Annotated in this window: 53 protein-coding genes (2 of these 53 running past the window's edge); 31 read left to right on the top strand and 22 right to left on the bottom strand. The window is 67.6% G+C overall.

Annotation, left to right across the window (positions count from 1 at the left end; translation table 11 throughout):
* Both HMH01_RS15010 and HMH01_RS15005 read left to right on the top strand, forming a co-directional pair.
* A protein-coding gene (locus tag HMH01_RS15010) for a DUF883 family protein (RefSeq protein ID WP_171326569.1) crosses the window boundary here: on the top strand, nt 1-256 show its 3' portion. 86 nt of this gene lie to the left of the window's left edge; the window shows 256 of its 342 coding nt (coding positions 87-342); its start codon lies off the left edge, out of view; the stop codon is at nt 254-256.
* 35 nt (nt 257-291) lie between these two features.
* Nucleotides 292-639, top strand: a complete 348-nt coding sequence (locus HMH01_RS15005; RefSeq protein WP_171326568.1) for a hypothetical protein — start codon at nt 292-294, stop codon at nt 637-639.
* Between the two features lie 7 nt (nt 640-646).
* On the opposite strand, the gene HMH01_RS15000 is transcribed toward HMH01_RS15005, so the two are convergent.
* Nucleotides 647-1,225, bottom strand: coding sequence for an exopolysaccharide biosynthesis protein (locus HMH01_RS15000; RefSeq protein WP_246237416.1), 579 nt, complete (start codon nt 1,223-1,225; stop codon nt 647-649).
* Nucleotides 1,226-1,412: 187 nt separating this feature from the next.
* Here HMH01_RS15000 and dtd point away from each other — a divergent pair, with 187 nt between their 5' ends.
* Nucleotides 1,413-1,856 carry a D-aminoacyl-tRNA deacylase gene (gene dtd, locus HMH01_RS14995; protein WP_171326566.1) on the top strand — a complete coding sequence of 148 codons (444 nt, stop codon included), beginning with the start codon at nt 1,413-1,415 and terminating at the stop codon, nt 1,854-1,856.
* A gap of 8 nt (nt 1,857-1,864) precedes the next feature.
* Here the strand turns inward: dtd and HMH01_RS14990 are convergent, their stop codons facing one another.
* Nucleotides 1,865-2,614 carry a TSUP family transporter gene (locus HMH01_RS14990; protein WP_171326565.1) on the bottom strand — a complete coding sequence of 250 codons (750 nt, stop codon included), beginning with the start codon at nt 2,612-2,614 and terminating at the stop codon, nt 1,865-1,867.
* A gap of 229 nt (nt 2,615-2,843) precedes the next feature.
* Here HMH01_RS14990 and HMH01_RS14985 point away from each other — a divergent pair, with 229 nt between their 5' ends.
* Both HMH01_RS14985 and HMH01_RS14980 read left to right on the top strand, forming a co-directional pair.
* Nucleotides 2,844-3,725: a LysR family transcriptional regulator gene (locus HMH01_RS14985; RefSeq protein ID WP_171326564.1), complete on the top strand. Its 882-nt coding sequence runs from the start codon at nt 2,844-2,846 to the stop codon at nt 3,723-3,725.
* A gap of 31 nt (nt 3,726-3,756) precedes the next feature.
* A complete protein-coding gene (locus HMH01_RS14980) occupies nt 3,757-4,482 on the top strand; it encodes a substrate-binding domain-containing protein (RefSeq protein WP_171326563.1) in 726 nt (241 codons plus the stop codon).
* Between the two features lie 5 nt (nt 4,483-4,487).
* Here the strand turns inward: HMH01_RS14980 and HMH01_RS14975 are convergent, their stop codons facing one another.
* The 3 genes from HMH01_RS14975 to HMH01_RS14965 all read right to left on the bottom strand — a co-directional run bounded on the left by HMH01_RS14975 (nt 4,488) and on the right by HMH01_RS14965 (nt 10,417).
* Nucleotides 4,488-6,080 carry an MBL fold metallo-hydrolase RNA specificity domain-containing protein gene (locus tag HMH01_RS14975; protein WP_171326562.1) on the bottom strand — a complete coding sequence of 531 codons (1,593 nt, stop codon included), beginning with the start codon at nt 6,078-6,080 and terminating at the stop codon, nt 4,488-4,490.
* Between the two features lie 98 nt (nt 6,081-6,178).
* Entirely contained in the window at nt 6,179-7,852 is a 1,674-nt protein-coding gene (locus tag HMH01_RS14970) for a capsular polysaccharide synthesis protein (RefSeq protein WP_171326561.1), read from the bottom strand.
* A gap of 3 nt (nt 7,853-7,855) precedes the next feature.
* Nucleotides 7,856-10,417, bottom strand: coding sequence for a glycosyltransferase (locus HMH01_RS14965; RefSeq protein WP_171326560.1), 2,562 nt, complete (start codon nt 10,415-10,417; stop codon nt 7,856-7,858).
* 242 nt (nt 10,418-10,659) lie between these two features.
* Here HMH01_RS14965 and HMH01_RS14960 point away from each other — a divergent pair, with 242 nt between their 5' ends.
* Both HMH01_RS14960 and cueR read left to right on the top strand, forming a co-directional pair.
* Complete coding sequence (locus HMH01_RS14960) at nt 10,660-13,170, top strand: heavy metal translocating P-type ATPase (protein WP_171326559.1); 2,511 nt, start codon at nt 10,660-10,662, stop codon at nt 13,168-13,170.
* A 20-nt stretch (nt 13,171-13,190) separates the two neighbouring features.
* A complete protein-coding gene (gene cueR, locus HMH01_RS14955) occupies nt 13,191-13,589 on the top strand; it encodes a Cu(I)-responsive transcriptional regulator (RefSeq protein WP_171326558.1) in 399 nt (132 codons plus the stop codon).
* Here the strand turns inward: cueR and HMH01_RS14950 are convergent.
* The 3 genes from HMH01_RS14950 to HMH01_RS14940 form a co-directional block, all read right to left on the bottom strand.
* Nucleotides 13,586-14,005, bottom strand: a complete 420-nt coding sequence (locus HMH01_RS14950) for a c-type cytochrome (RefSeq protein ID WP_171326557.1) — start codon at nt 14,003-14,005, stop codon at nt 13,586-13,588. The two genes, cueR and HMH01_RS14950, sit on opposite strands and share 4 nt — an antisense overlap.
* 112 nt (nt 14,006-14,117) lie before the next feature.
* The gene (locus tag HMH01_RS14945) at nt 14,118-15,488 is read right to left on the bottom strand and encodes an NCS1 family transporter (protein WP_246237415.1); all 1,371 of its coding nucleotides are present in this window, start codon (nt 15,486-15,488) and stop codon (nt 14,118-14,120) included.
* A gap of 24 nt (nt 15,489-15,512) precedes the next feature.
* Nucleotides 15,513-16,211: an aspartate/glutamate racemase family protein gene (locus HMH01_RS14940; RefSeq protein WP_171326556.1), complete on the bottom strand. Its 699-nt coding sequence runs from the start codon at nt 16,209-16,211 to the stop codon at nt 15,513-15,515.
* A 132-nt stretch (nt 16,212-16,343) separates the two neighbouring features.
* Here HMH01_RS14940 and HMH01_RS14935 point away from each other — a divergent pair, with 132 nt between their 5' ends.
* Nucleotides 16,344-17,021 (top strand): GntR family transcriptional regulator, encoded by a 678-nt coding sequence (locus HMH01_RS14935; protein WP_171326555.1) that lies wholly within the window; start codon nt 16,344-16,346, stop codon nt 17,019-17,021.
* A 4-nt stretch (nt 17,022-17,025) separates the two neighbouring features.
* Here the strand turns inward: HMH01_RS14935 and HMH01_RS14930 are convergent, their stop codons facing one another.
* The 4 genes from HMH01_RS14930 to HMH01_RS14915 form a co-directional block, all read right to left on the bottom strand.
* Nucleotides 17,026-18,051, bottom strand: a complete 1,026-nt coding sequence (locus HMH01_RS14930) for an Ldh family oxidoreductase (protein ID WP_171326554.1) — start codon at nt 18,049-18,051, stop codon at nt 17,026-17,028.
* A gap of 111 nt (nt 18,052-18,162) precedes the next feature.
* Complete coding sequence (locus HMH01_RS14925) at nt 18,163-18,969, bottom strand: ABC transporter substrate-binding protein (RefSeq protein ID WP_171326553.1); 807 nt, start codon at nt 18,967-18,969, stop codon at nt 18,163-18,165.
* A 15-nt stretch (nt 18,970-18,984) separates the two neighbouring features.
* The gene (locus HMH01_RS14920) at nt 18,985-19,638 is read right to left on the bottom strand and encodes an ATP-binding cassette domain-containing protein (RefSeq protein WP_246237414.1); all 654 of its coding nucleotides are present in this window, start codon (nt 19,636-19,638) and stop codon (nt 18,985-18,987) included.
* An 80-nt stretch (nt 19,639-19,718) separates the two neighbouring features.
* Nucleotides 19,719-20,423 (bottom strand): ABC transporter permease, encoded by a 705-nt coding sequence (locus tag HMH01_RS14915; RefSeq protein ID WP_171326551.1) that lies wholly within the window; start codon nt 20,421-20,423, stop codon nt 19,719-19,721.
* A gap of 81 nt (nt 20,424-20,504) precedes the next feature.
* Between HMH01_RS14915 and HMH01_RS14910 the strand changes: the two genes are divergently transcribed.
* The gene (locus HMH01_RS14910; protein ID WP_171326550.1) at nt 20,505-21,395 is read left to right on the top strand and encodes a helix-turn-helix transcriptional regulator; all 891 of its coding nucleotides are present in this window, start codon (nt 20,505-20,507) and stop codon (nt 21,393-21,395) included.
* 6 nt (nt 21,396-21,401) lie between these two features.
* Here HMH01_RS14910 and HMH01_RS14905 read toward each other — a convergent pair whose 3' ends face one another.
* From HMH01_RS14905 to HMH01_RS14885, 5 genes are all read right to left on the bottom strand, one after another.
* Entirely contained in the window at nt 21,402-22,988 is a 1,587-nt protein-coding gene (locus HMH01_RS14905; RefSeq protein WP_171326549.1) for a gamma-glutamyltransferase family protein, read from the bottom strand.
* A 1-nt stretch (nt 22,989) separates the two neighbouring features.
* Nucleotides 22,990-24,315, bottom strand: a complete 1,326-nt coding sequence (locus HMH01_RS14900; protein ID WP_171326548.1) for a TRAP transporter large permease — start codon at nt 24,313-24,315, stop codon at nt 22,990-22,992.
* A gap of 9 nt (nt 24,316-24,324) precedes the next feature.
* Nucleotides 24,325-24,837, bottom strand: a complete 513-nt coding sequence (locus HMH01_RS14895; protein ID WP_171326547.1) for a TRAP transporter small permease subunit — start codon at nt 24,835-24,837, stop codon at nt 24,325-24,327.
* Between the two features lies 1 nt (nt 24,838).
* Nucleotides 24,839-25,927 carry a TRAP transporter substrate-binding protein gene (locus HMH01_RS14890; protein ID WP_171326546.1) on the bottom strand — a complete coding sequence of 363 codons (1,089 nt, stop codon included), beginning with the start codon at nt 25,925-25,927 and terminating at the stop codon, nt 24,839-24,841.
* Between the two features lie 230 nt (nt 25,928-26,157).
* Complete coding sequence (locus HMH01_RS14885; RefSeq protein ID WP_171326545.1) at nt 26,158-27,063, bottom strand: LysR family transcriptional regulator; 906 nt, start codon at nt 27,061-27,063, stop codon at nt 26,158-26,160.
* Between the two features lie 205 nt (nt 27,064-27,268).
* Between HMH01_RS14885 and HMH01_RS14880 the strand changes: the two genes are divergently transcribed.
* From HMH01_RS14880 to HMH01_RS14830, 11 genes are all read left to right on the top strand, one after another.
* The gene (locus tag HMH01_RS14880) at nt 27,269-28,471 is read left to right on the top strand and encodes an ABC transporter substrate-binding protein (protein WP_171326544.1); all 1,203 of its coding nucleotides are present in this window, start codon (nt 27,269-27,271) and stop codon (nt 28,469-28,471) included.
* A 14-nt stretch (nt 28,472-28,485) separates the two neighbouring features.
* Entirely contained in the window at nt 28,486-29,265 is a 780-nt protein-coding gene (locus HMH01_RS14875; RefSeq protein ID WP_171326543.1) for an ABC transporter ATP-binding protein, read from the top strand.
* A complete protein-coding gene (locus tag HMH01_RS14870; RefSeq protein ID WP_171326542.1) occupies nt 29,262-29,966 on the top strand; it encodes an ABC transporter ATP-binding protein in 705 nt (234 codons plus the stop codon). Before HMH01_RS14875 ends, HMH01_RS14870 begins: the two co-directional genes overlap by 4 nt.
* Nucleotide 29,967: 1 nt before the next feature.
* Nucleotides 29,968-30,855: a branched-chain amino acid ABC transporter permease gene (locus tag HMH01_RS14865; RefSeq protein WP_171326541.1), complete on the top strand. Its 888-nt coding sequence runs from the start codon at nt 29,968-29,970 to the stop codon at nt 30,853-30,855.
* Nucleotide 30,856: 1 nt separating this feature from the next.
* Nucleotides 30,857-31,855 carry a branched-chain amino acid ABC transporter permease gene (locus HMH01_RS14860; RefSeq protein ID WP_171326540.1) on the top strand — a complete coding sequence of 333 codons (999 nt, stop codon included), beginning with the start codon at nt 30,857-30,859 and terminating at the stop codon, nt 31,853-31,855.
* Nucleotides 31,856-31,966: 111 nt separating this feature from the next.
* On the top strand, nt 31,967-33,565 hold the full coding sequence (locus tag HMH01_RS14855; protein WP_171326539.1) for a GMC family oxidoreductase: 1,599 nt from the start codon (nt 31,967-31,969) through the stop codon (nt 33,563-33,565).
* 145 nt (nt 33,566-33,710) lie between these two features.
* Complete coding sequence (locus tag HMH01_RS14850) at nt 33,711-34,442, top strand: PIG-L deacetylase family protein (protein ID WP_171326538.1); 732 nt, start codon at nt 33,711-33,713, stop codon at nt 34,440-34,442.
* A gap of 19 nt (nt 34,443-34,461) precedes the next feature.
* Nucleotides 34,462-35,133, top strand: a complete 672-nt coding sequence (locus HMH01_RS14845; protein ID WP_171326537.1) for a 4-carboxy-4-hydroxy-2-oxoadipate aldolase/oxaloacetate decarboxylase — start codon at nt 34,462-34,464, stop codon at nt 35,131-35,133.
* The gene (locus HMH01_RS14840; RefSeq protein WP_171326536.1) at nt 35,126-36,175 is read left to right on the top strand and encodes a 4-oxalomesaconate tautomerase; all 1,050 of its coding nucleotides are present in this window, start codon (nt 35,126-35,128) and stop codon (nt 36,173-36,175) included. Before HMH01_RS14845 ends, HMH01_RS14840 begins: the two co-directional genes overlap by 8 nt.
* Nucleotide 36,176: 1 nt before the next feature.
* Nucleotides 36,177-37,037, top strand: coding sequence for an NAD(P)-dependent oxidoreductase (locus tag HMH01_RS14835; RefSeq protein WP_171326535.1), 861 nt, complete (start codon nt 36,177-36,179; stop codon nt 37,035-37,037).
* 77 nt (nt 37,038-37,114) lie between these two features.
* Nucleotides 37,115-38,311 (top strand): LysR family transcriptional regulator, encoded by a 1,197-nt coding sequence (locus tag HMH01_RS14830; RefSeq protein WP_343035340.1) that lies wholly within the window; start codon nt 37,115-37,117, stop codon nt 38,309-38,311.
* Here HMH01_RS14830 and HMH01_RS14825 read toward each other — a convergent pair.
* Genes HMH01_RS14825 through HMH01_RS18025 form a run of 4 tightly spaced genes read right to left on the bottom strand, consistent with a single transcriptional unit; the run spans nt 38,308 to nt 42,554 of the window.
* Complete coding sequence (locus HMH01_RS14825) at nt 38,308-39,381, bottom strand: isocitrate/isopropylmalate dehydrogenase family protein (RefSeq protein WP_171326533.1); 1,074 nt, start codon at nt 39,379-39,381, stop codon at nt 38,308-38,310. The genes HMH01_RS14830 and HMH01_RS14825 overlap by 4 nt on opposite strands.
* Entirely contained in the window at nt 39,378-40,445 is a 1,068-nt protein-coding gene (gene tcuB / locus HMH01_RS14820; protein ID WP_171326532.1) for a tricarballylate utilization 4Fe-4S protein TcuB, read from the bottom strand. The genes HMH01_RS14825 and tcuB overlap by 4 nt, the downstream gene beginning before the upstream one ends.
* The gene (gene tcuA / locus HMH01_RS14815; protein WP_171326531.1) at nt 40,435-41,838 is read right to left on the bottom strand and encodes an FAD-dependent tricarballylate dehydrogenase TcuA; all 1,404 of its coding nucleotides are present in this window, start codon (nt 41,836-41,838) and stop codon (nt 40,435-40,437) included. Before tcuA ends, tcuB begins: the two co-directional genes overlap by 11 nt.
* A gap of 35 nt (nt 41,839-41,873) precedes the next feature.
* Nucleotides 41,874-42,554: an FCD domain-containing protein gene (locus HMH01_RS18025; protein WP_171326530.1), complete on the bottom strand. Its 681-nt coding sequence runs from the start codon at nt 42,552-42,554 to the stop codon at nt 41,874-41,876.
* 294 nt (nt 42,555-42,848) lie between these two features.
* Between HMH01_RS18025 and HMH01_RS14805 the strand changes: the two genes are divergently transcribed.
* The 7 genes from HMH01_RS14805 to HMH01_RS14775 all read left to right on the top strand — a co-directional run bounded on the left by HMH01_RS14805 (nt 42,849) and on the right by HMH01_RS14775 (nt 50,854).
* Nucleotides 42,849-43,937 carry a tricarboxylate transporter gene (locus HMH01_RS14805; protein WP_171326529.1) on the top strand — a complete coding sequence of 363 codons (1,089 nt, stop codon included), beginning with the start codon at nt 42,849-42,851 and terminating at the stop codon, nt 43,935-43,937.
* Nucleotides 43,938-44,008: 71 nt separating this feature from the next.
* A complete protein-coding gene (locus tag HMH01_RS14800; protein WP_171326528.1) occupies nt 44,009-46,024 on the top strand; it encodes a tripartite tricarboxylate transporter permease in 2,016 nt (671 codons plus the stop codon).
* Between the two features lie 15 nt (nt 46,025-46,039).
* Nucleotides 46,040-47,134 carry a 4-oxalomesaconate tautomerase gene (locus HMH01_RS14795; protein ID WP_171326527.1) on the top strand — a complete coding sequence of 365 codons (1,095 nt, stop codon included), beginning with the start codon at nt 46,040-46,042 and terminating at the stop codon, nt 47,132-47,134.
* Nucleotides 47,135-47,188: 54 nt separating this feature from the next.
* Nucleotides 47,189-47,401 (top strand): hypothetical protein, encoded by a 213-nt coding sequence (locus tag HMH01_RS14790; RefSeq protein ID WP_171326526.1) that lies wholly within the window; start codon nt 47,189-47,191, stop codon nt 47,399-47,401.
* Between the two features lie 30 nt (nt 47,402-47,431).
* Complete coding sequence (locus HMH01_RS14785; RefSeq protein ID WP_171326525.1) at nt 47,432-49,096, top strand: thiamine pyrophosphate-binding protein; 1,665 nt, start codon at nt 47,432-47,434, stop codon at nt 49,094-49,096.
* A 22-nt stretch (nt 49,097-49,118) separates the two neighbouring features.
* The gene (locus tag HMH01_RS14780; RefSeq protein WP_171326524.1) at nt 49,119-50,099 is read left to right on the top strand and encodes a D-2-hydroxyacid dehydrogenase family protein; all 981 of its coding nucleotides are present in this window, start codon (nt 49,119-49,121) and stop codon (nt 50,097-50,099) included.
* Nucleotides 50,096-50,854, top strand: a complete 759-nt coding sequence (locus HMH01_RS14775; RefSeq protein WP_171326523.1) for a sulfite exporter TauE/SafE family protein — start codon at nt 50,096-50,098, stop codon at nt 50,852-50,854. The genes HMH01_RS14780 and HMH01_RS14775 overlap by 4 nt, the downstream gene beginning before the upstream one ends.
* Here HMH01_RS14775 and HMH01_RS14770 read toward each other — a convergent pair whose 3' ends face one another.
* On the bottom strand, nt 50,855-51,613 hold the full coding sequence (locus HMH01_RS14770) for a DeoR family transcriptional regulator (protein ID WP_171326522.1): 759 nt from the start codon (nt 51,611-51,613) through the stop codon (nt 50,855-50,857). It abuts the gene before it with no gap.
* Between the two features lie 270 nt (nt 51,614-51,883).
* Here HMH01_RS14770 and glpD point away from each other — a divergent pair, with 270 nt between their 5' ends.
* The 4 genes in view from glpD to HMH01_RS14750 are tightly spaced (at most 20 nt apart) and all read left to right on the top strand, a layout consistent with a single transcriptional unit that may run on beyond the window.
* Nucleotides 51,884-53,485 (top strand): glycerol-3-phosphate dehydrogenase, encoded by a 1,602-nt coding sequence (gene glpD / locus HMH01_RS14765; RefSeq protein ID WP_171326521.1) that lies wholly within the window; start codon nt 51,884-51,886, stop codon nt 53,483-53,485.
* Between the two features lie 20 nt (nt 53,486-53,505).
* A complete protein-coding gene (locus HMH01_RS14760) occupies nt 53,506-54,594 on the top strand; it encodes an ABC transporter ATP-binding protein (RefSeq protein WP_171326520.1) in 1,089 nt (362 codons plus the stop codon).
* A gap of 11 nt (nt 54,595-54,605) precedes the next feature.
* Nucleotides 54,606-55,712 (top strand): ABC transporter ATP-binding protein, encoded by a 1,107-nt coding sequence (locus HMH01_RS14755; protein WP_171326519.1) that lies wholly within the window; start codon nt 54,606-54,608, stop codon nt 55,710-55,712.
* On the top strand, nt 55,712-55,851 hold the 5' portion of the coding sequence (locus HMH01_RS14750) for a carbohydrate ABC transporter permease (protein WP_171326518.1). Its footprint extends 733 nt past the window's final position; the window shows 140 of its 873 coding nt (coding positions 1-140); it begins with the start codon at nt 55,712-55,714; its stop codon lies beyond the right edge, outside the window. The genes HMH01_RS14755 and HMH01_RS14750 overlap by 1 nt, the downstream gene beginning before the upstream one ends.

Below are 55,851 nucleotides of genomic sequence, written 5' to 3'. Positions count from 1 at the left end.
CGAGGATCTGGCCACGCTGACCCGCTCGCTCCGCGATCACGGAACCGCCCGCTTCGACGAGGCGAAGCACCGGGTCGAGGACATGTCCGACGAGGCGATGGCCGAAACCCTGCGCGTGGTGCGCGACCTGCGCAAGCGCATCACCACCATCGAGCGCGACCTCGAGGGAAACGTCCGCGAGAACCCGATGTCCTGGGTTCTGGGCGCGCTGGGCATGGGGCTTCTGTTCGGCCTTCTCTTCTCCCGCCGCGACTAGGGCGGCTCGGGCAGGGCATGGCCGGAATAGGGGCGATGATCGGCCTCGGGCTGGTGCTGGCGCTACTGCTGGCGGTGGCCTGGGGGTTCGGGGTGGCGGCGCTGGTGGCGGCCCTTGCCGCACCGCTTGGCATGGCCGGCGCGCTGGCCGTGGCGGCGGCGCTTCATCTCGTGCTGGCGCTGGGCGCGCTTTTCGCCTTGCGCGCCCGCGCGCGGCAGGAGGCGCGCAAGCGCCGCGCCCGCGCGAACCTGGCCGCCGTCCTGCGCACCGCCACGGCCCTGATGCCCGCCCTCAAGGGCGGCAAGCAGCGCACCGGGCTTGGCATCGCGGTGGCGATGGTCGCCCTGGCGGTCGTCCTTGCCGGGCGCAAGGACGACGCCTGACGCCCGCTCACTCCATGATGGCGCTGGCGCTCGACCCGATCGACAGCACGATGATGATCGTGAGCAGGATCGAGGCGGCGCCCGCGCCCAGCCCGATCAGCGTCACCTTGCCGTCGCGCTCGACCTGGCCCACGCCGCAGATGAACAGCGACACGGCCGGGAACCAGCCGCTGAACGGGATCGGCAGGAACAGGGTGAACGCGATCAGGAACAGCGCCAGCCCCAGCCGGCGCTCGTGGCGCGGCGCGAAGATCCCCGTCATCCGCGGCTGCAACACCCGCTCCAGCCGGCGCGTCACGGGCCTGAGGCGCATCATCGTGCGCCGCAGCTTCTGCGGATCGACGGTGATCCGCGCCAGCCGCCCCGGCAGCCGCACATGCGGATAGCCCAGCGACATCTGCGCCGTGGCCAGCAGCACCGGCAGCGCCGTGATCAGCGACGATCCGGGCGGCAGCGGCAGCATCGTGACCAGCGAGAAGACGACGATCGCCCAGCCGAAGGATGTCTCTCCAAGCCCCGACAGAAGCCCGCCCAGCGTCACCGTGCCGGTGCGTTGCTGCGCGCGCGAGGTCCTCAGGATTGGCATGGACAATGACGGCCGGCGTCTCTTTCCGTTCTTTGCTGCCGTCATCAATGCCTCCTGAATACGGGCACAATATCGTCCTGCCGCCCGGTTTCTTCAAGCAAGCACCAGCGGCCCGGCCGATCGCCCCCTTGAGCCCCGGTGCCGCTTGCCGTCATGGTGGCCCGCGTCGGCAAGAAGGAAAGAGAGCATGCGCGCACTGATCCAGCGGGTATCCGAGGCAAGCGTCACCGTCGAGGGCGAGATCACCGGCGCCATCGGCCCCGGGCTTCTGGTGCTGGTCTGCGCCATGGCAGGCGACACCGATGCGGAATCGGCCTGGCTTGCCCGCAAGGTGGCGCAGCTGCGCATCTTCCGCGACGATCAGGGCCGGATGAACCGCTCGCTTCTCGACACGGGCGGCGCGGCGCTCGTGGTCAGCCAGTTCACCCTCGCCGCCGAGACGAAGGGCAACCGCCCCGGCTTTTCCACCGCCGCCGCCCCCGACGAGGGCCGCCGCCTCTATGAGCGGTTCATGGCGGATCTGGCGGGCCACGGCATCCCCGTGCAGGCGGGACGCTTCGGCGCCGACATGAAGGTCGCGCTCGTCAATGACGGGCCCGTGACGATCTGGCTCGACACCGCCCGCCGCTGAACTTGCGCTCAACCGGTCAGCCCCGCGTAGACCAGCTGCAACGAAATCGCCAGCAGCGCCAGTTCCACCAGCGCGAAGAACAGCCTTTCGGGCAAGAGCCGCGTCAGCCGGTACCCGGCCCAGGCCCCGAACAGCGCCATCGGCGCCAGCACCGCCCCCACCCGCAGATCGCTCAGGTCCAGCAGACCCAAAGCCACATAGGGCGGCAGCTTCATCAGGTTGATCGCCGCGAACACGATGGTCGAGGTGCCGGCAAAGACCATCTTCGGCAGGTTCTGCGGCAGCACATAGGCCTGGAAAGGCGGCCCGCCCGCATGGGCCACGAAACTGGTGAAACCGCAGACGCCGCCCCAGATCACGCCGCGCGGCACGGTCGCCGCGCGCGGGGCGGGCGGGCCCGCGATCATGCTGCGCAGCCGCGTCGCCAGGTAGTAAAGCCCGATCGCGCCGACCGCGATGCGCACCATGTTCTCGTCCGTCATGTCCGCGACGACCCAGCCCAGCAGGATGCCCAGCGCCGCCGCGGGGATCAGGATGGCCATGTTCCGCCTGGAATATTCCCGCCGGTAGAGCCACACGCCATAGGCATCGCTCAGGATGTAGATCGGCAGCAGCAGCGCCGCCGCCTCGAGCGGCGGCATGATCAGCGACATCATCGCCACGCTCAGGAAGGCGACCACCGGCACGCCGCCCTTGCCCGCGCCCACGAAGAAGGCGCCCAGCACCGCCGCAACCCAGAAGTAGACCTGCTCGCTCACCGTTCGGCGCCCCGTCCATCGATGAAGTTTCGTGTCATCCGCCTGCGTCCCGCCCGCCGGCCCGCCCACGCCGTGATCGGTCTTCGGCGCGAAACATGCAACCGCAATCTCCCGCCGCCATGGCCGGTCCCTATGCCGCTGAAAACGCGATACTCTTGTCGCGGTCGCACGGGCGGCCTAGTGTCTGGCGTCGCGGCCCTTTCGCCGGGGCCTGAAGCGGGGCGGCCTGATGGATCTGCGCGACCTGAGCTATTTCGAGACGATCGCGAGGACGGCCACCTATGACGAGGCGGCCGAGATTCTCGGCCGCACCAAGCAGGCGCTGACCAAGTCCGTGCGCCGGCTCGAGGCCGATATCGGCGGCACCCTCTTCGAAAGGGATGGCCGCGGCAAGGCGCTGACCGCGCTGGGGATCGCCCTTCTGGAACGGGCCGAACGATTGCGCCTCTCGGTGGACGACATCGGGCGCGAGATGGCCGACCTGGCCGGCGGCCGCACCGGGCTGGTCAGGATCGGCACCGGCATGACGCCCGCCAGCCACATCCTGCCCGCAGCCTGCCGCCAGCTGCGCGCGGCCGTTCCCGGCATCCGGCTGGAACTTGAGATCGGCAATTCCGATTTTCTTCAGGAACGGCTGCGGCATGGCACGCTCGACCTGATCCTGTGCCCGATGGATGGCGGCGATCTGTCGGATCTCGACGTGCGGGTGGTGCTCGACGAAACCGTCGTGGTCGCGGCCGGGGTCGACCATCCGCTGGCCGGGCGCGGGTTCGAGCTGGCCGAGCTGACGGAACATGGCTGGATGCTCCAGTCGCAATCCAGCGCCATGCGCGCCTGGCTCGACGCCGTCTTCACCTCGCGAAACCTGGCCCCGCCGCGCGTCATGGTCGAGACCGGCACCATCGGGGTCCTGACCCGTGTCGCCGAGGAAATGCAGCTGCTGACCTTCACCAGCCGGCGCAACCTGAACACCCTGGTCGAGCTGGCCCACCCCGAAACCACCATGCCGCGGCAATTCGGGCTCATGTCGCGGCGCGACGCCTATCTGCCGCCCGCGGCCCGCCGCCTGCGCGAATTCATCCTCGCGACCGTCGCGGCCGGCCCCGCATGATCACCGCGCAACTGACAAGGACATCGCAGGCATGACGACAACCGAACCGCTGAAGGTCATAACCTCGGGCGCCTTCGCCGCCGCGCTCGTGAAGCTGCTGCCGCACTACAAGGCACCCGACGGCACAGAGGTGGACGTCTCCTTCGGCTCCTCGCTCGGGGCCGCGCACGACTCGATCCCCACGCGCCTGTCCAAGGGCGAACGCTTCGATGTCTACCTGCTGGCCGAGGCCGCCGTCGCCCAGTTCTCGGAACAGGGCCATATCCGCCCCGACAGCCGGATCGACCTGGTCGAATCCCATATCGGCGCCTGCGTCCGCGAGGGCGACCCCGCGCCCGACATCTCCACCACCGAAGCCTTCCGCGAGACCCTTCTCGCGGCGAAATCAGTGGGCCACGCCGCCAGCGCCAGCGGCATCTACCTCTCGACCGAAGTGTTCCCCGCCCTCGGCATCGCCGAGCAGATGAAGAAGACCGCCTTCACCGTCTTCAGCGAAAGGGTGGGCACCATCGTCGCCCGAGGCGAGGCGGATCTGGGCTTCCAGCAGATCAGCGAGATCCTTCCCATTCCGGGCGTCAAGCTGATCGGCCGGCTGCCCCCCGAGTTCCGCCGCCCCTTCCACTTCTGCGCCGGGATCGGCGCCGGGACCGACAAGCTCGACCGCGCCAGGCACCTCCTGCGCTTTCTCGCCTCCGAGGAGGCGGGGCCGATCATCCGCGAGACCGGCCTCGACCCGCTGTTCCCCGAGGTCCGTTAACCGCTTCAGTGGCGGCGGTCGTCCTCCCCCTCCAGCGCGCGGCGCAGCCGCCGGATCGTCACCGCGCGCGCCTTGTCGTCGGCCTCGGCCCTGAGCGTGTCGTTGATGTCGAGGATCAGCTTCGACAGGTCGTTGTGCCAGTCGAGCCGCGCCATCCCCTCGCGCGGCAGCCGCGGCGCAGCCCCCGCCAGCCGCACGGCGCCGTTGGGCGTCAGCTCGAAACTCTCGTCCAGCGCGGGCACCAGCACATCCTCGGGGGCGAGGATGCCGTTCAGCCGCGCGGCCAGCCCCGCGATCGCCTCCGGCTCGCCATGCACCAGGAAAGCCTGCTGCGCCAGCGGCAGCCGCGCCTTCACCCAGGCCGCCAGCTCCGGCCCGTCGGCATGGCCCGAATACAGGTCGATGGACCGGATCCGCGCCCGCACCTTGTATTCGTCGCCCTGGATCCGCACCGAGCGCGCCCCCTCCTGCAGGATGCGGCCCAGCGTGCCCGTCGCCTGGTATCCCACCAGCAGCACCGTCGCCTCGTCGCGCCAGAGCCAGTTCTTCAGCCGGTGCCGGATCCGCCCCGCCTCGCACATGCCGCTGGCGGCGATGACGATGTGAAACCCCTTCACGGAATCGAGCGCCTTGCTCTGCTCCACCGTCTCGGTGAAATGCAGGTTCCGCGACGACAGCCCCTCCATCAGCGCGCCACCCCCTTCCAGCGACCGGCTGTGGCGGGCAAAGATCCGCGTGGCCTTGGTCGCCAGCGGCGAATCCACATGGATCGGGATCTGCGGCAACTCCCCCTCGGCCATCAGCTGGCTCAGGTCCGCGATCAGCTCCTGCGCGCGCTCCACCGCGAAGGACGGGATCAGCAGCGCGCCGTTCGGGTTGAACGCCGCCTTCACCTCGTCGCGCAGAAGCGCCCGCCGCCGCGCGGCCGTCGCATCCTCTCGGTCGGTGTCGCCATAGGTGCTTTCGCAGACCAGGTAATCGATCCCCGATGGTCCCTCGGGGTCGGGATGCATCAGCTTGTAGTCCGGCCCGATATCGGCCGAGAACAGCAGCCGCAGTGCCGGATCCGCCAGTTCCACCTCGACCGAGGCGGACCCCAGCAGATGCCCCGCATTCCAGTACCGCGCCCGCACCCCCGGCCCGACGGAAAACCACGCGTCGTAGGGCTGCGCCCGGAACAGGCCCAGGCATTCCGCCGCATCCTCGCCCGTGTAGATCGGCTCTACCGCATCGCGGTCACGCGCGCGGTTGCGGCGGTTCAGCTGTTCCACCTCGTATTCCTGGATATGTGCGCTGTCGGGCAGCATCACGCTGCACAGGTCCACCGTCGGCTCCGTCGCGTGGATCGTTCCGCGAAACCCGTCGCGCACCAGCTTCGGCAACAGCCCCGAATGGTCGATATGCGCATGGCTCAGGATCACCGCGGCGATCCGCTCGGCCCGGAACGGAAAGGGCCGGTAGTTCAGCTCCTTCTCGGTCTTGGATCCCTGGAACAGCCCGCAATCGATCAGCACGGCGCCATGGGCCGTCTCCAGCCGGAAACAGGATCCCGTCACGCACCCCGCGGCTCCGTGAAAGGTGAGGATGGGGTTGGTCATGGGGCCACCTTCCTGCTAGTGCCGACCGATGGCGGTCATGCCAGCACTCGCGGACGGCCGATGTCAACGGACAGCTGCCGATCCAGCGGCAGCCGCCATCATCCGGCCGCGCGATGTCGTGTGTGACCGTTCCTGGCGGCCCAATTCAGCGCCCGGGCATCCTCCGGGTTATTGGCAAGGTAGGATGACACGAGTTCGCTCGCTTCCGCAGGCCGGCCGGTTTGCGAAAGCACCTCGTGCAGAAGGCGGGTCGCGTTCCAGTTCGCCCCCCCGCTCAGTTCGAGAGCCGACCTGAGCGCCAGTTCCGCGGCTTCGCTGTTTCGCAGCGCCATCTGGACCCGAGCCAGGACCATGAACGCCCAAACCGTCTTCTGAAAGTCGGCCGCCGATTGCGCGTGCGGCAATGCAGCCTCGTGTTCACCCTCCGAATGCAGCACCTCGGCCAGCAGAAGCGCCGCGTTCCACGTTTTCCCGTCCAGGTCGAGCGCCGCCCGGAAGGATCCTTCCGCGAGAGCATTCTTCCCCGACAACTGCAGGTGCCGCCCCCGGGCGACATGAAGTGACGCCGACGAAAACCCCAGCGCATCCGCCTCTTCCAGCAGGCTGGCGGCTGACTCGCGGTCCTGGCGCCGAAGAAAATGCCATGCCGCCTCGGCGGTCGCATCGGGCCCTGCCTCCAGGGCGCTATCCGAAAGATTTCGTTCGACCACCGGTTGAAGGTCGTCGCGCCCGAACCGCCGCGCCGCCTGGGCGCGGGCCAGTGCCACCATGAATATCCGTGCCACCTCCGCCGGCACCCTTGCCAGCTCCTGTTCGGTGGCGGCGAATTCCTCCGGCAGATCCGCTTTCTCGTACCGGACCCGGAACAGGCGCGGATCGGCCGGGTTGATCCCGGCGGCTTCTGCAACCAGCCGCTCGATCTCGGGCTTCTCTATCTCGCTGCACCAGTCCTCGGCATTTGCGAGAAGAATGCCGACCAGGAAATCCTGCACCTCCCTGGGGTCGTGTCGACCCGGGCTTGATGGAACCGCGAACCGTTCGGCCATTTGCTCGATGACCGAGCCCTTCGCCATTTCCGCGTCCTTCGGAATATCGATCCGCCGAAGAAGTTCATGCCAGAGGTGAAGACAGTAGACGTCCTCGCGCGCCAGTAATTCCATTAGCTTTTCGGCATGCCCGGGGATGAACGGTCTGTAGAACTCCCACCATGGGACCGGACAGAAGTAGTCGGCCGGCACAACGTGCTTCTGGTAGCCCAGTTCACGGACCTTTCGATCGACCAGGGCGGGCCCAACTTCGAGAAAAGCGATGCCATCTACGTCGCGCGCCTCGATGTCGGCTATGCATTCCGCCAGGAACCTGTCGCCCGCGGGGAACTTCAGAAGTTGCGTGCTCGGCTGGACCAATCCCGGTCTTACAGTCTCCGAGCAGATCAGAACCTCCTGGTCGAGCGGAAGCGGACGGACGCAGATCAGGTCCGCATCTGCCCACACCCCACCCCGCTGGAACAGCAACTGGAAGCGGAAGTAATCCGAAAATCCCGCAACGCTTCCCTTTTCCGGACCATGGCCGTGGTGCCAGACCATATGCTCCGGGACGATCTCGCGGGCGTCCTTCCTCACGACACCATCCGGCAGATCCATTGGCTCTTCCGAATAGGTGTAGAGGTGGTACTCATGGCCAGCCGAAAGAAACGACTGCATCGAAATCTTTTCGATGCGGCTGATGTTGGAGCCGATCCAAAGCGACTGAACTAATTCAGAAGCGTGCATTTTTCATATTACGTCTTTGGAAAGACCCATGATGTCTTCCGATGTTCCAATCAGTACAGGCTCGCCGAAAAGGTGGAAGTCAGATGCGTGCCAGGTGTGCTGTGACTTGTCGGCCTTGCGATTCATGATGTAGTCGAATGGGTCGCCGGCTATGACCGTCCCCCCGTCGCGCATTATCTTTTCGGCAAAGATGATGTCTTCGCTTCGTTCCACCGTCTCGCAGTACTGATACCGTTCCCGGATGTCTGTGCGAAAGCCTTGGGTGCCGCCGGTGCCACCCAGCCCCTCGTCGAAGTACTTTCCAGAGCTTATAAGATAGACCCGGCCAATCTTCTCGAAGTGCACAAAGTGAGATTTCTTGTAAACAAGGTCAACCTTTGTTCCTTCGAGTATCCGAACTGTATTCACTACATGGTTTCGAAGGTAGGTGTCATCGGAATCCATCCGCAGGATGTACTTGCCCTTGGCGAGTGCCATGCCGGAATTCAGGATATGACCGATCGTCCCGTGGGCAACCGGGACAATGCGTGTCGATCTCATCGAGCCAAGCACCTCCTGGGTCTTTCTACCGTCAGCGAGCGGCCCGTTTGGCAGGACGATGACCTCCATGTTCGAATAGGTCTGCCTCAGGACATTCTGCCTGATATTCTCCAGGTCCTGCTCGCGATGCACGGGGATGAGCAGGGTCACAAGGCAATCGGGGGTCGGCCCCAGCGCGCGTGACAGTTTCTGCGCCATGTCGCGCTGGATCTCCAGCATGACCCGGTTCGATCTCCGATCCGATATCGTTGCGATTTTTTCCAGAAGACAATCGAAACGGTGGCCCGTTCCGGCATTCGTGATGGCCGCCCTGATCGCGTCGGAATACGAAAGCAGAAAGAAGACCAGCTTCTCTGTCAGCTTCATCTCGTCGGCAAGATGCAGGATCCGCTCCACCGCCTCGTCCACCCCGCCCTCCGAGAGTGCGACATAGAATTGAAGTATTTCAACGAGATCCGTTTCGTTGGAATGCTCCATTCTCACAAGAATCCTGGATGCCAGCATTGCTCGCAGCCGGTCGTCATTGACCAGCGAACTCCCCTCCAGGACGCCCTGAAGTTGTTCGTCCGTGAAGCTGTCATAGCCGGAATAGTTTTTCAGAAGCTCTTTTGCCTGTTCGTACTCACCCTGGTTGGTCAGGGTGAAGAATGCGGACATGAGTTCCTGTGCGCTTTTAGGGCCCGGGCTCTCCGCGCCGAGTGTTGTCTTCAGGTACCCGTCAAAGTCGCCGGACTCGAGGCTGAGTCGGTTCTGCGCGGCCCTCGCCACCTCCGGGTGAGAGTCCAGCGCCGCCAGGATCCTGTCGAGCTTTGCCGGGGTGGGATTGTCGATCAACAGGTCCGGTAGAACCCGTTGAAGCCCCGCGATCATGTTTTCCGGGGTCAGGCGATAGACGGCTTGAAGCGCCAGGCGCCGCGCACTTTCAGTATCGCCCGCAGCAAGGGCGACCCTTGCGATCAGCAGGGACATTCCCGGTTTGCCGGCGATGAGCGACGGCTCGTTCAGCAGGCCTTGCGCCAGTCTGTACGCGTCCTGGATTCGCCCATCTTCGCCAAGCCATTTGAACCCAAGACCATAGGCCTGCACCAGGGCAGACTTGTCCGCAGAACCTTCGAGGAATTCCTCCAGCCTTTCGACAGCGGTCCGCGGGCCGTGCATCTTTTCCAGTGCCTTGAACCTCAGGACCGCAGCGCCGTCGTGCTTCGGGTCGCGCTCCAATACCTGTGCCGTGATGTCGAGCACCTTTTCGAGCCGCTGGGTATCGAAGTAGATCCTTGCCAGCTGTATGCGCGCGCCATTGCCCAGGCGGGGATGGTCCAACATCCCCTCCAGCACCGCAATCGCCTCCTGTGTCCGGTGCACGCGGTGCAGCGCGGCTGCGTATTCCAGCGTCATCATTGCCCACTGGGGAAACCGGGCGTGCCCGTCCGCCGCGATTTCCAAGGCCTCCGCGGCGCGGTTCTCGGCGCCAAGGGCGCGGGCCAGCCGCAGCCAGGCGCGGTTTTCCGTGGTGCCGTCCGCGATGGCGCCGCGCAGAAGGGCTATCGCCTCTTCGGTCTCGCCGCGCGGCAGCAGCAGCTCCGCCAGTTCGAAGGCGGCGGCGGGGTCCGGGACCAGCTTCAGCACCAGCCGGTAGTTGCTGATGGCCAGGTCTGTCTGGCCGGCTTCCTTCTGGGTGCGCGCGATCATCAGCAGCAGCGACGCCGCCGCCTCCTGCGGCGCGCCGGCCTCGCGGGCGGCGCGGGCAATCCGGTCCGCGGGCGTGTCCTGCCGCTCTTCATCGGCATCGGCCGTGGCATCCGGCATCGCATGCGCGAACAGCTGGCTCAGCGTCTGGTCGTCGAAGATATCCTTTGCGCGGTGCCGATCCGTGTCGCTTGCCTGGGCTTGCGCGTCGGCTTCGCTGTCCCGGCCCTGCGGAAGTCCCGCTGACGGTCCATCCGAATCGGTCTGGTTCTTGGTTCCACCCGCGCCGTCGCCACCAGAATGGGACCCGCCACGCTCAAAAAACGCACGAAACATCATCGTTACACACTCCAGAAACCAAGACGCAAAAAATACTGCCCCGGCGATACAAGCCGACCCATCTGTGTGAATTCCACACATATTTTGGGTCAAATTGTGGTCAAGAGTGAACGCTTTCAACATATTGCAGTGCAACACGTCACATTGGCCGCCAGCGGAAAAATCCTGTTGCCCCCCTTGACCTTCCAGTGACTGGAAGCCCCATCTCCCGGAAAATGGACAACGAACGAAAGGAGCCTGCCATGTCAGCGGGCAGCGAACGCATCCTCCGCCTGCGCGTGACCGGCATGACCTGCGCCTCCTGCGTGGGCCGGGTCGAGCGTGCACTCTCCTCCCTGCCGGGCGTCAGCCGCGCCGAGGTGAACCTCGCAACCGAGAGTGCACGCATTGCCGGAACCCCCGACATTGCCGCGGTGCTCGAACGCCTTGCCGAGACGGGCTATCCCGCCGCCGAAGAGGAAACCGCGCTCAGCGTGACCGGCATGACCTGCGCCTCCTGCGTGGGCCGTGTCGAGCGGGCGCTCAGGGCGGTGCCCGGTGTCACCGCCGCCTCCGTCAACCTTGCGACCGAAACCGCCACCATCCGCCACGCCGCCGTCCCGGACCTGCCTGCCCGCCTGATCGTCGCCATCGCCGAGGCGGGCTACCAGGCGGAACCCCGCGGCGGCCGTACCGAGGACGCCCGCGCCGAGGAGAAGTCGCGCGAGATCGCCGATCTCGGCCGCCAGACCCTGATCGCGGGCGCGCTGACCCTGCCGGTCTTCGTGCTGGAAATGGGCAGCCACCTGATCCCCGCCATGCACGACCTGGTCATGACCCGCATCGGCATGTGGCAGTCCTGGGTGCTGCAATTCGTGCTGACCACGCTGGTGCTGGCCGGTCCGGGCCGGCGCTTCTACCGGCTCGGCCTGCCCGCCCTTGCGAAACGCGCGCCCGACATGAACAGCCTCGTCGCGGTGGGCACCCTGGCCGCCTGGGGCTTTTCCGTCGTCTCGACCTTTGCGCCCGGGCTTCTGCCGCCGGGCAGCGCCGCCGTCTATTACGAGGCGGCGGCGGTGATCGTCACGCTGATCCTGCTCGGCCGCTTCCTCGAGGCGCGCGCCAAGGGCCGCACCGGCGCCGCCATCGCGCGGCTGGTGGGGCTTCAGCCCCGCACCGCGCGGGTGGAACGCGACGGCGCCGTCTCGGACATCGCGATCGAGTCGATCCGCCAGGGCGACATCGTCCATGTCCGCCCCGGAGAGCGCATCCCCGTCGATGGCGCCGTCATCCGGGGCGACAGCTTCGTGGACGAGTCCATGATCACCGGCGAACCCGTCCCCGTGGAAAAGGCCGAGGGCGCCGAGGTGACAGGCGGGACCGTCAACGGCACCGGCGCGCTGGTGTTCCGCGCGACCCGCGTGGGCCGCGACACCATGCTCGCCCAGATCATCCGCATGGTGCAGGACGCGCAGGGCGCGAAGCTGCCCATACAGGGGCTGGTGGACCGCATCACGCTCTACTTCGTGCCGGCTGTGATGGCCGCGGCGCTGCTCACCCTCGTCGTCTGGCTGGCCATCGGCCCAGAGCCGCGCCTCTCGCACGCGCTGGTGGCGGCGGTCGCGGTCCTCATCATCGCCTGTCCCTGCGCCATGGGGCTGGCCACGCCCACCTCGATCATGGTGGGCACGGGACGCGCCGCCGACATGGGGGTGCTGTTCCGCAAGGGCGACGCGCTCCAGTCCCTGCACGAGGTGGGCGTGATCGCCCTCGACAAGACCGGCACCCTGACCGAAGGCCGCCCCGAACTGGTGGCGCTCGACCTCGCCCCCGGCCAGGACGAGGAAACCGTGCTGCGCCTTGTCGCGGCGGTCGAGGCGGCTTCGGAACACCCCGTCGCCGCCGCCATCGAACGCGCCGCGCGCGGCCGCGGTCTGGACCTGCCGCAGGCCACCGGCTTCCGGTCGCACACCGGCTTCGGCGTCTCGGCAACGGTCGAGGGCCGGGCGATCCTGATCGGGGCCGAGCGGCTGATGACCCGCGAGGGCGTCACCCTCGGCGCGCTTTCGGAACAGGCCACGGCGCGGGCGCGCAAGGGGCAGACGGTGCTTTTCGCCGCCATCGACGGGAAGGCCGCAGCCCTGATCGCCGTGGCCGATCGCCTCAAGCCCTCCACCCCCGAGGCGATTGCCGCGCTGAAACGCATGGGCCTGCGCGTCGCCATGATCACCGGCGACGGCCGCGCCACCGCCGACGCCATCGCGGCCGAGCTTGGCCTCGACCAGGTGGTGGCCGAGGTGCTGCCCGACGGCAAGGTGGCGGCCCTGCACGACCTGCGCGCGGGCGGCGCCCGGCTGGCTTATGTCGGCGACGGCATCAACGACGCGCCGGCGCTGGCCGCGGCGGATGTCGGCATCGCCATCGGCACCGGCACCGATGTCGCCATCGAAAGCGCCGACGTGGTGCTGATGTCGGGCGACCTGCGCGGCGTCGTGAACGCGCTGGAAGTCAGCCGCCGCACGATCCGCAACATCCGGGAAAACCTGTTCTGGGCCTTTGCCTACAACGTCGCCCTGATCCCGGTCGCGGCGGGCGTGCTCTACCCGGTCACGGGGCTGCTGCTGTCGCCGGTTCTGGCGGCGGGCGCCATGGCGATGTCGAGCGTGTTCGTGCTGTCGAACGCGCTGCGCCTGCGGCGGATCAGGCCGCTCATGGCCGAGTTGCCCCGCCCGGGTGGCGGTGGCGGGCAGACGCGCCTCGCGCCGGCGGAATGAAGATGGAGAGGGGACTTGCCATGAACATCGGGGATGCGGCCGAAGCGTCCGGCGTGCCGGCCAAGACGATCCGCTATTACGAGGATATCGGCCTGATCCGGCCCGCCCGCGACACCAACGGCTACCGCGCCTTCCGGCAATCGGACGTGCACAAGCTGGCCTTTCTGGGCCGGGCGCGGGCGCTGGGCTTCAGCATCGAGGAGTGCCGCGCGCTGCTCGGTCTCTACGAGGATGAAAGCCGCGCCAGCGAGGACGTGAAGAAACTCGCCCAGGCGCATCTGGCCCGGATCGACGCCAAGATCAGGGAACTGCAATCCATGCGCGCCACGCTTGGCACGCTGGTCGCCGGTTGCGCCGGCGATCACCGGCCCGACTGCCCGATCCTTGCCGACCTGGCGCGGGACGCGGCGCAGTCCTAGTTTCCGGCCTCTGCCGCCGTGCGCGCCTCCTGCACGCGGCGGATCGCCTCCGGCCAGCTTTCCTTGATGTGGTCCAGGATGGCCACGATCTCGTCCTGGCCCAGCACCTCGCCGAAGCCGGGCATGCCGGATGCGAATGCGACGCCCATGTCGTCCAGCACCGCCTGCCCGCCGCGGGTGATGTAGTCGATCAGCATTCCGTCGCCGTGGTGCCAGGTGTGGCCGCTCGCGTCATGGGGCGGCGCGGGAAAGCGCCCGTCGGGGCCGCGGCTCTGCCAGTCCGGCTGCCCCTCCAGCGACGCGCCATGGCAGGCGGCGCAATGCTCCATGTAAAGCGCCGCGCCATCCTGCGCCGCGCCCGTGCCTGCCGCCAGCATCAGCGCCGCGGCGGTCAGTCCGGGGATCATCGGTTTCATGCGCCCGATCATGCCCTGATGCCCGCGATCCCGAAACGCGCCCCTGCGCCGCAGCCCCCCGAATGCCAAGGGGCCCCGCAAGGGGGCCCCGGCCGTCGTTTCCCTGGCTGCCTCAGCCCATGAAGCGCCGCGCCGCCGGCAGGTGCCGCATCAGAAGCCAGTAGGTCAGCCCCGCCGGGATCAGGCTTGCATACCACGACACCCCCGAAAAGGTCAGCGCCGCCACGACGCCCACCGCCATCGCGATCAGCGCCGCGGGGTTGAACCCGGAATACGCCCCGGTCTCGTCGTACAGCTTGTCCAGGTCCAGCGTCTGCCGGCGCAGGACGTAGTAATCCACCACCAGGATCGCGAAGATCGGCCCGAGAAAGGCGCTGTAGGTCTGGATGAACAGGCTCAGGCCTGCGGCGGACTCGTCCTTGACCAGTTCCCACGGGAAGGTGGCGAAGGCCAGCAGCCCCACGATCACCGCCGATGTGCGGAAACTCAGCTTGAAGGTGTCCATCAGCGCATAGGCGGGCGGCACCACGTTGTTCAGGATGTTCGTCGTCACCTGCGCGAAGGCGATGAACAGCAGCGTGATGACCAGCAGCGGCTTGTTGTCCACCGCGCTCGAGAAGACCTTGATCGGATCGACCTCGCCGGTGGCGCCCGACACCATCAGCCCGATAAGCCCCATGAACAGCGTCGCGGGCAGGATCGAGTTGGCATAGATCGCCACCTGCCGCACGCGCCCGACCTCGTGGCGCAACTCGCGGGAATAATCCGACACGTTCAGCATCATCGTGGAATAGATGCCCAGGAACAGCATGGTCGCCCCCCAGAACGGCGCGCCCCAGGTGCCCTCGACATTGATCAGGTTGGTGCTGATCTCGTCGCCGTATTTGCCGATCACGCTGAAGAACATGTAGACCAGCGCGCCCACGATGAAGACGGCGCCGATGTTCTCCAGCCACTTGATGCCGTGGAAGCCCAGCACCGACAGCAGGATCTGCAACGCCTGGAAGCCGATGAAGAACACGATCATGTTGTCATAGCCGAACAGCGTCGCCGAGACCAGGTTCAGCGCCCCCGCCCCGATCCAGCTCTGGAAGCCGTACCACACGATCGCCGGGACCGAGCGCACCAGCGCCGGGATCCGCGCGCCGCCGAAGCCGAAGGCGGACCGCGCCTGCACCATGAAGGGGATGCCGTACTTGTGCCCGGCCGCGCCGTTGATCATCAGCGCGACCCCGATCACCGTGCAGCCGATTGCGATGGCCACCACCACCTGGAGCAGGTTCAGCGTGCCCACCAGGCCAGAGCCGATGGTAAAGGTCCCGATGGACACGCAGCCGCCCAGCCAGGCGAACAGATAGGACCACTGGTCCATGATCCGCGTCTCCTGCGGGGCGAGCGATTCCTCGCCCAGCCCCTTCTCCAGCACCGTCTCGGGCGCATGATGGTCCATTGCCGCCAATTCGTAGTTGTCGGTCGTTGTCATTTCTTCCTCCCTGGTTCGGTTATCCTACTTCGGATTGGGCGCCGCATAGGCGCCGATCTTGCTGGTCTTCAGGCCCGCGCCGACCAGCGCCTCGACGAATTTCGTGGCCGTGGTCACGCCGTCGATCACCGGCACGCCGGTTTCCTCGCTCAGCCAGCGGGCCAGGTCCGACATGCCCGCGCAGCCCAGCACCACCGCCTCGCAGCGGTCCTCCTCGACGGCGCGCAGGATCTCGTCGCGCACCAGGAAGCGCGCGTTCGAGCCGGGCTCCTCCAGCGCCAGCACCGGGATCGCGGCTGACCGCACCCGGCGGCACTGGTGCGACAGCCCGTAGCGGCGGACCATTTCCTCGATGATGGGGACCGACCGGGGCAGGGTGGTCACCACCGTGAAGGACGTGGCGATCATGCTCGCCGCCTTCACCGCCGCCTCGCAGATGCCGATGACCGGCCCGGTGGCAAGCTCGCGGCAGGCGCCGATGCCCGGATCGTCGAAACAGGCGACCACGATGCCGTCCACGCCAGCCGCCTCGGCCTCGCGCACCTGTGCCAGCAACGCGGGCACCGCCATCGCCTCGTCGTGATGCCCCTCGATCGAGGCGGGCGCGCCGATCCCGGTGCGCGCCTCGATCGTGACGCCCGACGCTGCGGCGGCCCGGGCGGCGACGGCGATCTTCCGGGTCATGCTTTCCGTCGCGTTGGGGTTGATGACGGCGATCTTCATGGCCTGGGCCTCCACTGTGTTGTCACTTAATGTTGCCCAAGATTGTTACCAATTTTAAACCGCAAAGCAAGTTTGCAAATTCTGCATGGCTTTCCTGTTGCGGAAATGGGGCCCGCCGACTAACGCTCGGGCATGACCCAGTTGCCCGAAACCGTGATCGTGGACAGCATCCTCGACGCCATCGCCGACCAGCGGCTGAAGGCCGGGACCAAGCTGGGCGAACAGGCGCTAAGCGACTTGTTTTCCTGCAATCGCGCCCAGGTGCGCCGGGCGCTGGCGACGCTGACCGCGCATCACGTCGTGGACCACCAGCCCAACCGCGGCGCCTTTGTCGCGACCCCCACCGCGAAAGAGGCGCGCGACGTGTTCCAGGCCCGCCGCACGGTCGAGGCGACCATTGCGCGCAACGCAGTCCTGAACGCGACCGAGGACGATATCGCCGCCCTCAGGGCCCATGTCGCGGCCGAGCGCGCGCTGCCCGGGGGCGACAGCCGCCCCGAGGCGATTCGCGCCTCCCGCGCCTTTCACCTGATGCTGGCGCGCCTCGGCGGCAATTCGGTGCTGGAACAGTACCTGTCCGACCTGACCCTGCGCAGCTCGCTGATCCTGGGGCTCTACGCGCGGGCCAAGGCCTCGCTCTGCGCCGATGACGAACACGCGCGCATCGTCGATGCCATCGCCGCGCGCGACGCCAAGACCGCCGCCCACCTGGTCGAGGAACACCTGCGCCACATAGAGCAGGGCATCGAGTTCACCGACACCCCGCCGCAGACCGGACTTCTGTCGGGGATCCTGCGCCCCGGCGCCTGACCCCTCAGCCCGCCATCTGCCGCAGGGTCGCCAGCAGATCCTCGGGCAGCGCCACGCCATTCGCCCGCGCGGCATGGAAATGCCGCATCTCCCGCTCGCCCGGCACCATCACGGGATGGTCGGGGTCCACCGGCGGGCTTGCATGCAGGATATCGGCGAAATCCCCCATCCGCGTCGCAAGATCCGCGCGCGGCATCAGCCGGGCGGTGTCGATCAGCACGAAGGCATGGCCCAGGTTCTGCGCCGCCTCCGGCTCGTCCACCCAGGATTTCACATGGGTCAGATACGCGGCCCCCGACAGAAGCCCGGTCAGCATGTCCACGCACAGCGACAGTCCGTAGCCCTTGTAGCCGCCGAGCGGCAGCAGGAACCCCTTCAGCGCCGCGTTGGGATCGGTGGTGGGCCGCCCGCCCGCATCCGTGGCCCATCCCTCGGGGATCGGCTTGCCGGCCCTGGCGGCGTCCCGGATCTTGGCCCGCGCCGCCACCGACATCGCCATGTCCAGGATGATCGGATCGCCGTCCGGGTTGGGAAAGCCGAAGCCCATCGGGTTGTTGCCCAGCCGCGCATCGCTGCCGCCCGACGGCGCGATGGTCGTGGACGCATTGGACGCGATCAGCGACGCGAACCCCTCCTGCGCCGCAAGCCAGGCATAGGGGGCGATGGGCCCGAAATGGTTGGACCCGGCGACCAGCGCCATGCCGATCCCCGCCTCGCGCGCGGCCGCCATCGCCTCGCGCAGGCCCAGCATCCCCAGCGCGGGGCCCAGCCCGTTGTTGCCCCGGATGCGCCGGATCGCGGGGGCCAGCGCCTCGACCGCGAATTCCGCCTGCGGGTCGATGCCGCCCGATTTCAGCCGCGCGCCATAGGACAGCAGCCGCGACAGCCCATGCGTGTGCAGCCGCATCATGTCGGCCATCGCCAGCACCTGCGCGCAATCCGCCGCCGGTCCCTCCGGCACGCCGCAACCTTGCAGCACGGCGCGCGCCAGCGCCTCCAGTTCCCCCTGATGCAGCCTCTCGCCCGTCATGGCCCGCCTCCCCTTGCCCAGCCTTTTGGCCGAAGCGTTACAGCGGATCGTCGCGGCGGGAAAGCGCCGGATGCCAAACCCCGGCACAAGGCCCGGGTCCGGCGCTGCCCCCTACCGCGCGTTCGGGAAGAACAGCTGCTCCCCGTTCAGCTGGAAGCCCGCGATCGCCGCCTGGCCCTCGTCCGAGATCAGCCAGTCGATGAAGGCCTGCCCGGCCTTGGCCTTCACATGCGGGTGCTTCTCCGGGTTGACCAGGATCACGCCATAGGGGTTGAACAGGGCCGGGTCGCCCTCGAACCCGATCGCCAGGCCGCCCCGGTTCTCGAAGCTGATCCAGGTGCCGCGGTCGGTCAGCGCATAGGCCGGAACCTGCGCCGCGGTGTTCAGCGTGGCCCCCATGCCCGACCCGGTTTCCAGGTACCAGTCGCCCGCCGGGTCGATCCCGGCCGCGGCCCACAGCGCCATTTCGGCCACATGCGTGCCGCTGTCATCCCCGCGCGAGGCGAACGACGCGCCCGCCCCGGCGATGGCCGCCATGGCGGCGGCCGCGCTGTCCGCGCCGCGGATGCCCGCGGGGTCCGCGGCTGGCCCCACGATGACGAAGTCGTTGTACATCACCTCGATGCGCGCCACGCCATGGCCCTCGGCCACGAACTGCTCCTCGGCGGCACGGGCATGGACGAACACCACGTCCACATCGCCGCGCCGGGCCGTCTCCAGCGCCTGCCCGGTGCCCTGCGCCACCACGCGCACCGCGATCCCCGTCGCCTTCTGGAACATCGGCAGGATATGCCCGAACAGCCCCGAATTCTCTGTCGAGGTGGTCGAGGCCAGGGTTATGAACTCCTGCGCCGCCGCCGGCAGGCCGGTCAGCGCCACCGCAAGTCCTAAGGCGGCGGAACGGATCGCATTGCGCATGTCAGTCCTCGCGTTTCACCAGATCAGGTCGCCCGCAAGAAAGGCGCGGGCCTCGGCGCTTTCGGGGCGCGCGAAAAAGGCATCGGCCGGGGTGCTTTCCAGCAGCCGCCCGCGATGCAGGAACGCCACGTCCCGGGCCAGCCTGCGGGCCTGGCCCAGGTCATGCGTGCTCATGACGATGGTGATGCCGTCGGCGGCGAAGCTTTCGATCATCTCCTCGATGCGCCGCGTGGCCGACGGGTCCAGCGACGAGGACGGCTCGTCCAGGAACAGCACCTCCGGGCGCATCGTCCAGGCCCGCGCCAGCGCCAGCCGCTGCTGCTCGCCCCCCGACAGCAGCCGCGCGGGCCGGTCGGCCATCTCGCCCAGCCCGAACCGCTCCAGCGCCGCCGCGACCCGCGCCGCGCGTTCGGCGCGCGGCAGCCCCGCCAGCACCAGCGGATAGTCCAGGTTCGCCGCCACGCTCCGGCGCAGCATGACGGGGCGTTGCAGCACCATCGCCTGCGCCTGCGGTCGCGCCTCGCCGCTGGCCCACAGGATGCGGCCCGTGGTCGGCGCGATCAGCCCGTGGCAAAGCCGCAGGAACATGCTTTTCCCAGCCCCGTTCGGGCCCATCACGACCAGCGTGCGGCCGGGTCTGACGGTCAGCGAGATGTCCGAAAGTGCCATACGCGTGCCATACGCGAGACATACGTTTTCCAGACGCAGCGGAAGCACGGATTTCCTGGCCATGATCCCCCGCTCCGGCCTCATCCCAGCCGCCCCCGCGCCCATTGTCCCAGGCCCCAGGCGGCCGTGTTCAACCCCAGCGTCAGCGCCATCAGGATGATCCCCAGCGCCACCGCCAGACCAAGATTCCCGCGGCTCGTCTCCAGCGTGATCGCGGTGGTCATGGTCCGGGTATGCCCCGCGATGTTGCCCCCCACGATCAGCACCGCCCCCACCTCGGCACTGGCCCGCCCGAAGCCCGCCAGCACCCCGGTCAGCAGGCTCACCCGCCCGTCCCACAAGAGCGTCGGCACCGCCCGCAGCCGCGACGCGCCCAGCGAGCGAAGCTGCTCGCGGTACTCGGTCCACAGGTCCTCCACGACCGAACGGGTCAGGGCAACGACGATGGGCAGGATCAGGATGGTCTGGGCGATCACCATGGCGGTGGGCGTGAACAGCAGCGCCAGGCCGCCGAACGGCCCCGAGCGCGACAGCGCCAGGTAGACCACCAGCCCCGCCACAACCGGCGGCAGGCCCATCAGCGCGTTGAAAAGGACGATCACCGCCCCGCGCCCGGGAAACCGCCCCAGCGCAAGCGCCGCGCCCAGCGGCAGGCCGATGAGGCAGGCCAGGACGACCGCGGTCAGGGTGACGCGCAGCGACAGCGCGATGATCCCCATCAGGGTCGCATCGCCCGAAGCGATCAATTCGAACGCCGTGCCGAAGGGCCCGTCCAACTGGCGCATCCCTCTCCAGATACCACTGGATAAGAAACAGATTTCAGCATAGGGTTCAAATGCTTAAGTTTTGCAGGAAAATGCAGGATTATGCGCATTCCGCAGGATGCCGCGACGCTGATGACAACCGCCGAGGTCGCCGATTACCTTCGGGTGAAGGAACGCACCATCTACGAGATGGTCTCGCGCCAGCAGATCCCCTTCAGCCGGGCGACCGGAAAGCTGCTGTTTCCGCGCCGGCTGGTGGATGCCTGGCTCGAGGCGCAGACCGAACTGCCCGCGACCGGGATCGCGCCCCCGCCGCCGATCTATGCCGGGTCCAGCGATCCGCTTCTGGAATGGGCGCTGCGCCAGTCTGGCGCGGGGCTGGCGGTGTTGACCCATGGCTCGACCCACGGGCTTGAGGAACTGGCCGCGGGCCGCGCGTTGCTTGCCGGCTGCCATCTGCCCGAGGGCGGGGGCAGCTACAATCTCGGGCCGGTGCGCCGCCACCTGCCGGGGCCGGATATCGTGGTGATCCACTGGGCGCGCCGCACCCAGGGGCTGCTGACCGCGCCCGGCAATCCGCTGGCGATCACGGGCCTTGCCGACGTGGCCGCGCGCGGCTTGCGCTTTGCCGCGCGCACGCCGGGGGCGGGGTCGCAGCGGCTGCTCGACCTGCTGCTGGCGCAGGAGGGGCTTACGGCAGAGAACCTGACCACCGCCCCGCGCATCGCCGAGAGCCAGGCCGACCTGGCCGCCATGATCGAGATGGGCGAGGCGGATTGCGGCCTTGGCCTGCGTGCCGCCGCGGGCGCGCTTGGCTTCCTGCCGCTGGTGGCGGACGAATGCTTCGACCTGGTCCTGCGCCGCCGGGACTATTTCGGCCCGGCGGTGCAGGCGCTGCTGGCCTTTGCCCGCAGCGACGCCTTGCGCGCCCGCGCAGCCCATCTGGGCGGCTACGACATCACCGCCCTCGGCGAGGTGCGGTTCAACGCCTGACGACGCTCAGAAGGCCAGCGCCGCCCCGTCGGCGCGCGGGTCGCTTGCCGCCTCGATCAGCCCGTTCGGGTGCAGCGAGACGGCCCCCGCATGGCCCGCAAGGTCCGAGAAGGGGGCGATCATCTCGACATCGTGGCCGGCGTCGCGCAGCGCCGCGACCAGGGCCGGGTCGAAGCGGTCCTCCAGTTTCAGCGTGGTCGTGGCATCGCCCCAGGTCTTGCCCAGAAGCCAGCGCGGCGCGGTCACCGCCGCCTGAAGATCCTGGCCGTAGAGCACATGGCGCGTGAACACCGCCGCCTGGGTCTGCGGCTGCCCCTCGCCGCCCATGGTGCCATAGGCCAGCACCCGCCCGTCTGACAGATGCGCCAGCGCCGGGTTCAGCGTGTGGAAGGGGCGGGCATGGGGGCGCAGCCGGTTCGGCCCGTCCCCCAGCGTGAACCCCGCGCCGCGGTTCTGGAAGAAGACGCCGGTATCCGTGCAGGTAAGCCCTGAGCCGAACTCCCAGAACACCGACTGGATGAAACTGACCACGCAGCCGTTCGCATCCGCCGCGCCCATCCAGATCGTGTCGCCCGGCGTCGGCTCATGGGGCCAGGGTAGGGCGCGGGCGCGGTCGATCCGCGCGGCCAGCGGGTCGAGCGCTTCATCGCGCAGCCAGTCCTGCGCCGGGGTCGCCATGTGGTCCGGGTCGCCCAGTTCCGCGTTGCGGCGAAGAAAGGCCTGCTTGGTCGCCTCGATCAGCCCGTGCAGGTGGTCGAAGCCCTCGCCCTCGGTCACGCCCAGCCGGTCATAGAGCGCGAGGATCATCAGCGAGGCGACGCCCTGCGTTGGTGGGGTCATGTTGGAGAGCTGCCCCGCACGGGTTCCCACGCTCAGCGGCGTCACGATCTCTGCCCCGAAGCGGTGGAAATCGTCCAGCCTGAGCGGGCTGCCCTGCGACTCGAGGAAATCCGCATGGACCGCGGCCAGCTCGCCCCGGTAGTAATCGTCGAGACCGGCTTCGGCGAGCCGCGAGAGCGTCCGGGCCAGCGCCTCCTGCCGCAACAGGTGGCCGGGCGCGGGTGGCTGGCCGTGCACGAGGAACGCCTCGTCGAAACCCGGCACGCCCTTCAGCGTGGCAAGCTTGTCGCGCGTGGTGGCCGACTGGTTGCCGGTCACGGCGACGCCGTCGCGGGCAAGCGCAATGGCCGGCGCCAGCAGGTCGCGCAGCGGCAGGCGGCGTGCCTCGGGCACCAGGCTCAGCGCCCTGGCCCAGCCGTCGATGGTGCCGGGAACGGTCAGCGCCGCCAGCGCGCCGCGGGCCGGGATCGCGTCCTCGTGGCCGCGTTCGGCATACCATTCGGGCGTGGCAAGCCCCGCCGCGCGGCCGCAGCCGGAAACGCCCACGGGCGCCTGACCGGGGCGGTGGATCAGCCAGAAGCCGTCGCCCCCGATGCCGTTCATGTGCGGATAGGCGACCGCGATGGCGGCGGCGGCGGCGACCATCGCCTCGATCGCGGTGCCGCCCGCGTTCAGGATGTCGCGCCCGGCAAGGGCTGCGGCGCGGTGCGGCGCGCTTGTCGCGCCGCGATAGCCAAGGGCCGAAGTCAGCATTCTACCATCCGATCGCTTCGGGCAGCCAGGTGGCAAGCCCGGGGAACAGGAACACCAGCGCGAGGGCCACGAACTGGAGCCCGATGAAAGGGATCGCCCCCTTGTAGATGTCAAGCGTGGTCACCTCCTTCGGGGCGACGCCCTTGAGGAAGAACAGCGACCAGCCGAAGGGCGGCGTCAGGAAACTGGTCTGAAGGTTCACGCAGATCAGCACGCCCAGCCAGACCAGGTCCACCCCGGCATTCGCGAAGAACGGCAGGAACAGGGGCAGGGCGATGTAGGTGATCTCGATCCATTCCAGGAAGAAGCCCAGCACGAAGACCAGCAGCATCATGAACAGAAGCGCGCCGTTCACGCCGCCCGGCACCCACTCGAACATCCGCTCGACCAGGTGCTCGCCGCCAAGGCCGCGGAAGGCGAGGCCGAAGACCTGCGCCATGATGAGGATGAAGAACACCATCGCCGAGATGAGCAGCGTCGAGCGCGCCACCTGCCAGAGCAGGTCGCGGGTCAGCCGGCCCGACAGCGCGACGAACACCAGCGCGCCAAGCGCGCCCATGGACGCCGCCTCGGTCGGGGCGGCGATGCCGCCGATGATCGATCCCAGCACCGCAAAGACCAGGCCCACCGGCGGACCCAGCACGACGACCACCTTGCGCAGCAGCACGCGCGTGGGCAGGGCCGCGCGTTCCTCGGCCGGGATCGGCGGCATCAGCGCCGGGCGCCAGGCCGCGACGGCAAGGATGGCGAGGATGTAGACACCGGCAAGCGCCAGCCCCGGGACCATGGCCGCGGCGAACATGGTGCCGACGGACTCGCCCAGGATCTCGGCCAGCAGGATCAGCACCAGGCTGGGCGGGATGATCTGGCCCAGCGTGCCGCTGGCGCAGATCATCCCGGTTGCAAGGAACTTCGGATAGCCCCGGCGCAAGAGCGGCGGCAGGGTCAGCAGCCCCAGCGTCACGATGGTGGCGCCGACGATGCCGGTGGCCGCCCCCAGCAGCACGCCCACCAGGATGATCGCGACCCCCATGCCGCCCGCGATGCGCCCGAAGAGATGGCCCACCACGTCGATGAGTTCCTCGGCCAGTCGGGATTTTTCCAGCATCACGCCCATGAAGACGAAAAGCGGGATGGCAAGGAAGGTGTAGTTCGTGACCACGCCATAGATGCGCGAGGGCAGCAGGTTGAACAGCGCCGGACCGAAGCCCGCATAGCCGAACACGAAGGCCGAGGCGGCGATGGCCACCGCCACCGGCAGGCCGATCAGCAGCAGCGTGAACAGCACGGCGATCATGCCGATCGCCAGCATTTCATTGGGTGACATGATCTGTCCCTAGCGGATGTCAGGGCGCGGCAGGTTCAGCCCGTGCCGCAGCGCATGTGCCAGCCCCTGAAGGGCCAGAAGAACGAAGCCCAGCGGGATCAGCGCCTTGAGCGCCCAGCGCCAGGGCAGGCCGCCCGGATTCGGGGACGCCTCGCCGCGGACCCAGGCCATTTCGACCCAGGGCAGCGAAAGCTTCGTGGCGTAAAGGCCGATCACCAGCAGAAGCAGCCCGCCCGCGACCTCGATGATGCGGCAGAGCCAGGGCGGGAAGCGTTCGTAGAAGACGTCCACCCGGACCTGTTCGCCGCAGTAAAGCGCGTAGGACATCCCGAACAGCGCGATGGGCGAGATCAGGTGCCAGTGCAGTTCCTGAAGCCAGACCGCCCCGGCGCGAAAGACGTAGCGCACCACCACGTCGCCCGCGACGAGGAAGACGAGAGCCACGCAGCTCGCCGCGGCGATCCAGCCGAAAAGCCGGACCGCCGCCTCGACCCCGTGCACGAAGCGGGAAATCGCCTGCATGTCAGAGCTGCAGGACGTTCTTGATCCAGGGCGCTTCCGAGATGCCGGCCCAGCGATCATGCTGCGCCTTGAAGGCCATGTAGCTGTCATGGACCTTGCGCACCATCGGATCGGCGTTGGCGGCCGTTTCCAGCGTGTCCAGCGTCGCCTCGCGCAGGGTGTCGACCACGGCGTCGGGCAGCACGGCGGCGGTCACGCCCTGGTTCTCGACCAGGTCGACCAGCGCCTCGCCGTTGACGGCCTCGGACCAGGTCATGCTTTCAAGGCAGGCGGCCATGCAGGCGGTGCGGACGATCGCCTGAAGATCGGCGGGCAGCCCGTCCCAGGCCGCCCTGGAGATCAGCAGCTCGCCGGTGGTCGAAGGCTCGTGCCAGCCGGTGGTGTGGTAGAAACTGGCCGCGTTCTGCAGGCCCAGGCGGCGGTCCTGGTAGGGGCCGACGAATTCGGCCGCGTCGATCACGCCCCGTTCCAGCGCGGGGAATATCTCGCCGCCCGGCAGTAGGCGCACATCGACGCCCAGCGTGGCATAGACCTGCCCGGCAAGGCCGGGAATGCGCATGCGCAGGCCCTGGAACTGGCTCAGATCCTCGATCGGTTCGCGGAACCAGCCGGTCATCTGGACGCCGGTGTTGTTCATCGGAAAGGCGACCAGTCCGAAGGGCTCGTAGACTTCCTGCCACAGATCCCATCCGCCGCCGTGGTAGAGCCAGGCCATGTGGCCCTGGAAGCTCATGCCGAAGGGCACGGTGGTGAAATACTGTGCGGCGAAGGTGGTGCCGGACCAGAAATAGCTGTTCGAGGCGTTCATCTCGATCACGCCCTGCTGGACCGCGTCGAAGCCCTCGAAGGCGGGGATGAGTTCACCGGCGGCGAAATGCTGGATGCTCAGCCTTCCGCCCGACATGGCGTCGATCTTGGCGATGATGTCGGTCGGGCTGCCCGGCCCCTCGACGTAGAAGGGCGAGCCGGGGCCGTAGGAGTTGGTCATGCGCCAGGCGAAGCTGTCCTGCGCGCGGGCCATGCGCGGTGCGGCCAGCGGGGCCGCGGCAGCGGCGGCGGCGGTTCCGGTGAGAAACTTGCGGCGTTCCATGTGACTTCCTTTCCTGCCTGGGGCGCGGTTCAGGGATGTCGGCCGATCCCCCCAGTCACATGCGGCCCGACGCAGCTTGGCTTAGGGCTCGATGCGGGCGGGTCGCGCTTTCGGGGGCGCGTCAGTGGGTGGAAATCGTCGGATTGTCGACAAAATCACCAGTTGTTGCGCGGCATGTGCGCAAATCAGGCGGCCGTGGTGCAAATTCCAGCACCGCTTTCAGGGTGCGGTCAGTGCCCCTCGGGCAGCAGTTCGCCGCGTCGTGCGCGCATCGCCGACTTGATGAATTCCATCACCGCGCGTTCGCGCGGGATCGGGCGCACGTCCCGGTGGCAGGTCAGCCAGTAGTTGCGCAGGATCGTCACCTCGTCGTGCAGCACCGGCACCAGGTCGGTGTAGTGGCGCGCGACGTAATGGGGCAGCACGCACAGGTACAGCCCGGCCCGTGTCGCCGCGAGCTGGTTGAAGATCGACGAGCTCTTGAACACGGGGCGTATCTTTGGGTGCACCTCGCCCAGGTAGTCCAGGCCGCGGGCGAAGATCATCTCCTCGATGTAGCCGGCGAAGGGATGTTCGAGCAGATCCTCGCGCCGGGTGATGGGCGCGTTGCGTTCGAGATAGCTGCGCGCGCCATAGATGTGCAACGCGTAGTCCACGATCTTTTCCGAGTGGTAGGGCGTGGCCTTGGTCGGGTCGAGCGTGACCGACAGGTCGGCCTCGCGCCGGGACAGCGACATGATCTGCGGCAGGGTGATGAGTTCCAGCGCGATGTTGGGAAACCGGGTCTGGAATTCCGGCAGCAGGTTCTTGCTGAAGAAGCTGGCAAAGCCCTCGGGCACGGCGACCCGCAGGACGCCGCGCTGGGCGCCGATGTCGCCGGTCAGGTCCACCAGCAGGCGGTCGGCCTCGTTCTCCATCCGCTCGGCCGTCTCGACCAGGCGCCGGCCCGTGCTGGTCAGTTCGTAGCCGCGGGGATTACGCTCGAACAGGCGCAGCTTGAGTGCGGATTCGAGACGGTCGATCCGGCGCGAAACCGTGACATGGCTGGTCTGAAGCTGGCGCGCGGCGCGCGAAAGCTGGCCCTCGCGGGCGACCGCCAGGAAGAATTGCAGATCGTCCCAGGTGAGATGGGCCATGGCTTCGGTTTGTGTTCGTTTTCGTACAGCTAGTGTATGGAATTAGCCTTAACTGAACGGTTGTGTCAAAGCGGGAATCCTGTAGTTTTGCGCCGTCGGCCTGTCTGGGGAGGCGGTCGATGGAATAGAACCGAAATCGTAGATCAACCCGCCGGGCGCAACTGAACCTGCGTCCTGCGCGCAGGTTGGCACGGGAGGATATATCATGCGTAAATTGCTCATGTCCGCTGCGGCGATCGGGGCGCTCGCCACGCCCGCCCTGGCGCAGGTCAGCGACGATGTCGTCAAGATCGGCATCCTGAACGACCAGTCCGGCGTCTATGCCAACTTCGGCGGTCGCTACTCCTACGAGGCGGCGCTGATGGCCGTCGAGGATTTCGGGGGCACCGTTCTGGGCGCGCCGATCGAAGTCGTGACCGCCGACCACCAGAACAAGCCCGACGTGGCGTCGAACATCGCCCGCCAGTGGTACGACACCGAGCAGGTCGACAGCATCATGGAGCTGACCACCTCGTCCGTGGCGCTCGCGGTGCAGGCGCTGTCGCGCGATGCCGGCAAGATCACCATCACCACCGGCGCGGCCACGACCGAGCTGACCGGCGCGCAGTGCTCGCCCTACGGCTTCCACTGGGTCTATGACACCCACGCGCTGGCCGTGGGCACCGGCGGCGCGCTGGTGGAGCAGGGCGGCGATACCTGGTACTTCCTGACCGCCGATTACGCCTTCGGCTATTCGCTGGAAGAGAACACCGGCAACTTCGTCAAGGCCCAGGGCGGCGAGGTTCTCGGTTCCGTGCGTCACCCGCTGGCGTCCAACGACTTCTCGTCCTTCCTGCTGCAGGCGCAGGCCTCGGGTGCCAAGGTGATCGGCCTGGCCAATGCCGGCGCCGACACCCAGAACGCGATCAAGCAGGCGGCCGAATTCGGCATCGTGCAGGGCGGCCAGCGCCTGGCGGCGCTGCTGTTCACCCTGGCCGAAGTGCACGGCCTGGGCGCCGAGGCGGCGCAGGGCCTGACCCTGACCGAAAGCTTCTACTGGAACCGCACCGATGACAGCCGTGCGTTTGCCGAGCGCTTCTTCGAGCGCACCGGCGCCATGCCCAACATGGTGCATGCCGGCACCTACTCGGCGGTCGCCCAGTACCTGAAGTCGGTCGAGGCGGCAGGCACCGACGCCACCGAGGCGGTTTCCGCCAAGCTGCACGAGCTGCCGGTCAGCGACCTCTTTGCCGAGAACGGCACCGTGGCGCCGAACGGCCGCATGATCAAGGACGTGTACCTGATGGAAGTGAAGGCGCCGGACCAGATCACCACGCCCTGGGACTATTACAACGTCCTCGCGACCATTCCCGGCGACGTGGCCTACATCAACCCGGCCGAGAGCGGCTGCCCGCTCGTGACGCAGTAAGGCGTGTCGGGTCGATGAACGCAAATCCTGTGAGCAAGCAGGACCAGCCGCGGGTGGTGCTATCCGCCCGCGGCCTTGGCAAGGATTTCTCGGGCTTCACCGCCGTCAACAACGTGGACCTGGACGTGCACCATGCGCGCATCCACGCGCTGATCGGGCCGAACGGCGCCGGCAAGACGACGGTGTTCAACCTGCTGACCAAGTTCCTGCAACCGACCCGGGGCAACATCACGCTGCTCGGGACGGACATCACCAGCATGAAACCCGACCGCGTGGCCCGGATGGGCCTTGTCCGGTCCTTCCAGATTTCCGCCGTGTTCCCGCATCTGACGGTGCTCGAGAACGTGCGCGTGGCGCTGCAGCGCCCGAACAACCTGGCCACGCAGTTCTGGCTGCCGCTGTCCTCTCTCGACCGGCTGAACGGTCGCGCGGACGTGCTGATCGATGAACTGGGCCTGACCGAATACCGCGATACCCGCGCAGCGGACCTGTCCTATGGCCGCAAGCGCGTGCTGGAGATCGCGACCACGCTTGCGCTCGATCCCGAGGTGCTGCTGCTCGATGAGCCGATGGCCGGCATGGGCCGCGAGGATGTGAAGATGGTCGCCGGCATCATCCGCGACGTGGCGCAGCACCGCGCCGTCCTGATGGTCGAGCACAACCTGTCGGTCGTGGCAGACATCTGCGATCATGTGACCGTTCTGGCCCGGGGCGAGATCATCGCCGAGGGGGACTATCGGTCCGTCGCAGACGACCCGGTCGTGCGCACCGCCTACATGGGGAGCGAGGCATGAGCGAGCCGCTTCTGAACGTCTCGGACCTGCATGCGTGGTATGGCGAAAGCCATATCCTGCACGGCGTGAACATGCATGTGAACCAGGGCGAGACGATCTGCATTCTCGGGCGCAACGGCATGGGCAAGACGACCACGTTGCGTACCGTCATGGGCATCCTGCGCAAGCGCACCGGCGAGATCCGGTTCGCGGGGCACGATCTGATGGCGACGCCGCTGCACCGCACGGCGCATACGGGTCTGGGTTTCGTGCCCGAGGAGCGCGGCATCTTCGCCACGCTGAACGTGGACGAGAACCTGATGCTGCCGCCGAAGGTCGCCGAGGGCGGCATGTCGGTGGACGAGATCTACAAGCTGTTCCCCAACCTCAAGGAGCGGCGCAACAGCCCCGGCACCAAGCTGTCGGGCGGCGAGCAGCAGATGCTGGCGATCGCGCGCATCCTGCGCACCGGCGCCCGCTGCCTGCTGCTGGACGAGCCGACCGAGGGCCTGGCCCCGGTCATCATCGACGCCATCGGCGAGGTGCTGACCGAACTGAAAAGCCGCGGCATGACCGTGGTGCTGGTGGAACAGAACTTCCGCTTCGCCAGCAGGGTCGCGGACCGCTTCTACCTGATGGATCACGGACAGATGGTCATGGAATTCCCCGTGAGCGAGATGGAAGTCCGCCGCGAGGAACTGAACCAGGCGCTGGGGGTCTGACATGATGACGATATTCGGCGTGCCGACGGCCGCCCTGTTCGGCCAGCTTCTGGTCGGCCTGATCAACGGATCGTTCTACGCGCTGCTCAGCCTTGGCCTTGCGGTCATCTTCGGCCTGCTGCGCGTGATCAACTTCGCCCACGGCGCGCAGTACATGCTGGGCGCGTTCGCGGCCTATCTGCTGGCGGTGTGGCTTGGGCTTGGCTACTGGTCGGCGCTGATCCTGGCGCCCGCCATCGTGGGCATCGTGGGCGCCGCGATCGAGCGCACGATGCTGTCGCGGCTCTACAAGCTCGACCATCTCTACGGGCTTCTGTTCACCTTTGGCCTGTCGCTGACGATCGAGGGCACCTTCCGCTACTTCTTCGGCGCGGCGGGCCAGCCCTATGCCGGTCCGGCGGCGTTGCAGGGCGGCGTGAACCTGGGCTTCATGTTCATGCCGATCTATCGCGGCTGGGTCGTCGTCGCGTCGCTGATCGTCTGCATCGGGGTCTGGCTGCTGATCGAGAAGACGAAGCTCGGCTCATACCTGCGGGCGGCGACCGAGAACCCGACGCTGGTCCAGAGCTTCGGCGTGAACGTGCCGCTGCTTCTGACCTTTACCTACGGGCTGGGCGCGGCGCTTGCGGCATTCGCCGGGGTGCTGGCCGCGCCGATCTACCAGGTCAGCCCGCTGATGGGGTCGAACCTGATCATCATCGTCTTCGCGGTGGTCGTGGTGGGCGGCATGGGCTCGATCCTGGGCGCCATCGTCACCGGCTACATGCTGGGCATCGCCGAGGGCCTGACCAAGGTGTTCTACCCCGAGGCGTCCAACATCGTGATCTTCGTCATCATGGCGATCGTGCTGATCCTGCGTCCCGCGGGTCTGTTCGGAAAGGATGCGTGACATGGCAGTGAAATCCGAACCCATCGCGACCGAAACCATCGACGTGCTGCCGAATGCATCGGGCGTGCGTACCGTCCTGCTGCTGGTGCTTCTGGCCGGGCTGCTGGTGGCGCCGTTCATGCTGTACCCGATCTTCGTCATGAAGCTTCTGTGCTTCGCCCTGTTCGCGGCGGCCTTCAACCTGCTCCTGGGCTATACCGGGCTGCTGAGCTTCGGGCATGCCGCCTTCTTCGGGGGATCGGCCTATTTCACCGCCCATGCGGTGAAGGAGTGGGGCTGGTCGCCCGAATTCGGTGTCCTGCTGGGCGTCGCGGGCGCGGCGGTGCTGGGCCTGATCATGGGCGCCATCGCGATCCGGCGTCAGGGCATCTATTTCGCGATGATCACGCTGGCGCTGAGCCAGATGTTCTTCTTCTTCTGCCTTCAGGCCGGGTTCACCCGGGGCGAGGACGGGATCCAGTCGGTGCCGCGCGGCCAGTTGTTCGGCTTCATCGACCTGACGAACGACATCAACATGTACTACTTCGTGCTGGGCGTGTTCCTGCTGGGCATGCTGATGATCTGGCGGATCGTGAATTCGCCCTTCGGCATGATCCTGAAGTCGATCCGCGAGAACGAGAGCCGGGCCACCTCGCTGGGCTATTCGGTGGCGCGCTACAAGCTGGCGGCCTTCGTCATGTCCGCGGCGCTGACCGGGCTGGCCGGCGGGGTGAAGGCGCTGGTGTTCCAGTTCGCCACCCTGACCGACGTGGCCTGGCAGATGTCGGGCGAGGTCATCCTGATGACGCTGCTGGGAGGCATCGGCACCCTGATCGGCCCGGTCTTCGGCGCGGGTCTGGTGGTGACGCTGCAGAACTACCTGGCCACCTCGGACTTCCCGGTGACGATCATCACCGGCGTGGTGTTCATGGTCTGCGTGCTGGTGTTCCGCCGCGGGCTGGTGGGCGAGTTCTACGCCTCGAAGCTGGGCCGCAGGCTGGGCTTCAACCCCGAGAACTGATCTTCGGGCCGGGCCCCGACGGGGCCCGGTACGTTTTTGTATGTTTCCCACGGCCGGGCGCGCCCCGGCATCCAGCCCCGGCCGTGATGCGCCGGGGAACGGAGAAGGTGCATGGACCAGTATGATTACATCGTGATCGGCGCCGGCAGCGCGGGCTGCGTGCTGGCCAACCGGCTGTCCGCCGATCCCGCCAACCGCGTGCTGCTGCTGGAGGCCGGGGGGCGCGACAACTATCACTGGATCCATATTCCGGTCGGCTATCTCTACTGCATCGACAACCCGCGCACCGACTGGCGCTTCCGGACCGAGGCGGAGCCGGGGCTTAACGGCCGCTCGCTGATCTATCCGCGTGGCAAGGTGCTGGGCGGCTGTTCCTCGATCAACGGCATGATCTACATGCGCGGACAGGCGCGCGACTACGACCAGTGGGCGCAGATGGGCTGCACCGGCTGGGGCTGGGACGACGTGCTGCCGCTGTTCCGCCGCGCCGAGGACTACCATGCGGGCGAGAACGACCTGCACGGCGCGGGCGGCGAGTGGCGGGTGGAGCGGACCCGCGTGCGCTGGCAGGTGCTGGACAGCTTCCTCGAGGCGGCGGTGCAGGCGGGCATCCCGCGCACCGAGGATTTCAATTCGGGCGACAACGAGGGCGGCGGCTATTTCGAGGTCAACCAGCGGTCGGGCATCCGCTGGAACACCTCCAAGGCGTTCCTGCGCCCGGCAATGAACCGTCCGAACCTGCGCATCCTGACCGGCGCGCAGGCCGAGCGGCTGATCGTCGAGGGCGGAGAGGTGCGCGGCGTCGTCTTTCACCAGGACGGCCGCCGGATCGAGGCGCGCGCGCTGCGCGAGACGGTGCTCAGCGCGGGGGCGATCGGCTCTCCCGCGTTGCTGGAACTGTCCGGCATCGGCAATGGCGAGGCGCTTCAGGCCGCCGGCATCGCGCCGCTGGTCGAGATGCCTGCGGTGGGCGGCAACCTGCAGGACCATTTGCAGTTGCGCATGGTCTACAAGGTCAATGGCGTGCCGACCCTGAACGAAAAGGCCAGCAGCCTGCGCGGCAAGCTGGAGATCGGGCTCGAATACCTGCTGAAGCGGTCTGGCCCGATGTCGATGGCGCCCAGCCAGCTGGGCATCTTCACCCGCTCGGGCCCCGAGAAGGAGACGGCGGATCTGGAATACCACGTCCAGCCGGTCAGCCTGGACAAGTTCGGCGACCCGGTGCACCCCTTCCCGGCGATGACGGCAAGCGTGTGCAACCTGCGCCCCGAAAGCCGGGGCAGCGTGCATGTGAAATCGCCCGATTTCCGCGCGAAGCCCGCGATCCGCCCCAACTACCTGTCCACCGAGGGCGACCGCGAGGTGGCGGTGCGGGCGATCCGGCTGACCCGGCGCATCGCCGCCCAGCCCGCCTTCGCCAAGTTCCGACCCGAGGAATACCGGCCCGGCCCCGACTACCAGACCCACGAGGATCTGGTGAAAGCGGCGGGCGATATCGGCACCACCATCTTCCACCCCGTCGGCACCTGCCGGATGGGCGCGGACGACAACGCGGTCGTCGATCCGCGCCTGAGGCTGAAGAAGCTGGGCCGGCTGCGCATCGCGGATGCCTCGGTCATGCCGACGATCACCTCGGGCAACACCAACTCGCCCACGATCATGATCGCGGAAAAGGCGGCCGAGATGATCCTGGAGGACGCGCGCGGCTGAGACGCCCGCTTTTGCGGGAATTGAATAGGGGCGCTGCGCCTTCCGATTGGTGGGTGCGCGACCCGGGGTCTATCCTTCCGGCAACTGGCGGAAGGGTCCGCCACCTGCCCGTCATGGCGGGTTGGTCTGATCCGGGAGATGCCCCATGAGCGACAAGACCGCGCTGATCGTCAGCGCCCATTCCGCCGATTTCGTCTGGCGCTGCGGCGGCGCCATCGCGCTGCATGCGAGCAAGGGCTATGACGTGACCGTCGTCTGCCTGTCCTATGGCGAGCGCGGGGAAAGCGCGAAGCTCTGGAAGCAGGAGGGCATGACCCTCGACAAGGTAAAGACCGCGCGCCGCAAGGAAGCCGAGGCGGCGGCATCCGCGCTGCGCGTGCACGATATCCGCTTCTTCGACCTGGGCGACTACCCGCTGGTGCTGGACCGCGAGGCGAAGTACCGGCTGGTGGACGTGATCCGCGCCGTGCAGCCGCGCTTCATGATGTCCCATTCCAAATACGATCCCTACAACACCGACCACATGTACGCGACGGAAGTGGCGCTGGAGTGCCGAATGATCGCGCAGGCCTGGGGCCACAACCCCGGGGAAAAGGTGCTGGGCGCGCCGCAGCTCTACCTGTTCGAGCCGCACCAGACCGAGCAGATGGGCTGGAAGCCGGATGTCTTTCTCGACATCACCCCGGTCTGGGACCGCAAGCGCGCCGCCATCGAATGCATGGAGGGTCAGCAGCACCTGTGGGACTACTACACCAATGTTGCGCAGAACCGCGGCAACCATTTCCGCCGCAACTCGGGCGGCCAGGCCGGGGGGCGCGACTGCCGCTATGCCGAGGGGTTCCAGTCGGTCTTCCCGCGCACTGTCGACGAACTCTGACCAGAGGGGGAGAATGCGGATGGGCGTTGTCGTTCAGAATATCGAGCGCGCGGATGAGGCGGTGATCGCGGGGCTGGCCGAGTGTGGCGTCGCCACCGTGCACGAGGCGCAGGGACGCAAGGGGCTTCTGGCCTCCTACATGCGGCCGATCTATGCGGGGGCGTCGGTCGGCGGATCCGCGGTCACGATCTCGGCGCCGGCGGGCGACAACTGGATGATCCATGTCGCCATCGAACAGGTCCGCCCCGGCGACATCATGGTGCTGGCGCCCACTTCGCCCTGCGAGGACGGGTATTTCGGCGACCTGCTGGCCACCTCGGCGCAGGCGCGGGGCTGCCGCGGGCTCGTGATCGAGGCTGGCGTGCGCGACGTGCGCGACCTGACGAAGATGGGCTTCCCGGTCTGGTCGAAGGCGATCTTCGCGCAGGGCACCGTGAAAGAGACGCTGGGCTCGGTGAACATTCCCATCGTCTGCGCCGGTGCGCTGGTCAATCCGGGCGACGTGATCCTGGCCGATGACGACGGCGTCTGCGTCGTGCGCCGCGAGGAAGCGGCCGACGTGCTGGTGAAAGCGCGCGACCGGGTCGCGAAGGAAGAGGAAAAGCGCGCCAAGCTGGCCGATGGCATCCTTGGCATCGACCTTTATGGCCAGCGCGAGCGGCTGGCCGCCAAGGGCCTGCGCTATGAGTGAGGGCGTGCCCTGCATGTGGATGCGGGGCGGCACCTCCAAGGGCGGGTATTTCCTGGCCGCCGATCTGCCGGCGGACCGGGATGGTTTCCTGTTGCAGGTCATGGGTTCGCCCGATCCGCGGCAGATCGACGGGATGGGCGGGGCGGATCCGCTCACCTCGAAGGTGGCGGTGGTGCGCAAGTCCCAGCGCCCCGGCGTCGATGTCGACTACCTTTTCCTCCAGGTCTTCGTGGATCGGGCGGTGGTGACCGACGCGCAGAACTGCGGCAACATCCTTGCAGGCGTCGGCCCCTTCGCGATCGAGCGGGGGCTGGTCGCGGCGCGGGACGGCACCACGGACGTGCGCATCTTCATGGAGAACTCGGGCCAATTGGCCATCGCCCGCATCCAGACACCGGGCGGGCGCGTGCGTTATGCCGGGGGTGCCCGGATCGACGGCGTGCCGGGCACCGCCGCCCCGGTCGAGATCGCCTTTCAGGATACCGCCGGGTCAAGCTGCGGCGCGCTGCTGCCCACGGGCAACGCGGTGGACATGATCGACGGGGTCGCGTGCACCCTGATCGACAACGGCATGCCCTGCGTGGTGCTGCGCGCGGCCGACATGGGCGTCACCGGGACGGAGACGCCCGCAGAGCTTGAGGCCAACGCGCCGCTGCGTGCCCGGCTCGAGTCGATCCGGCTGAAGGCGGGGCCGATGATGAAGCTGGGCGACGTGGCGCAGGCCTCGGTTCCCAAGATGACGATGGTCTCTGCCCCGCGGGCGGGCGGCGCGGTTTCGACGCGGACCTTCATCCCCCATCGCTGCCATTCCACCATCGGCGTGCTGGGCGCGGTCAGCGTGACGACCGCCTGCCTGCTGCCGGAGGGGCCGGCGCGGTCGGTCGCGGTGCTGCCCGAGGGCGACAGGGTGGCGCTTTCGGTCGAGCACCCGACGGGCGAGATGACGGTGATCGCCGACCTCAGGGACGGGCAGGTGGCGCAGGCCGCCATCCTGCGCACGGCCCGCAAGCTGTTCGACGGCATGATCTTCGGGAGGGACTGACATGCGGATCGCGTTCATCGGGTTCGGAGAGGCGGCGCGCGCCTTCCACGACACGCTGGTCAAGGTGGATGGGGGCCTGTCCTTTGCGGCCTACGACCTGAAGGACACGGCCGACATGGCCGAGGCGATGGCCGCGCGCGGCGTCGCGCGGGGGGCCAGCCCGGCAGAGGCGATTGCCGGGGCGGACTGGATCGTCAGCGCGGTGACGGCGGACCAGAGCCTTGCGGCCGCCACCTCTGCCGCGGCGCATCTGGGGCGCGGGCAGGTGTTCATCGACATCAATTCCGTCTCTCCCGGTCGCAAGCGCGAAAGTGCTGCGGCGGTCGAGGGGGCGGGGGCGGCCTATGTCGACATGGCCGTGATGGCACCGGTGCATCCCCGCGGCCATGCCACCCCCGTGCTGGTCGCGGGGCCGACCGCCGCGGCGCTGGCGCTGGAACTGGAACGGCTGGGCTTTTCCTTCGACATCGCGGGCGACGCGCCGGGTGCTGCGACCGCGATCAAGATGGTGCGCTCGCTCTTCGTGAAGGGGCTGGAGGCGATCACTGTCGAGGCGCTTCTGGCGGCGCAGGCCTCGGGCTGTTTCGAGGAGGTGCTCGCCTCGCTGTCGAAAAGCTATCCGGGGCTCGGCTGGCCGCAGATCGCAGACTATCATTTCGAGCGGACCCTGCGCCACGGCGTGCGCCGCGCGGCGGAGATGCGCGAAAGCGCCGCCACGCTGGACGCGCTGGGCCTGACCGGCGGGCTTGCGCGCGAGATCGCCGCCGTGCAGGAGCGGATGGGGGCGGTCGGTGTCGGTGCGCTTGGCACCGGTACGCTGTCGGGCGATGTCGCAGAGGTGCTGAAGGCCCGGCTCGGCTGATGGGTGGGCCGCCTTCGGCATGGCGGTCGGAACCCCGGGGTGATATTCAATTCGCGCAACCTTGTGCGGAGTGAACCATCCTGTCCGAAGATCCGGTCCCCAACCTGCGGCATATTCTCGGCGTGGTCGCGGTCGCCGATCAGGGCACGCTTTCGGCCGCGGCGCGGGAAATCAACCTCTCGCAGCCGGCGCTGACCCAGGGCGTCGCCCGTATCGAGGAGGATCTGGGCACATCCCTGTTCCGGCGCGGCGGCGGCGGGATGATCCCGACCGAGGCGGGGCAGCTGTTCATCCTGCGCGCGCGGCGCGGCGTCGAGTTCCTGCGCCGCGGCGGCCAGGTCGTCGGGCGCCCGCATCTTTACCGGATGCTGTCGGTGGGCCAGTTGCGCAGCCTTGTCGCCGCGGTCGAACATGGCGGTTTCCGGCCCGCGGCCATGCGGCTGGGGCGCGAGGCGTCCACCATCAGCCGCGCCTGCCGCGAGATCGAGCACCAGGCCGGGGTGGAGCTGTTCGAGAACACCTCGAGCGGATTGCAGCCCACGAAGCAGGCCAACGAGTTCATGCGCTTCGCAAAGCTTGCCATGGGGGAATTCCGGCAGGCGGTGCATGACGTGCGCGGCTGGCAGGGCGCACCCGAGGGGCGGCTGGCGATCGGCTGCCTGCCGATGGCGCAGACCCATATCGTGCCCGAGGCGCTGAACCGTTTCTCGCACGATTATCCGCGGATCGAGCCGCGCGTCGTGGACGGCTATTACGACTCGCTGACCCGCGGGCTCAGGCGTGGCGACCTGGACATCCTGCTGGGGGCCCTGCGCACGCGCGACCTGCCGGAGGGGCTGGTGCAGGAGGCGCTGTTTTCGGACCCGCTGGTGGTGGTGGCCCGGCCCGGGCACCCACTGGACGGCGTGGCGGGGGTCGATGGCGGGGCGCTCGCCCGGCACCCGTGGGTTGCACCGCGCGCGGGCGCGCCGTCGCGGCGATATTTCGACAAGGTGCTGTCCGGGCTGTCGATTCCGGCCGACGTGCCGGCCCCCGTCGAGACGGGGTCGCATACGGTGATGCGGGGGCTGCTGTTCGGATCGGACCGGATGGCGATGCTGTCGCGGCTCCAGGTAAGCCGCGACATCGGGCTGGGGCTTTTGGTGCAGATCGACCATCCGCTGCCCGACAGCGCACGGCCCATCGGCATCACCCACCGCGAGGACTGGCTGCCGGGCATGCCGCAGGCGCGGTTCCTGGAAATCCTGCGCGAGGTGACGGCCGCCGCGCGCTAGAGCCGCGCGGCCACCGCCCGGGCCATCTGCTGCGTGCCGGCGCTGCCGCCAAGGTCGGGCGTGCGCGCGGCTGGATCGGCCAATACCTGTTCCAGCGCCGACTCGATCGCGGCCGCGGCCTGCCTGAGCGCGATGTTGCCCTTCCGCTCGCCCAGCCAGTCGAGCAGCATGGCGGCCGAGCCGATCAGCGAGGCGGGGTTGGCGATGTCCTTGCCCGCGATGTCCGGGGCGGACCCGTGCTGCGCCTGGGCCATGCCGTGATGCTCGCCCGCGTTCAGCGACGCCGCAAGGCCCAGGCTGCCGGACAGTTCCGCTGCAAGATCCGACAGGATGTCGCCATACATGTTGGTCGTGACCACCACGTCGTAGCGGCCGGCGTCGCGAACCAGAAGTGCTGCCATCGCATCGACCAGCACCTCGTCATAGGCGATGTCGGGGTAGTCCTTTGCGACCGCGCGGCATTCCTCGAGGAACAGGCCATCGGACAGGCGCAGCACATTCGCCTTGTGCACGGCGGTGACATGCCGCGCGGGCCGGGTCGCGGCCAGCCGGAAGGCGCTTTCGGCGATCCGGCGGCAGGCGCGGCGGGTGATCTTGCGCAGGGCCAGCGCGATGTCCGGCTCGGGCATGATCTCTCCGGGACCGGAGGCCATGTTGCGGTCGGCGTAGAAGCCTTCGGTGTTCTCGCGCACCACCACCAGGTCGAAGGGTTTGCCGCAGGGCGGTGTCACCCCGGGCCGGGTCGCGGCGGGGCGGATGTTGGCGAACAGGTCCAGCCGCTTGCGCAGCGTGCCCGACGGGTTCAGCCCGCCCTCGGCCACCGGCGGATAGGCGTTGTGCGACACCGGCCCCAGCACGATGCCATCGGCATCGAGTGCCGCGGCGATCACCGCGTCGGGGATGGTCGAGCCGCTGGCCTTCAGCGCGTCGAAGCCGACCACCGCCCCGGCGAAGGCAAGGTTCAGGCCGAAGCGGCTGTCGGCTGCCTCGAGCACCGTGCGGGTCGCGGCGACGATCTCGGGGCCGATCCCGTCCCCGTCCAGCATCAGAAGCGAAACGGGGGCGCTCATGCTGCACCCCGGATCTGCGCGTCGCGGATCAGCGCGGCCAGCCGGTAGAACCCGTGGACCATCTTGGAATAGGGGATCAGCAGGAACAGGGCGAGCACCGTGCCCAGGTGGATGGCAAGCAGCGCCGGAACGGCGCCGGTTCCGGTCGCTGCGTAAAGCAGCAGCCCGGTAAAGCCGGTCAGGCCCAGCAGCATCACGAAGGCCATCTCGCCGCCCCAGAGCTTCGGCGCGCCGAGGTCACGGTCCGCCTTGGTCTTGAGCACCGCAAGCCCGATGCAGCCCAGCGTCAGCAGGATGCCGCCCGGCACGCCCAGCAGCTTCGGCAGCGAGAAGAAGCCGTAGGGCGCCTCCATACCGAAGCCGTAGTGCAGGATGGTCCCCGAACTGGTGGACGCGAAGCACAGCAGAAAGCCCCAGAGCGTGGCCTGGTGCGCATGGCGGCGTGCGTTGGAAAAGCGGTCGCCCTTCTCGAAGTTGCAGCCCTGGCCCTGCCCGCCGGACAGGTTCTTCAGCCTTGCCACGTCGCCGAGTGCGGCACGCAGATGGGGAAGGCGGATCGCGGTGCCGCCCACCTCGCGCCAGTAGTCGCGCAGGCCGAGCGCCACGATCGCCAGGGGCGCGATGAAGGCGGGCGCGAAGATCGACACCATCGCCGCATGCGAGAGATAGGCGTAGAACCCCTCGCCGTTTTCGGGGCGCAGGGCCTGAAGGGCGAGGAACAGGACGGCGATGCCCGCGACAAGGACCGCACCGATGGCGACGCCCGCGCGCTGGAACAGCGCCGCAAAGGGCGCGGGGCGGGCGAAGCGTTCCCAGCTTTCGGCGCGCACCTCGGCCAGCGCCTTGGGCAGGTTCAGCGCGAATTCATGCGGTTCGGTGAACTGGCAGGCGTAATAGCAGCCGCGGCAGTTGTGGCACAGGTTGGCCAGCTGGGTGACGTCGCCATCCGCAAAGGCGCGTTGGCGGTTGATCGCCGGAAAGACCGAGCAGTAGCCCTCGCAATAGCGGCAGGCGTTGCAGATCTCGATCTGGCGGCGGGCCTCGTTGATCAGATCAAGCGACATTTGCAGCGGCTTCCTTTCCTGCGATGCGGCCGAACACGGTGCCGATGGTCATGCCGAAGCCGGCCAGGTAGCCCTGGCCCAGGATGCTTCCGGCCATGATCTCGCCCGCGGCCCAGACATTCTCGTAGCGCCCCTGCGGGCCCGTGACGCGCGCCGTCTCGTCCACCTTCAGCCCCAGATAGGTAAAGGTCACGCCGGGGCGCAGCGAGTATCCGTAATAGGGGGCGGTGTCGATCGGGCGCGCCCAGTTGGTCTTGGCCGGCTCGATCCCCTCGGTGGCCATGCCGTCCAGTTCGGTCGGGTGGAACATGCCGGGGCGGCAGGCGGCGTTGAAGGCGTCCACCGTCTCGCGCAGCTTGTTGCCGGAAATGCCCAGCCGCTGGCCCAGTCCCTCGATCGTGTCGGCCTGCTCGGGCGGATAGACCGAGGGCATGAACAGGTCGATGCTTTTCGAATCGATGATGACATAGGCGACCTGGTCGGGCTGTGCCGCGACCAGCCGGCCCCAGATCGCGTAGCGCTTGGGCCAGACATCCTCGCCCTCGTCGTAGAAGCGTTCGCCGTCGCGGTTCACGACGATGGAGAAGGGCACGCAATCCAGCCGGGTGACGATGCCGCCGTCATATTTCGGCGAGCGGCCGTCGATGGCCACCGCGTGGCACTGGGTCGGATCGCCGACGCTTTCGGCACCCTGGTCCAGCATGTCCTTCAGCACCACCCCGCGGTTGTAGGGTGTGCCGCGGATCAGGAAGTTCTTCGCCGCCGGACCCCAGGCGCGGGCCAGCCAGTCGATATCGGCCTGGAACCCGCCCGAGGCCAGGACGACCGCCTTGCCCTCGATCCGGCAGGGCTGGCCGGCGATTTCCGCGTCGAGCCCCTCGAACCGGCCTTCGTTGATGGTGACGTGCTTCACCTGCGCCTCGTAGGCCACGGTCACGCCCAGATCCTCGGCGGTGTTGTAATAGGCATTCACCAGCGCCTTGCCCCCGCCCAGGAAGAAGGCGTTGGTGCGCGACAGCGACAGCGTGCCCGACAGCGACGGCTGGAAGCGCACGCCATGCGCCTCCATCCAGGGCAGGCATTCCTCGGAAGTGCGGATCGTCATGCGGGCCAGGTTCTCGTCCGTCTCGCCCTTGGTCACGCGCAACAGGTCGTCGTAATACTCATCTTCTTCGTAGGCGTCGGTCAGCACCGAAAGGGGCCCGCGATGCATGCAGCGGAAGTTGCGCGTGTGGCGCGAGTTTCCGCCGCGATAGGGTTCCGGCGCCCCTTCGAGGATGACCACGCGCGCGCCCGCCTCGGCCGCCTCGATGGCCGCGCAGAGGGCGGCGTTGCCGCCGCCGACCACCACCACGTCCCAGCTTGTGCCAGAAAGTTTCGAGATATCCGTCATGCCGTCCGTTCCCCGGGTTCTCTTGCTGTGCTGGATCAGATCTTGTCGGCCGGCCGCTCGCGGTCGCGCAGCATCCGCAGGCGCGTGCGGTGGGCAGCCTCCATGTGATGGCGCATCGCCGCCTCGGCCGCGGCCCCGTCGCGGGCCCGCAGCGCCGCCATGATGCGGTCATGCTCGACCAGGGCTTCGGCCTGGCGCTCTGTTTCCTCCAGCGTGGAGGGGCCGAGGATCAGCATGGATTTCTGCAACGTGTTGACCGAGCGGGTCAGGAAGCGGTTCTTCGCGGCGTCGAGCAGCGTCAGGTGGAACTGCCGGTTCAGCCGGTACATGGCCTCGGCGTCCGAGCGGGCCCGCGCCATCTCGGTGTTGAGCGACTCGAGTTCCGCCAGTTCCACGTCGGACGCCGCGCGTGCCGCAAGCCGGGCTGCCGTGCCTTCCAGCACGACGCGCATCTCGTAGAGCTCCATCACCTCGGAATAGTCGAGCTGCCGGATCGCGGCCCCCACGCGGGGGACGTGTTCGACCAGCCCGTCCGCCTCCAGCTGGCGGATCGCCTCGCGCACGGGGGTGCGGCTGGTGTTCAGGCGCCTTGCAAGCTCGGTTTCGGTCAGCCGCATCTTGGGGCCGAGTCGCCCGGCGCGGATTTCCTCGAGCAGGTGGCGATAGGCTTCCTGTCCCTGCGGGCTGTAGGGCCGCTTTTCGGGTTTGGTTGTCACGTCCTGCTCCGCTGACGAGGGGCTTGTCCGATTGCATCCGATTGTATACGGATGGATGCAGTGGGGTCAAGGAGGTTGGATCTGCTCGCTGCCAATGGGAAACCGGAATTCGGCGATTGGAGAATTTCAATATCTCTGACACTTTTCCAATTGGAGCAGGGCCTGTTATTCCAGCACGATCTGATCTCGCGTTTTGCCGGCCCTCCACGGGGGTCCGGCCAGAGGTTGCGAGTAGTGCGGACGCGGGAGTCGTGGTAGACAGTCCGGCCAGCACAAACGATGGGAGGAATACACATGACACAATTCAACAAGACGGCGCTTGCGGCCGCGGCCGGCATCGCCGCCATGGTCGGCGCGGGCCAGCAGGCCGCGGCGCAGGACCTGGCCGGCAAGACGGTCGAGTTCGTGATCCCGTTCTCGGAATCCGGCGGCTCGGCGCGCTGGGCGAACTTCTACGCGCCGCTGCTGAGCGAGGCGCTTCCGGGCAATCCGACCGTCGTGGTCCGGTATCGTCCGGGCGGTGGTTCGACCACCGGCGCCAACTGGTTCCAGGAGCAGACCACCAATGACGGCACGCTGATCTTCGGCACCTCCGGCTCTACCCAGTTCCCCTATCTGCTGGGCGATCCGCTTGTGCGCTACGAGTACCAGGACTGGATCCCGGTTCTGGCGTCGGGCACCGGCGGCGTGTCCTACCTGCCGTCCAGCCTGGAGGACAAGTGGGACGGTACCGCGAACCAGCTGACCGAGGAGTTCTTCCTCTACGGCTCGCAGGGCGCCACCTCGCTCGACCTGGTGCCGATCCTCGCCTATGACCTGCTGGGCCTGACGGTCGATCCCGTGTTCGGCGTCGAGGGTCGTGGCGACGGCCGCCTGATGTTCGAGCGTGGCGAAGCCAACATCGACTACCAGACCTCGTCGGCCTATATCCGCTCGGTGCAGCCGATGGTCGATTCCGGCCTGGCCTTCCCGATCTTCAGCTGGGGATCGCTGGATGCCGAAGGCAACATCGTCCGTGACCCGACTTTCCCGGACATGCCCAGCTTCAAGGAAGTCTGCGAGGCGACCGAGGCCTGCTCGACCGAGGGTGTGGAATGGGACGCGTTCAAGGCATTCTTCGTCGCGGGCTTCCCGGCGCAGAAGCTGGTCTACCTGCCGGGCAACGCCCCGCAGGAAATCGTGGACATGTACAACAAGGCCTTCAACGACATCATCGCGCGGCCCGATTTCGCCGAGCTGGCGGCTGCCGAACTGGGCGTCTATCCCCAGCTGACCGGCGATGCGGCCCGGCGCGCGCATGAGCAGGCGACGACGATTTCGCCCGAGGCCAAGCAGTACGTGCTCGACTGGCTGAACGAGCGGTTCCAGATCAGCTTCAACTGATCGACCGATCGCCAAATCCCGCCGGCCCCCGTGCCGGCGGGTTTCTCTTCTCGCGACGTGGGGAATGATCCATGGATATGATCGCGACCGCGCTGCCGGCGCTTGGGCAGGCATTTTCTCTTCTTTTCCAGCCCGAACAGCTTCTGTTCCTCATGACCGGCGTGCTGCTCGGCCTTTCGGTCGGCATCCTGCCGGGGCTTGGCGGGATCGCCGGCCTGTCGCTGGTGCTGCCCTTCATCTATGGCATGGACCCGGTGTCCGGCCTTGCGATGATGATCGGCCTGATCGCGGTCATCCCCACATCCGACAGTTTCTCTTCGGTGCTGCTGGGTATCCCCGGCTCGTCCGCGTCGCAGGCGACGGTGCTGGACGGCTTCCCCCTTGCCAAGAAGGGCGAGGCGGCACGGGCGCTGGCGGCTTCGCTGGTGTCGTCGCTGCTGGGCGGCCTGCTGGGCGCCTGCGTACTGACGGTGTTCATCTTCTTCGCCCGACCGATCATCCTGGCCTTCGGCGTGCCCGAGATGCTGATGCTGACCGTGCTCGGCCTGTCGATGGTCGCCATCCTTGCCGGCCGCGTGCCGCTGAAGGGGCTGATCGCGGCGGGGCTCGGCCTGATGGTGGGCACCATCGGCGCGGCCGGCGCGGGCGGCTCGCTTCGGATGACGACCTATGACATCCCCTACCTTGTGGACGGGGTGCAGCTGGTCATCATCGGCCTCGGCATCTATGCCATCCCCGAGATCGTCTCGCTGCTGCGCCATGATCGCCCCATCTCCAAGAGCGGAGAACTGGGCAAGGGCTGGGCCGACGGCCTTAAGGACTGGTGGCGCAACAAGTGGCTGTCGATGCAGACGGCCGTGGTCGGCGTGATCGTCGGCGTCATCCCGGGGCTGGGCGGCTCTGTCGTGGACTGGATCGCATATGGCTACGCGGTGCAGACCGCCAAGGACCGGTCCAAGTTCGGGCAGGGCGACATTCGCGGCGTGATCGCGCCCGACTCGGCCGCGAACGCCAAGGAAGGCGGCGCGCTGATCCCGACCCTGATCTTCGGGATCCCCGGCTCCGGATCGATGGCGATCTTTCTGGGCGGGATCGCCCTGCTGGGCTACGACCCGGGCCCGCATATGGTGCGCAACAATCTTGACATCACCTACACGATCATCTGGTCGCTTGCGATCGCGAACGTGCTGGGCGCAGGCCTGTGCATCATGCTTGCTGGCCAGATCGCCAAGATCACGACGATCCGCTTCACGCTGCTGGCGCCGCTGCTGTTCATGCTGATCGCCTTCGCGGCGTTCCAGTCCAGCCAGCGCCTGGGCGACCTGGCGATGCTGGTGCTGGTGGGTCTGCTGGGCATCCTGCTGCGCCGCTTCGACTATTCGCGGCCGGCCTTCCTGATCGGTTTCGTGTTGTCGGCACAGGCGGAATCCTATGCCAACCAGCTGTACCAGATCGCCGGATCCCGGTTTAACCGCAGCTTCGAGATCGGCATGTCCTATATCGCCACCCCGCTTGCGGTGGGGATCCTGCTGCTCACCATCATTTCCGTGATCGTGGGCGTGCGGGCGGCGAAGTTCATCCAGGAGAATGCCGCGCCGCATACAGGCGGCAAGCGTGCCCCGATGGTGTTCCTGCTGGCGCTCACCGCCTACCTGGTCGTGGCCTGGGCCGACGCCTATTCGATCGGCCGGATGGGCGACAAGATCTTCCCGCTGACGGTGGGCACCATCACCCTGCTGTGCTGCCTTGGACTGCTGGTGCAGATGATGCGCAGCCCGGAAACCCATCCGGTGTTCGTCGACCTGGAAAAGGGCGGCGACGATGCGGCCGCCGAGCACGGGCTGTGGCCGACCCTGTCGTGGTTCCTGCTGCTTCTGGTGCTGTCGGCGCTGTTCGGCTTCATCATCGCGCTGGCGGTCTTCTTCCTAACCTTCTTCCGGACCCGCGCGGCTCTCAGCTGGGCGCGCACGCTGATGTTCACGGCGGGCGGCCTGGGGATGATCCTGTTCATGGGCGGGATGCTCGGCCGGGAGTTCCCCTCGGGCCTGCTGCAGGAATTCGTACGGCTTCCGTGGCCCTTCATCTGACGGCAAGAAAGAAAAATGACCCAGACTGCAATCCCCTACCTGTTCTATCGCGGCGGCAGCTCTCGCGGCCCCTACTTCAACCGCAAGGATCTGCCCGAGGATCGGGACACCCTGTCCGAGGTGCTGATGACGGTCGTGGGGGCCGGCCATTCGCGCAACATCGACGGCATCGGCGGCGGCATCGACGTGACCACCAAGGTCGCGATGCTGTCGAAGTCCGAGGATCCGGAATGCGACATCGACTATTTCTTCGCACAGGTCGGTGTGACCGAGCGGATGGTCGATTATCGTCCGACCTGCGGCAACATGCTGACCGGGGTCGGGCCGGCCGCCATCGAGATGGGGCTGATGCCTGCGACCGGTGACGTGACCCGCGTCCGGATCAAGGCGGTCAACACCGGCGCCCGGGTCGAGGCGATCGTGCAGACGCCCGGTGGCAAGGTGGAATACGAGGGCGACGCCTCGATCGACGGCGTGCCGGGCGCCTCGGCGCCGGTGGGGCTGAACTTCCTCGACGTGGTGGGCTCGTCCTGCGGGTCGCTGCTGCCCACCGGCAACCTGCGCGACGTCATCGACGGGATCGAGGTCACCTGCATGGATGTCGCCATGCCGATGATGATCGCCCGTGCCGATGCCTTCGGGCTGACCGGTTACGAGACGGCGGCCGAACTGGACGCCAACCGCGCCTTCTTCGAGCGGGTGGAGCCGATCCGGATCGAGGCCGGGCGCCGGATGGGACTGGGCGACGTCACCAAGTCGGTGACGCCCAAGATCGGGCTTCTGTCGCCCGCGCGCCACGGCGGCACGATCAGCGCGCGCTATTTCATGCCCTGGACCTGCCATCCCACCATGGCCGTGACCGGATCGCAGTGCCTTGCGTCCTGCGCGCTGACGCCGGGAACCGTGGCGGATGGGCTGGTCGGCCAGGTGGACGGTTCGCCCGCGCTGATGCGGATCGAGCATCCGGCCGGCGAGATCCTGGTGACCGTCGATTACAGCGTGGACGACGAGAACGGGTTCCAGCTGCGCTCGGCCGGGCTGATCCGTACCGCGCGGCTGATCGCACGGGGCGAGCTGATGGTTCCGCCCAGCGTCTGGAAGGGCTTTTGATCGGTGTGGATCCAAGCTATTGTATGCCGTGGTATACGATAGGGAGTCGCATCGATGAAACGACTGGATGACTATCTCTGCCCGGCCCGCGACGCGGTTGAGGACGCCCGTCAGCAGGTTCTGCGCGAGATCGTGGACTACCCGCGGCCGATCTCGGGCTGCGACGCGCAGTTCAATCACCTGCTGGACCTGCGCCGTCGTCTCGAGACGGCGCTGGCGGTTCTCGAGAGGTCGGTATTCGTGCCGACCTCGCGCCATCCGGGCTGAGGCGCTTTGCCAGAAGGAGTGCAGGACGGCATGACCGCCCCCAAGACCTATGAGACCCTGGCTGCCGCGTTCCGGCAGGAGGGTGTGGCTACATGCTATGCCCTGCTGGGCGACGCCAACATGAACTGGGCCACGGCGCTGGCCGGCATGGGAACGGATTTCGTCCATGTCCGGCACGAGCATTGCGCGGTCGCGGCGGCGACCGCTCATGCCCGCGCCAATGGCGAGGTGGGCGTTGCGACCGTGACCTGCGGGCCCGGTCTGACGCAGATCACCACGGCGTTGCCCGCCGCGGTGCGCGCGCGCGTGCCGCTGGTGATCTTTGCCGGGGAAAGCCCGCTGAAATCGAACTGGTACAACCAGGCGATCGACCAGGCGCCCTTCGTGACCGCGACGGGGGCGGCCTATCACGCCTGCCACCACCTGGAGCGGCTGCCGCTGCAGATCCGCGATGCCTTCCTCCAGGCGCGGACCGAACAGCGCCCCGTGGTGCTGGGCGTGCCGTTCGACCTGCAGGACAAGCCCTGGCCCGAGGCGGCAAGGCTGCCCGCGCCCTCGCACAAGATCATGCCGAAGCTGGGGCCGGTGCCGGCGAACCCGGACGATGTGGCGCGTGCGGCGGAACTTGCGCTGGGTGCGCGAAAGGTCGTCGTCATGGCGGGGCTCGGCGCGGTGCGCGCAGGCGCGGGGCCTGCCTGCCGGGCGATTGCCGAGCGGCTGGGCGGGCTTCTGTCCACCACGTTGCCTGCGCGCGGGCTGTTCCATGACGATCCCCATTGCATCGGCATCGCTGGCGGCTTTTCGACCGAGACGGCCCGCGAATGCTTCGCCGAGGCGGATCTTGTGATCGCGGTCGGCGCCAGCCTGACCCATCACAATGCGGACGGGGGCAAGCTGTTTCCCGATGCGCAGGTGTTGCAGATCGACATGGCGCCGGTTGCCGTCAGCCAGGGCCGGATCGCCGCCCATGCCCATGTCCGCGCCGATGCGCGGCTGGGGGCCGAGGCGCTGCTGGCGGCGCTGGGCGCAAGGGGGGCCGATGCCCCCGCGTGGCGCAGCGCCGGGTTGGCCGAACGTATCGCCACCGCGCCCGCCGACAGCACGCCGTTCCAGCGCCAGCCCGGTCTGCACGACCCGCGCGACGTGGTGACGGCGCTCGACGCGGCCCTGCCTTTGGGCTGGGAGATGGTGAACTCCTCGGGCCACTGCTCGTACTTCTTCGCGCACATGCCGAAGCGCCCGGTCGAGCATTTCCACACGATCCGCGAGTTCGGCGCGATCGGGAACGGGATTTCCTACGCGATGGGCGTGGCAAGGGCGCGCCCGGACAACACCGTGGTGCTGTTCGACGGCGACGGCAGCCTGATGATGCACATCCAGGAGCTGGAGACGATCCGCCGCCACGGCATGAACATCCTGATCTGCGTGATGAACGACGGCGCCTACGGGTCCGAGATCCACAAGCTGCGCTCCGAGGGGCTGACCGACGCCGGTGCGGTTTTCGGGCGGCCCGACTTCGGGGCCATCGCGCGCGGCTTCGGGCTGGAGGGTGCGGTGGTCAGCGACCTGGGCGACCTGCCGGGCATGGTCGACGCATTCTCGAAACGCGGCGGCGCGGCGATCTGGGACTTCCATGTCTCGGACATCGTCGTCTCGCCGGTGATCCGCCGGGCGCATCCGCCCAAGGCGCACTGACAAGCCAAGAAGGGGCCAACACATGAAGGTTCACATTCTCGACGACTGGTTCGACACGCTGCGCACGCTGCCCAGCTTTGCTCGGCTTCAGGGCCATGACGTGACCGTCTGGAACGACCATGTCGAGGACGTGGACGTCCTGGCCGAGCGTCTGGCCGAGGCCGAGGCGCTGGTCCTGTTCCGCGAGCGGACGCCGATCACCCGCGCCCTGCTGGAGCGGCTGCCGAAGCTGAAACTGATCAGCCAGCGCAGCGTCTATCCCCATGTGGACGTGCCCGCCTGCACCGATCATGGCGTGGTGCTGAGTTCCAACATGCATTCGGGCGATGCCCCCTCGACCGCGGCGGCGGAACTGACATGGGCGCTGATCCTTGCCTCAGCCCGGCAGTTGCCGACGCAGATGGCCTCGCTCCGGGCGGGCACCTGGCAGGCGGGCGTGGGCAAGAGCCTGCATGGCCGGACGCTGGGCGTCTATGGCTTCGGACGGATCGGAAACCAGGTCGCCGAATTCGGCCGCGCCTTCGGGATGAAGGTGGTGTGGTGGGCCTCGGACGCCGGGCGCGAGCGGGCGCTGGCCGCGGGCGAGACCGTGGCCGAAAGCCGCGAGGCGTTCTTTGCCCAGTCGGATTTCGTCACCGTCCATGTCCGGCTGAAGCCCGAGACGAAGGGCATGATCACGCTTGCAGACCTGATGGCCATGCAGCCGCACGCGACCTTTATCAACACGTCGCGGTCCGGGCTGGTGGAGCAGGGCGCGCTGCTGGCCGCGCTGGATGCCGGGCGGCCGGGTACGGCGGCGGTGGACGTGTTCGACGTGGAGCCCCTGCACAACCCCAACGACCGGATGCTGACCCATCCCCGGGTGATCGCCACGCCGCATATCGGCTACGTCACCGAGGATGAACTCGACGTGCAGTTCGCCGACATCTACGACCAGATCAACGCCTATGCCGAGGGCGCGCCGATCCACATGGCCAACCCGGAGGCGTGGAAGGGCGAATGATCGAGGCGCTGCTGCCGCCCGACATGGGCGTGGGCCTGTTCTGGGGCCTGATGTTCGCCAGCTTCGTCGCGTCGTTCATCACCGTCGCCTTCGGGATCGGGGGCGGCGGTCTGCTTCTGGCGGTGATGGCCAGCCTCGTGCCGCCGGCGGCGCTTATCCCGGTCCATGGCGTGATCCAGGTCGGCTCCAACATGGGGCGGATGCTGATGATGCTGCGCGAGGTTCATTGGCCGGCCGCCCCGGCCTTTCTTGTCGGCTCGGTGATCGGCGCGGCGCTCGGGGGCATGCTGGTCGTGACCTTTCCGCCGGCCTTCGTGCAGATCGGGGTGGGCTGCTTCATCGTGTGGTCGGTGTTCGGCCGCGCGCCGGAGCTGATGCGCCGCTGGGGCGCGCTCACGGGGGCGATCTCCAGTTTCCTGACGATGTTCTTCGGGGCGACCGGGCTGTTCGTGGCCGCCTTCACCAAGTCCTTCAAGCTTGAGCGGCACGCCCATGTGGCGACCCACGCCACGCTGATGACCGCGCAGCACCTGCTGAAGGTGGTGGTTTTCGGCATCCTCGGCTTCGCCTTCGGGCCCTGGCTGCCATTTGTCGTGGCGATGATCGTGGCCGGGCTGTTCGGCACCTGGACCGGGCGCTTCGCACTCACGCGGATCACCAACGAGTGGTTCCTGCGGATGCTGAACGCGGTGCTGCTGATCCTTGCCGCAAGGCTGATCTGGGCCGGTATCAGCGACCTGGTCGCGGCGGACTGATCAGGCGATCACGATCTCGGTTCCGCCGGTGCGACACAGCTGGCGGACCTTTTCCGGGGGCTCCGCCTCGGTGATGAAACTGTCGATCTCGTTCAGCGATCCGATGCGCACCGGCGCGCTGCGGGTGAACTTCGAGCTGTCGGCGACCAGGATCGTGCGCCGCGCCTGGCGGATGATGGCCTGGCTGACCCGCACCTCGCGGTAGTCGAAATCCAGCAGGTCGCCATCCTCGTCCAGCGCCGAGGCGCCGATCACCGCGAAGTCCACCTTGAACTGGCGCACCATGTCGGCGGTCACGTCGCCGACAAGGCCGCCATCGGATCGGCGCAACTGCCCGCCCGCAACGATGACTTCGCATTCCGGGTTACCCATCAGGGTGTTCGCCACGTTGATGTTGTTCGTGACCACCATCAGGTTGCGATGGCCCAGAAGCGCGCGGGCCACCGCCTCGGTCGTGGTGCCGATGTTCAGGAACAGCGAACTGTCATCGGGGATGCGGTCGGCGCAGGCGCGGGCGATCTTTTCCTTGGCGTCCGAATGAAGTCCGCGGCGCGATTCGTATTCGATGTTGGTCACGCCCGAGGCCAGCATCGCGCCGCCATGCACCCGATCCAGCTTGCCCATCGCGGCAAGCTCGGTCAGGTCGCGGCGGATCGTCTGAAGCGTCACGTTGAAGCGCTGGGCGAGATCCTCGACCACGACCTTTCCCTCGGCCTTGGCGATCTCGATGATCTCGGACTGGCGGAAACTGAGTGCCACGGAACGGCGCCTCCGGACGCATGGGAATTCGGAACTGTTCGCAATTTCTATGGTATTGGCGAAACGAAAGGAAAGCTTTTTTCCGCCGATCCCGGGTGCGCGACGCCTGGTGGCAGGGCTCGCGGGAGTGCGGTCCTTCGGACATGAGGCACCGCCGGGTGCGGGTTGTCACGAAATTGAAAAACGAACATTTGCGAAAAGAAGTGTTGACATAACGCCGCCGTTTGGGCCTATTGACGAAAACGAAGCGAAAAAGGGAGGGGATCTGCCATGGCGCAGGTGCAGGATCGCAAGATCCACGACCTTTTCATCATCGGTGGCGGCATCAACGGATGCGGCATAGCGCGTGACGCCGCGGGGCGCGGCCTGAGCGTGGCGCTGGCCGAGATGAACGACCTTGCCTCCGCGACCTCGTCCGCGTCGACCAAGCTGTTTCATGGCGGGCTTCGCTATCTCGAGTATTTCGAGGTGCGCCTGGTGCGCGAGGCGCTGATCGAGCGCGAGACGCTGCTGCGCGCCATGCCGCATATCAGCTGGCCGATGCGCTTCGTGCTGCCCTACCACAAGGACATGCGCTTCGAGGGCGAGACGCCGACCTCGAAACTGCTGACGCTGCTGATGCCCTGGATGAAGGGCCGCCGCCCTGCCTGGCTGATCCGGCTGGGGCTGTTCATGTACGACAACCTGGGCGGACGAAAGATCCTTCCGGGGACGCGGACGCTTGACCTGCGCCGGGATCCGGCCGGCAAGCCGCTGCAGAAGCGTTTCGAGAAGGCGTTCGAATATTCCGACTGCTGGGTCGAGGACTCGCGCCTCGTGGTGCTGAACGCGCGTGACGCCGAGGCGCGGGGCGCGCGGATCATGACCCGCACCCGCGTCCAGAGCGCCGAGCGCGAGGGCGATCTCTGGAAGATCGTCACCCGAGATGCGGACAGCGGCGAAAGCCAGGTGTTCCACGCCCGCGCGCTGGTGAATGCCGGCGGGCCCTGGGCGGGCGACGTGATCCACAACACCGTGCGCATCAACTCCTCGGAAGGGGTGCGACTTGTGCGCGGCAGCCATATCGTGACGCACAAGCTGTTCGACCACGACAAGTGCTACTTCTTCCAGGGAGAGGACGGGCGGATCATCTTCGCCATCCCCTACGAGACGGATTACACCCTGATCGGCACCACCGACGGCGACTACGAGGGCAACCCGTCCGAGGCGGTCTGCACCGACGATGAAAAGGATTACCTGTGCGCCTTCGCCTCGAAGTATTTCGAGAAGCCGGTGACGCGCGAGGATATCGTCTGGACCTATTCCGGGGTGCGGCCGCTCTACAATGACGGCGCGAAATCCGCGACCGCCGCGACCCGCGACTATGTGCTCAAGGTTGAAGACAGCAGCGGCGCGCCGCTGCTGAACATCTTCGGCGGCAAGATCACCACATATCGCCGCCTGGCCGAGGCCGCGCTGGAAAAGCTGACGCCTTTCTTCCCGGCGGCAAAGGGGCCCTGGACCGCCGGCGTCACCCTGCCGGGGGGCGATTTCGCGGTCAACGAGGTGGGCAGCCTGACCGAGGGGCTGAAGCGCGACTATCCGTTTCTGTCGCATTTCTGGGCCCTGCGGCTGGTTCGCGCCTACGGCACCGAGGCGCGGCAGATCCTGGGCGATGCCCGGACCGCCGCCGATCTGGGCCAATCCTTCGGCGCGACGCTGACCGCGGCCGAGGTGGCGTGGCTGATGACCCGCGAATACGCGCGCACGGCGGCTGATGTTGTCTGGCGCCGCTCCAAGCTGGGGCTGCGCCTGACGGCCGAGGAAACAGAACGACTCGACGCATGGATGGCAGAGCGGCGCGACCGCTTTGCTGCCCAGGCGGCGGAATAACAGAAGTCGGAGGAAAGCGGATGACGCTCGAACTGTCGGGTGTGTCGAAGGTCGTGGAAGGCCAGACGCATATCCACGAGACCAGCCTGAAACTGGACAAGGGCACGATGAACGTGCTGCTCGGGCCGACCCTGTCGGGCAAGACATCGCTCATGCGGCTGATGGCGGGGCTGGATGTTCCGAACACCGGCCGGATCCTGTGGGAGGGGCGCGACGTGACCGGCGTCCGCGTGCAGGACCGCAAGGTGGCGATGGTCTACCAGCAGTTCATCAACTACCCGGCGATGACGGTTTACGACAACATCGCCTCGCCGTTGCGGCTGATGGGCAAGTCCGCTGCCGAGATCGACACGGCGGTGAAGAAGACCGCCGACATGATGAAGCTGACCCCGATGCTGTCGCGAAAGCCGCTGGAACTGTCGGGCGGCCAGCAGCAGCGCTGCGCGCTGGCCCGCGCGCTGGTCAAGGATGCGGGGCTTGTGCTGCTCGACGAGCCGCTGGCCAACCTCGACTACAAGCTGCGCGAGGAGCTGCGCGTGGAAATCCCGCGCATCTTTGCCGAATCCGGCGCCATCTTCGTCTATGCCACGACCGAACCGGAAGAGGCGCTGCTTCTCGGCGGTAACACGGCGACGCTTTGGGAGGGCCGCGTCACGCAGTTCGGCCTGACGCCCATCGTCTACCGCCAGCCCGCCGATGCCACCACGGCGCGGGTATTCTCGGACCCGCCGATGAACTTCCTCCAGGTGGCGAAGACCGGGCGCAAGCTGATGTTCGGCGAAGGCCAGAGCTGCGAGGCGGCGGGCCAGCTGGCCCAGCTGCCCGACGGGCGCTACACCGCCGGGTTCCGCCCCAACCACCTGGAACTGGATCGCCACGCCGCCGATGCGCTGGTCTTCCACACCCGGCTTGCGGTGACCGAGATCACCGGCTCCGAGACTTTCGTGCATCTCGACCATGCCGGCGACCGGTGGGTCGGCCTCGTACATGGCATCCGCGATCTGACCCAGGGCGCGGATCTGCCGGTCTACCTGGACCCGGCCCATGTCTACATGTTCGGCGAGGACGGTGCGCTGGTCGCGGCCGCACCCTACGCGCTGGCCGCCTGAGGGAGGGGACCATGGCAAAGATCACGCTCGACAACCTGGCGCATTCCTACCTGCCGAACCCCAAGGGCGAGGATGATTTCGCGCTGAAGGAATTGAACCACGACTGGGAGGATGGCAGCGCCTACGCGCTTCTGGGCTCGTCCGGTTGTGGCAAGTCCACGCTGCTGAACATCATCTCGGGCCTGCTGCACCCGTCTCAGGGGCGCATCCTGTTCAACGACAACGATGTGACAGCCGCGCCCACGGCCGAGCGCAACATCGCGCAGGTGTTCCAGTTCCCGGTCGTCTACGACACCATGACCGTGCGCGAGAACCTGGCCTTTCCGCTGAAGAACCGCGGGTCCGACCCGGCCTATGTCGCGTCCCGCGTGCAGCAGATCGCCCAGATGATCGGCATGGAGGCGATGCTCGACCGCAAGGCGCGCGGCCTGACCGCCGACGCCAAGCAGAAGATCAGCCTTGGCCGTGGCATGGTGCGCGAGGACGTGAACGCGATCCTCTTCGACGAGCCGCTGACGGTGATCGACCCGCACATGAAGTGGGAGCTGCGCACCCAGCTGAAGTCGCTGCATCGCGAGTTCGGCCACACGATGATCTATGTGACCCACGACCAGACCGAGGCGCTGACCTTCGCCGACAAGGTGGTGGTGATGTATGACGGGCGCGTGGTGCAGATGGGCACCCCGCAGGAGCTGTTCGAGCGGCCGGAGCACACCTTCGTGGGCTATTTCATCGGTTCGCCGGGGATGAACCTGCTCGATGCGCGGGTCGACGGGCGTACCGCCCATGTCGAGGGCTGCGCCATCGATCTGGGCGCCGGATACCGTCCGCTGTCGGGGCGGGTGCAGATCGGCGTGCGGCCCGAATATGTCCGGCTGACAGCCGATCCGGCAGGGATGCCCGTGCGCGTGCGCCGGGTCGAGGATGTGGGGCGGCACAAGATCGTGCGCGCCGATTTCTTCGGCACCGAAATCAACATCATCGCCGGCGAGGGCGAAAGCCTGTCGCCGGACATGAACCGGATCAGCTTCGCGCCCGGTTCGATCAACGTCTATGCCGACGACTGGCGCGTCGCCCCCGAAGGCGCTCAGGCGGATCCGATGGGGAGGGCTGCGTGATGAACAAGACGGTCAACCAGAAAGCGTGGTTCCTGGTCCTGCCGGTGCTGCTGCTGGTCGCCTTTTCGGCGGTGGTCCCGCTGATGACGGTGGTCAACTACTCCGTCCAGGACACTTTCGGGAACAACCAGTTCTTCTG

Origin of the sequence: Halovulum dunhuangense, assembly GCF_013093415.1 — a bacterium.
Classification (GTDB): Bacteria; Pseudomonadota; Alphaproteobacteria; order Rhodobacterales; family Rhodobacteraceae; genus Halovulum; species Halovulum dunhuangense.
This window is presented reverse-complemented; position numbering and strand designations above follow the sequence as displayed.

Excerpts from the sequence above, each read along its gene's own strand:
- HMH01_RS15005 (WP_171326568.1), top strand. The coding sequence starts at position 292 with ATGATCGGCCTCGGGCTGGTGCTGGCGCTACTGCTGGCGGTGGCCTGG.
- HMH01_RS15000 (WP_246237416.1), bottom strand. The coding sequence starts at position 1,225 with ATGCCAATCCTGAGGACCTCGCGCGCGCAGCAACGCACCGGCACGGTG.
- dtd (WP_171326566.1), top strand. The coding sequence starts at position 1,413 with ATGCGCGCACTGATCCAGCGGGTATCCGAGGCAAGCGTCACCGTCGAG.
- HMH01_RS14985 (WP_171326564.1), top strand. The coding sequence starts at position 2,844 with ATGGATCTGCGCGACCTGAGCTATTTCGAGACGATCGCGAGGACGGCC.
- HMH01_RS14980 (WP_171326563.1), top strand. The coding sequence starts at position 3,757 with ATGACGACAACCGAACCGCTGAAGGTCATAACCTCGGGCGCCTTCGCC.
- HMH01_RS14975 (WP_171326562.1), bottom strand. The coding sequence starts at position 6,080 with ATGACCAACCCCATCCTCACCTTTCACGGAGCCGCGGGGTGCGTGACG.
- HMH01_RS14970 (WP_171326561.1), bottom strand. The coding sequence starts at position 7,852 with ATGCACGCTTCTGAATTAGTTCAGTCGCTTTGGATCGGCTCCAACATC.
- HMH01_RS14965 (WP_171326560.1), bottom strand. The coding sequence starts at position 10,417 with ATGATGTTTCGTGCGTTTTTTGAGCGTGGCGGGTCCCATTCTGGTGGC.
- HMH01_RS14960 (WP_171326559.1), top strand. The coding sequence starts at position 10,660 with ATGTCAGCGGGCAGCGAACGCATCCTCCGCCTGCGCGTGACCGGCATG.
- cueR (WP_171326558.1), top strand. The coding sequence starts at position 13,191 with ATGAACATCGGGGATGCGGCCGAAGCGTCCGGCGTGCCGGCCAAGACG.
- HMH01_RS14950 (WP_171326557.1), bottom strand. The coding sequence starts at position 14,005 with ATGAAACCGATGATCCCCGGACTGACCGCCGCGGCGCTGATGCTGGCG.
- HMH01_RS14945 (WP_246237415.1), bottom strand. The coding sequence starts at position 15,488 with ATGACAACGACCGACAACTACGAATTGGCGGCAATGGACCATCATGCG.
- HMH01_RS14940 (WP_171326556.1), bottom strand. The coding sequence starts at position 16,211 with ATGAAGATCGCCGTCATCAACCCCAACGCGACGGAAAGCATGACCCGG.
- HMH01_RS14935 (WP_171326555.1), top strand. The coding sequence starts at position 16,344 with ATGACCCAGTTGCCCGAAACCGTGATCGTGGACAGCATCCTCGACGCC.
- HMH01_RS14930 (WP_171326554.1), bottom strand. The coding sequence starts at position 18,051 with ATGACGGGCGAGAGGCTGCATCAGGGGGAACTGGAGGCGCTGGCGCGC.
- HMH01_RS14925 (WP_171326553.1), bottom strand. The coding sequence starts at position 18,969 with ATGCGCAATGCGATCCGTTCCGCCGCCTTAGGACTTGCGGTGGCGCTG.
- HMH01_RS14920 (WP_246237414.1), bottom strand. The coding sequence starts at position 19,638 with ATGGCACTTTCGGACATCTCGCTGACCGTCAGACCCGGCCGCACGCTG.
- HMH01_RS14915 (WP_171326551.1), bottom strand. The coding sequence starts at position 20,423 with ATGCGCCAGTTGGACGGGCCCTTCGGCACGGCGTTCGAATTGATCGCT.
- HMH01_RS14910 (WP_171326550.1), top strand. The coding sequence starts at position 20,505 with ATGCGCATTCCGCAGGATGCCGCGACGCTGATGACAACCGCCGAGGTC.
- HMH01_RS14905 (WP_171326549.1), bottom strand. The coding sequence starts at position 22,988 with ATGCTGACTTCGGCCCTTGGCTATCGCGGCGCGACAAGCGCGCCGCAC.
- HMH01_RS14900 (WP_171326548.1), bottom strand. The coding sequence starts at position 24,315 with ATGTCACCCAATGAAATGCTGGCGATCGGCATGATCGCCGTGCTGTTC.
- HMH01_RS14895 (WP_171326547.1), bottom strand. The coding sequence starts at position 24,837 with ATGCAGGCGATTTCCCGCTTCGTGCACGGGGTCGAGGCGGCGGTCCGG.
- HMH01_RS14890 (WP_171326546.1), bottom strand. The coding sequence starts at position 25,927 with ATGGAACGCCGCAAGTTTCTCACCGGAACCGCCGCCGCCGCTGCCGCG.
- HMH01_RS14885 (WP_171326545.1), bottom strand. The coding sequence starts at position 27,063 with ATGGCCCATCTCACCTGGGACGATCTGCAATTCTTCCTGGCGGTCGCC.
- HMH01_RS14880 (WP_171326544.1), top strand. The coding sequence starts at position 27,269 with ATGCGTAAATTGCTCATGTCCGCTGCGGCGATCGGGGCGCTCGCCACG.
- HMH01_RS14875 (WP_171326543.1), top strand. The coding sequence starts at position 28,486 with ATGAACGCAAATCCTGTGAGCAAGCAGGACCAGCCGCGGGTGGTGCTA.
- HMH01_RS14870 (WP_171326542.1), top strand. The coding sequence starts at position 29,262 with ATGAGCGAGCCGCTTCTGAACGTCTCGGACCTGCATGCGTGGTATGGC.
- HMH01_RS14865 (WP_171326541.1), top strand. The coding sequence starts at position 29,968 with ATGATGACGATATTCGGCGTGCCGACGGCCGCCCTGTTCGGCCAGCTT.
- HMH01_RS14860 (WP_171326540.1), top strand. The coding sequence starts at position 30,857 with ATGGCAGTGAAATCCGAACCCATCGCGACCGAAACCATCGACGTGCTG.
- HMH01_RS14855 (WP_171326539.1), top strand. The coding sequence starts at position 31,967 with ATGGACCAGTATGATTACATCGTGATCGGCGCCGGCAGCGCGGGCTGC.
- HMH01_RS14850 (WP_171326538.1), top strand. The coding sequence starts at position 33,711 with ATGAGCGACAAGACCGCGCTGATCGTCAGCGCCCATTCCGCCGATTTC.
- HMH01_RS14845 (WP_171326537.1), top strand. The coding sequence starts at position 34,462 with ATGGGCGTTGTCGTTCAGAATATCGAGCGCGCGGATGAGGCGGTGATC.
- HMH01_RS14840 (WP_171326536.1), top strand. The coding sequence starts at position 35,126 with ATGAGTGAGGGCGTGCCCTGCATGTGGATGCGGGGCGGCACCTCCAAG.
- HMH01_RS14835 (WP_171326535.1), top strand. The coding sequence starts at position 36,177 with ATGCGGATCGCGTTCATCGGGTTCGGAGAGGCGGCGCGCGCCTTCCAC.
- HMH01_RS14825 (WP_171326533.1), bottom strand. The coding sequence starts at position 39,381 with ATGAGCGCCCCCGTTTCGCTTCTGATGCTGGACGGGGACGGGATCGGC.
- tcuB (WP_171326532.1), bottom strand. The coding sequence starts at position 40,445 with ATGTCGCTTGATCTGATCAACGAGGCCCGCCGCCAGATCGAGATCTGC.
- tcuA (WP_171326531.1), bottom strand. The coding sequence starts at position 41,838 with ATGACGGATATCTCGAAACTTTCTGGCACAAGCTGGGACGTGGTGGTG.
- HMH01_RS14805 (WP_171326529.1), top strand. The coding sequence starts at position 42,849 with ATGACACAATTCAACAAGACGGCGCTTGCGGCCGCGGCCGGCATCGCC.
- HMH01_RS14800 (WP_171326528.1), top strand. The coding sequence starts at position 44,009 with ATGGATATGATCGCGACCGCGCTGCCGGCGCTTGGGCAGGCATTTTCT.
- HMH01_RS14795 (WP_171326527.1), top strand. The coding sequence starts at position 46,040 with ATGACCCAGACTGCAATCCCCTACCTGTTCTATCGCGGCGGCAGCTCT.
- HMH01_RS14790 (WP_171326526.1), top strand. The coding sequence starts at position 47,189 with ATGAAACGACTGGATGACTATCTCTGCCCGGCCCGCGACGCGGTTGAG.
- HMH01_RS14785 (WP_171326525.1), top strand. The coding sequence starts at position 47,432 with ATGACCGCCCCCAAGACCTATGAGACCCTGGCTGCCGCGTTCCGGCAG.
- HMH01_RS14780 (WP_171326524.1), top strand. The coding sequence starts at position 49,119 with ATGAAGGTTCACATTCTCGACGACTGGTTCGACACGCTGCGCACGCTG.
- HMH01_RS14775 (WP_171326523.1), top strand. The coding sequence starts at position 50,096 with ATGATCGAGGCGCTGCTGCCGCCCGACATGGGCGTGGGCCTGTTCTGG.
- glpD (WP_171326521.1), top strand. The coding sequence starts at position 51,884 with ATGGCGCAGGTGCAGGATCGCAAGATCCACGACCTTTTCATCATCGGT.
- HMH01_RS14760 (WP_171326520.1), top strand. The coding sequence starts at position 53,506 with ATGACGCTCGAACTGTCGGGTGTGTCGAAGGTCGTGGAAGGCCAGACG.
- HMH01_RS14755 (WP_171326519.1), top strand. The coding sequence starts at position 54,606 with ATGGCAAAGATCACGCTCGACAACCTGGCGCATTCCTACCTGCCGAAC.